52 protein-coding genes and 3 pseudogenes are annotated in these 48,784 nt (G+C 58.2%); 24 read left to right on the plus strand and 31 right to left on the minus strand.

What is annotated here, in order from left to right; translation table 11 throughout:
- Positions 1 to 71: 71 nt before the first annotated feature.
- The 4 genes and pseudogenes from ABRP95_RS08630 to ABRP95_RS08645 form a co-directional block, all read right to left on the minus strand.
- Positions 72 to 254, minus strand: a pseudogene (locus ABRP95_RS08630) (recombinase family protein); the annotation flags it as partial.
- Between the two features lie 140 nt (positions 255 to 394).
- Positions 395 to 763: a DUF1129 domain-containing protein gene (locus tag ABRP95_RS08635; protein WP_349839226.1), complete on the minus strand. Its 369-nt coding sequence runs from the start codon at positions 761 to 763 to the stop codon at positions 395 to 397.
- A 1-nt stretch (position 764) separates the two neighbouring features.
- Entirely contained in the window at positions 765 to 1,091 is a 327-nt protein-coding gene (locus ABRP95_RS08640) for a PadR family transcriptional regulator (RefSeq protein WP_284771154.1), read from the minus strand.
- Positions 1,092 to 1,561: 470 nt separating this feature from the next.
- Positions 1,562 to 2,149: a three-helix bundle dimerization domain-containing protein gene (locus tag ABRP95_RS08645; protein WP_349839227.1), complete on the minus strand. Its 588-nt coding sequence runs from the start codon at positions 2,147 to 2,149 to the stop codon at positions 1,562 to 1,564.
- A 166-nt stretch (positions 2,150 to 2,315) separates the two neighbouring features.
- Here ABRP95_RS08645 and ABRP95_RS08650 point away from each other — a divergent pair, with 166 nt between their 5' ends.
- Positions 2,316 to 4,163: a chorismate-binding protein gene (locus ABRP95_RS08650; RefSeq protein ID WP_349839228.1), complete on the plus strand. Its 1,848-nt coding sequence runs from the start codon at positions 2,316 to 2,318 to the stop codon at positions 4,161 to 4,163.
- Positions 4,160 to 4,912 carry an aminotransferase class IV gene (locus ABRP95_RS08655; protein WP_349839229.1) on the plus strand — a complete coding sequence of 251 codons (753 nt, stop codon included), beginning with the start codon at positions 4,160 to 4,162 and terminating at the stop codon, positions 4,910 to 4,912. Before ABRP95_RS08650 ends, ABRP95_RS08655 begins: the two co-directional genes overlap by 4 nt.
- Before the next feature lie 62 nt (positions 4,913 to 4,974).
- On the opposite strand, the gene ABRP95_RS08660 is transcribed toward ABRP95_RS08655, so the two are convergent.
- The 5 genes from ABRP95_RS08660 to glf form a co-directional block, all read right to left on the minus strand.
- Positions 4,975 to 6,450: an ATP-binding protein gene (locus ABRP95_RS08660; RefSeq protein ID WP_349839230.1), complete on the minus strand. Its 1,476-nt coding sequence runs from the start codon at positions 6,448 to 6,450 to the stop codon at positions 4,975 to 4,977.
- Positions 6,451 to 6,590: 140 nt separating this feature from the next.
- The gene (locus ABRP95_RS08665; RefSeq protein ID WP_349839231.1) at positions 6,591 to 7,226 is read right to left on the minus strand and encodes an alpha/beta hydrolase; all 636 of its coding nucleotides are present in this window, start codon (positions 7,224 to 7,226) and stop codon (positions 6,591 to 6,593) included.
- 17 nt (positions 7,227 to 7,243) lie between these two features.
- A complete protein-coding gene (locus tag ABRP95_RS08670; RefSeq protein ID WP_349839232.1) occupies positions 7,244 to 7,519 on the minus strand; it encodes an alpha/beta hydrolase family protein in 276 nt (91 codons plus the stop codon).
- A gap of 23 nt (positions 7,520 to 7,542) precedes the next feature.
- The gene (locus ABRP95_RS08675; RefSeq protein ID WP_349837007.1) at positions 7,543 to 7,758 is read right to left on the minus strand and encodes a hypothetical protein; all 216 of its coding nucleotides are present in this window, start codon (positions 7,756 to 7,758) and stop codon (positions 7,543 to 7,545) included.
- Between the two features lie 62 nt (positions 7,759 to 7,820).
- Entirely contained in the window at positions 7,821 to 9,017 is a 1,197-nt protein-coding gene (glf, locus tag ABRP95_RS08680) for a UDP-galactopyranose mutase (protein WP_349837008.1), read from the minus strand.
- Positions 9,018 to 9,174: 157 nt separating this feature from the next.
- Between glf and ABRP95_RS08685 the strand changes: the two genes are divergently transcribed.
- Entirely contained in the window at positions 9,175 to 11,076 is a 1,902-nt protein-coding gene (locus ABRP95_RS08685; RefSeq protein ID WP_349839233.1) for an N-acetylmuramoyl-L-alanine amidase, read from the plus strand.
- Positions 11,077 to 11,093: 17 nt separating this feature from the next.
- Here ABRP95_RS08685 and ABRP95_RS08690 read toward each other — a convergent pair whose 3' ends face one another.
- The 6 genes from ABRP95_RS08690 to serS all read right to left on the minus strand — a co-directional run bounded on the left by ABRP95_RS08690 (position 11,094) and on the right by serS (position 19,215).
- A complete protein-coding gene (locus ABRP95_RS08690; protein ID WP_284783601.1) occupies positions 11,094 to 11,924 on the minus strand; it encodes an HAD family hydrolase in 831 nt (276 codons plus the stop codon).
- A 22-nt stretch (positions 11,925 to 11,946) separates the two neighbouring features.
- A complete protein-coding gene (gene glpK / locus ABRP95_RS08695) occupies positions 11,947 to 13,494 on the minus strand; it encodes a glycerol kinase GlpK (protein WP_284771164.1) in 1,548 nt (515 codons plus the stop codon).
- Between the two features lie 30 nt (positions 13,495 to 13,524).
- On the minus strand, positions 13,525 to 14,262 hold the full coding sequence (locus ABRP95_RS08700; protein ID WP_284771165.1) for an MIP/aquaporin family protein: 738 nt from the start codon (positions 14,260 to 14,262) through the stop codon (positions 13,525 to 13,527).
- A gap of 12 nt (positions 14,263 to 14,274) precedes the next feature.
- On the minus strand, positions 14,275 to 15,999 hold the full coding sequence (locus ABRP95_RS08705; RefSeq protein ID WP_349839234.1) for a glycerol-3-phosphate dehydrogenase/oxidase: 1,725 nt from the start codon (positions 15,997 to 15,999) through the stop codon (positions 14,275 to 14,277).
- Positions 16,000 to 16,299: 300 nt separating this feature from the next.
- Positions 16,300 to 17,931 (minus strand): lysophospholipid acyltransferase family protein, encoded by a 1,632-nt coding sequence (locus ABRP95_RS08710; protein ID WP_349839235.1) that lies wholly within the window; start codon positions 17,929 to 17,931, stop codon positions 16,300 to 16,302.
- Positions 17,932 to 17,958: 27 nt separating this feature from the next.
- Positions 17,959 to 19,215, minus strand: coding sequence for a serine--tRNA ligase (serS, locus tag ABRP95_RS08715; RefSeq protein WP_349839236.1), 1,257 nt, complete (start codon positions 19,213 to 19,215; stop codon positions 17,959 to 17,961).
- A gap of 65 nt (positions 19,216 to 19,280) precedes the next feature.
- Between serS and ABRP95_RS08720 the strand changes: the two genes are divergently transcribed.
- Genes ABRP95_RS08720 through ABRP95_RS08730 form a run of 3 tightly spaced genes read left to right on the plus strand, consistent with a single transcriptional unit; the run spans position 19,281 to position 21,455 of the window.
- Entirely contained in the window at positions 19,281 to 20,030 is a 750-nt protein-coding gene (locus ABRP95_RS08720; RefSeq protein WP_349839237.1) for a GntR family transcriptional regulator, read from the plus strand.
- A gap of 27 nt (positions 20,031 to 20,057) precedes the next feature.
- The gene (locus ABRP95_RS08725; protein WP_349839238.1) at positions 20,058 to 21,107 is read left to right on the plus strand and encodes a septum formation family protein; all 1,050 of its coding nucleotides are present in this window, start codon (positions 20,058 to 20,060) and stop codon (positions 21,105 to 21,107) included.
- Complete coding sequence (locus ABRP95_RS08730; protein WP_349839239.1) at positions 21,108 to 21,455, plus strand: metallopeptidase family protein; 348 nt, start codon at positions 21,108 to 21,110, stop codon at positions 21,453 to 21,455.
- On the opposite strand, the gene ABRP95_RS08735 is transcribed toward ABRP95_RS08730, so the two are convergent.
- Positions 21,452 to 22,105 carry a histidine phosphatase family protein gene (locus tag ABRP95_RS08735; protein ID WP_349839240.1) on the minus strand — a complete coding sequence of 218 codons (654 nt, stop codon included), beginning with the start codon at positions 22,103 to 22,105 and terminating at the stop codon, positions 21,452 to 21,454. The two genes, ABRP95_RS08730 and ABRP95_RS08735, sit on opposite strands and share 4 nt — an antisense overlap.
- Before the next feature lie 9 nt (positions 22,106 to 22,114).
- Positions 22,115 to 23,023: a prephenate dehydratase gene (pheA, locus tag ABRP95_RS08740; protein ID WP_349839241.1), complete on the minus strand. Its 909-nt coding sequence runs from the start codon at positions 23,021 to 23,023 to the stop codon at positions 22,115 to 22,117.
- A 33-nt stretch (positions 23,024 to 23,056) separates the two neighbouring features.
- Between pheA and ABRP95_RS08745 the strand changes: the two genes are divergently transcribed.
- The 9 genes and pseudogenes from ABRP95_RS08745 to ABRP95_RS08785 all read left to right on the plus strand — a co-directional run bounded on the left by ABRP95_RS08745 (position 23,057) and on the right by ABRP95_RS08785 (position 28,534).
- Positions 23,057 to 24,193: an amidase gene (locus ABRP95_RS08745; RefSeq protein ID WP_349839242.1), complete on the plus strand. Its 1,137-nt coding sequence runs from the start codon at positions 23,057 to 23,059 to the stop codon at positions 24,191 to 24,193.
- Complete coding sequence (locus ABRP95_RS08750; RefSeq protein WP_349839243.1) at positions 24,190 to 24,900, plus strand: CPBP family intramembrane glutamic endopeptidase; 711 nt, start codon at positions 24,190 to 24,192, stop codon at positions 24,898 to 24,900. The genes ABRP95_RS08745 and ABRP95_RS08750 overlap by 4 nt, the downstream gene beginning before the upstream one ends.
- 59 nt (positions 24,901 to 24,959) lie before the next feature.
- Positions 24,960 to 26,255, plus strand: a complete 1,296-nt coding sequence (locus ABRP95_RS08755) for an LCP family protein (RefSeq protein WP_349839244.1) — start codon at positions 24,960 to 24,962, stop codon at positions 26,253 to 26,255.
- A gap of 267 nt (positions 26,256 to 26,522) precedes the next feature.
- Positions 26,523 to 26,657 (plus strand): annotated as a pseudogene (locus tag ABRP95_RS08760) (IS256 family transposase); the annotation flags it as partial.
- A gap of 53 nt (positions 26,658 to 26,710) precedes the next feature.
- Positions 26,711 to 26,887 carry a transposase gene (locus tag ABRP95_RS08765; RefSeq protein WP_349839245.1) on the plus strand — a complete coding sequence of 59 codons (177 nt, stop codon included), beginning with the start codon at positions 26,711 to 26,713 and terminating at the stop codon, positions 26,885 to 26,887.
- A 257-nt stretch (positions 26,888 to 27,144) separates the two neighbouring features.
- Complete coding sequence (locus tag ABRP95_RS08770) at positions 27,145 to 27,315, plus strand: helix-turn-helix domain-containing protein (protein ID WP_284783606.1); 171 nt, start codon at positions 27,145 to 27,147, stop codon at positions 27,313 to 27,315.
- A gap of 28 nt (positions 27,316 to 27,343) precedes the next feature.
- Positions 27,344 to 27,718, plus strand: a complete 375-nt coding sequence (locus ABRP95_RS08775) for a hypothetical protein (RefSeq protein WP_284771178.1) — start codon at positions 27,344 to 27,346, stop codon at positions 27,716 to 27,718.
- A gap of 229 nt (positions 27,719 to 27,947) precedes the next feature.
- On the plus strand, positions 27,948 to 28,184 hold the full coding sequence (locus ABRP95_RS08780) for a helix-turn-helix domain-containing protein (RefSeq protein WP_284785694.1): 237 nt from the start codon (positions 27,948 to 27,950) through the stop codon (positions 28,182 to 28,184).
- Complete coding sequence (locus tag ABRP95_RS08785; protein ID WP_349838651.1) at positions 28,172 to 28,534, plus strand: DDE-type integrase/transposase/recombinase; 363 nt, start codon at positions 28,172 to 28,174, stop codon at positions 28,532 to 28,534. Before ABRP95_RS08780 ends, ABRP95_RS08785 begins: the two co-directional genes overlap by 13 nt.
- Positions 28,535 to 29,005: 471 nt before the next feature.
- On the opposite strand, the gene ABRP95_RS08790 is transcribed toward ABRP95_RS08785, so the two are convergent.
- The 4 genes from ABRP95_RS08790 to ABRP95_RS08805 all read right to left on the minus strand — a co-directional run bounded on the left by ABRP95_RS08790 (position 29,006) and on the right by ABRP95_RS08805 (position 32,451).
- Complete coding sequence (locus ABRP95_RS08790) at positions 29,006 to 29,509, minus strand: hypothetical protein (protein ID WP_284771231.1); 504 nt, start codon at positions 29,507 to 29,509, stop codon at positions 29,006 to 29,008.
- Between the two features lie 349 nt (positions 29,510 to 29,858).
- Positions 29,859 to 30,779 (minus strand): DUF5926 family protein, encoded by a 921-nt coding sequence (locus ABRP95_RS08795; RefSeq protein ID WP_005279695.1) that lies wholly within the window; start codon positions 30,777 to 30,779, stop codon positions 29,859 to 29,861.
- 20 nt (positions 30,780 to 30,799) lie between these two features.
- A complete protein-coding gene (locus tag ABRP95_RS08800; protein WP_284783621.1) occupies positions 30,800 to 31,504 on the minus strand; it encodes a glycerophosphodiester phosphodiesterase family protein in 705 nt (234 codons plus the stop codon).
- Positions 31,504 to 32,451, minus strand: a complete 948-nt coding sequence (locus ABRP95_RS08805) for an L-lactate dehydrogenase (protein ID WP_284771233.1) — start codon at positions 32,449 to 32,451, stop codon at positions 31,504 to 31,506. The genes ABRP95_RS08800 and ABRP95_RS08805 overlap by 1 nt, the downstream gene beginning before the upstream one ends.
- An 87-nt stretch (positions 32,452 to 32,538) precedes the next feature.
- Here ABRP95_RS08805 and ABRP95_RS08810 point away from each other — a divergent pair, with 87 nt between their 5' ends.
- On the plus strand, positions 32,539 to 34,281 hold the full coding sequence (locus ABRP95_RS08810; RefSeq protein WP_349839246.1) for an alpha/beta-hydrolase family protein: 1,743 nt from the start codon (positions 32,539 to 32,541) through the stop codon (positions 34,279 to 34,281).
- Here the strand turns inward: ABRP95_RS08810 and msrA are convergent.
- Positions 34,278 to 34,925, minus strand: a complete 648-nt coding sequence (msrA, locus tag ABRP95_RS08815) for a peptide-methionine (S)-S-oxide reductase MsrA (RefSeq protein ID WP_349839248.1) — start codon at positions 34,923 to 34,925, stop codon at positions 34,278 to 34,280. The two genes, ABRP95_RS08810 and msrA, sit on opposite strands and share 4 nt — an antisense overlap.
- 163 nt (positions 34,926 to 35,088) lie before the next feature.
- Between msrA and ABRP95_RS08820 the strand changes: the two genes are divergently transcribed.
- From ABRP95_RS08820 to ABRP95_RS08830, 3 genes are all read left to right on the plus strand, one after another.
- The gene (locus ABRP95_RS08820) at positions 35,089 to 35,691 is read left to right on the plus strand and encodes a superoxide dismutase (protein ID WP_284771236.1); all 603 of its coding nucleotides are present in this window, start codon (positions 35,089 to 35,091) and stop codon (positions 35,689 to 35,691) included.
- A 125-nt stretch (positions 35,692 to 35,816) separates the two neighbouring features.
- Entirely contained in the window at positions 35,817 to 36,968 is a 1,152-nt protein-coding gene (locus tag ABRP95_RS08825) for an MFS transporter (RefSeq protein WP_284771237.1), read from the plus strand.
- A gap of 10 nt (positions 36,969 to 36,978) precedes the next feature.
- Complete coding sequence (locus tag ABRP95_RS08830) at positions 36,979 to 38,277, plus strand: copper oxidase (RefSeq protein WP_284771238.1); 1,299 nt, start codon at positions 36,979 to 36,981, stop codon at positions 38,275 to 38,277.
- Here the strand turns inward: ABRP95_RS08830 and ABRP95_RS08835 are convergent.
- Positions 38,274 to 39,707, minus strand: a complete 1,434-nt coding sequence (locus ABRP95_RS08835; protein WP_284783613.1) for a TM0106 family RecB-like putative nuclease — start codon at positions 39,705 to 39,707, stop codon at positions 38,274 to 38,276. The two genes, ABRP95_RS08830 and ABRP95_RS08835, sit on opposite strands and share 4 nt — an antisense overlap.
- A 68-nt stretch (positions 39,708 to 39,775) precedes the next feature.
- On the opposite strand from ABRP95_RS08835, the gene ABRP95_RS08840 reads away from it, so the two are divergent.
- Positions 39,776 to 40,408: a DUF6474 family protein gene (locus tag ABRP95_RS08840; RefSeq protein ID WP_284771240.1), complete on the plus strand. Its 633-nt coding sequence runs from the start codon at positions 39,776 to 39,778 to the stop codon at positions 40,406 to 40,408.
- 200 nt (positions 40,409 to 40,608) lie between these two features.
- A complete protein-coding gene (locus tag ABRP95_RS08845) occupies positions 40,609 to 40,920 on the plus strand; it encodes a histone-like nucleoid-structuring protein Lsr2 (RefSeq protein ID WP_284771241.1) in 312 nt (103 codons plus the stop codon).
- A gap of 4 nt (positions 40,921 to 40,924) precedes the next feature.
- Here ABRP95_RS08845 and ABRP95_RS08850 read toward each other — a convergent pair whose 3' ends face one another.
- Both ABRP95_RS08850 and ABRP95_RS08855 read right to left on the minus strand, forming a co-directional pair.
- Positions 40,925 to 41,563, minus strand: a complete 639-nt coding sequence (locus ABRP95_RS08850) for a response regulator (protein WP_023018163.1) — start codon at positions 41,561 to 41,563, stop codon at positions 40,925 to 40,927.
- A gap of 37 nt (positions 41,564 to 41,600) precedes the next feature.
- On the minus strand, positions 41,601 to 42,764 hold the full coding sequence (locus ABRP95_RS08855; RefSeq protein ID WP_349839250.1) for a sensor histidine kinase: 1,164 nt from the start codon (positions 42,762 to 42,764) through the stop codon (positions 41,601 to 41,603).
- Here ABRP95_RS08855 and ABRP95_RS08860 point away from each other — a divergent pair.
- Complete coding sequence (locus ABRP95_RS08860) at positions 42,763 to 43,293, plus strand: DUF2020 domain-containing protein (RefSeq protein WP_284771243.1); 531 nt, start codon at positions 42,763 to 42,765, stop codon at positions 43,291 to 43,293. The two genes, ABRP95_RS08855 and ABRP95_RS08860, sit on opposite strands and share 2 nt — an antisense overlap.
- Here ABRP95_RS08860 and ABRP95_RS08865 read toward each other — a convergent pair.
- Both ABRP95_RS08865 and ABRP95_RS08870 read right to left on the minus strand, forming a co-directional pair.
- Positions 43,290 to 43,442, minus strand: a complete 153-nt coding sequence (locus tag ABRP95_RS08865) for a hypothetical protein (RefSeq protein ID WP_284771244.1) — start codon at positions 43,440 to 43,442, stop codon at positions 43,290 to 43,292. The genes ABRP95_RS08860 and ABRP95_RS08865 overlap by 4 nt on opposite strands.
- A complete protein-coding gene (locus ABRP95_RS08870) occupies positions 43,442 to 44,104 on the minus strand; it encodes a class E sortase (RefSeq protein WP_284771245.1) in 663 nt (220 codons plus the stop codon). Before ABRP95_RS08870 ends, ABRP95_RS08865 begins: the two co-directional genes overlap by 1 nt.
- A gap of 35 nt (positions 44,105 to 44,139) precedes the next feature.
- On the opposite strand from ABRP95_RS08870, the gene yidC reads away from it, so the two are divergent.
- Complete coding sequence (gene yidC, locus ABRP95_RS08875) at positions 44,140 to 45,084, plus strand: membrane protein insertase YidC (protein WP_284771246.1); 945 nt, start codon at positions 44,140 to 44,142, stop codon at positions 45,082 to 45,084.
- Here yidC and ABRP95_RS08880 read toward each other — a convergent pair.
- The 3 genes from ABRP95_RS08880 to ABRP95_RS08890 all read right to left on the minus strand — a co-directional run bounded on the left by ABRP95_RS08880 (position 45,041) and on the right by ABRP95_RS08890 (position 47,056).
- Positions 45,041 to 45,649 (minus strand): TetR/AcrR family transcriptional regulator, encoded by a 609-nt coding sequence (locus ABRP95_RS08880; protein ID WP_349839251.1) that lies wholly within the window; start codon positions 45,647 to 45,649, stop codon positions 45,041 to 45,043. The genes yidC and ABRP95_RS08880 overlap by 44 nt on opposite strands.
- A gap of 78 nt (positions 45,650 to 45,727) precedes the next feature.
- Positions 45,728 to 45,979 (minus strand): GlsB/YeaQ/YmgE family stress response membrane protein, encoded by a 252-nt coding sequence (locus tag ABRP95_RS08885; protein WP_005279667.1) that lies wholly within the window; start codon positions 45,977 to 45,979, stop codon positions 45,728 to 45,730.
- A 177-nt stretch (positions 45,980 to 46,156) separates the two neighbouring features.
- Positions 46,157 to 47,056, minus strand: a complete 900-nt coding sequence (locus ABRP95_RS08890; RefSeq protein WP_284771248.1) for a universal stress protein — start codon at positions 47,054 to 47,056, stop codon at positions 46,157 to 46,159.
- 120 nt (positions 47,057 to 47,176) lie between these two features.
- Between ABRP95_RS08890 and ABRP95_RS08895 the strand changes: the two genes are divergently transcribed.
- Complete coding sequence (locus ABRP95_RS08895) at positions 47,177 to 48,223, plus strand: pseudouridine synthase (RefSeq protein WP_411707044.1); 1,047 nt, start codon at positions 47,177 to 47,179, stop codon at positions 48,221 to 48,223.
- 195 nt (positions 48,224 to 48,418) lie between these two features.
- Here the strand turns inward: ABRP95_RS08895 and ABRP95_RS08900 are convergent.
- Positions 48,419 to 48,679: pseudogene (locus ABRP95_RS08900) on the minus strand (integrase core domain-containing protein); the annotation flags it as partial.
- Between the last annotated feature and the right edge of the window lie 105 nt (positions 48,680 to 48,784).

Consider the following 48,784-nt stretch of genomic DNA (forward strand, 5'->3'; position numbering starts at 1 on the left):
AGCACGTGCTGGCCCCTGACACCATCACACTGCATGCTCTATCGAAAGGTAGAAACACCACTCAAACGGACTTGACCAAACGAACCTAAAATTCCTAGCATTAAATCTGCACGTAGGTCCGTGGTGTCTTTCGCAAACGCGAGATTCTCATGCAGGAAAGTAACAGTCACACCTTTGTTGGTGAGTTCATCAACAATGCCGCGCAAGTCTGCTAACGAGCGGGCGAGACGGTCAATCGACGAGACAAGGACCTGACCCCCATTTGGTGGACAGAGCCGGATAGGTTCCCACACACAAACCATCAGACACTCTCTGGTGTAACACACCCGCCGTGCCGCAGGCGGGAATTGCAGAAAGGGTCCGACTTCTCTAAAGGCTGGATCCGACGACGAATTTAGACTTTAGAGAATCTTTTTACGTCAATAGCTATACCAATCGGCATGCAAATAAGTGGAATAAATTTAACTAACGATACTGCGCTGGAAGCCTCATCGCCTTTAAACAAGACATGCAAGGTAACGAAGCCTATAACTGCAAGGGCAATTCCAATAGCCGTAAAAAGGTAGAACTGCTTTTTAGGACGATTTGGGTAGAGCGCTTCCGCATATTCATCAGGGGCTCCAAACTCGTTCCTCAAGTTAACCCCAGCACCGTCACTTTTCATGACTCGTAGCATTTCTTGATTAATATCTGATTCGGAGACTGACCTTAACCTAAGCTCTCGAGCCAAGCTTTTCAGGTATTCGTCATTGAGAGTGCTCATGCTATTTCCCTTCCATCACATTGCGGATGCCGCTTAGTAAGTACTCCACGTCTTGGACGCCCTCATTGAGGGCATCTCGACCGGTGTCTGTAATCTGAATCATTTTCCGAGGAGGATCATCATGTAATTCCGCCCATCTCGAAGCAATGAGCCCTTCTTCCTCCAACCGAGTTAAAAGCGGATACACGGTACCGCTTTTAAAATCTCCAAGATTGAAACTTACGAGCATCTTTCTGATCTCATAACCGTATGACTCTCCCTTTGAAAGAATCGCCAGAATCGACAAGGGCAATACCGAAGATGCAATTTTACGAGTCCATTGCTTCACGAAACCTCCAACAAATATTTCAACCCAAGATAGGTCGATAACCTATATAGGTAGCAATTCTACCTACGATAAGGGTTGTCCCTCTAAAATGCGCGGACTTAAGTCAATTGATTTTCTTTACACCATTCTCAAAGAGAATATGGGCAATGGCACTAGCCCTGTCCTTAACCACAGGGGTCGCATTCAGCCGCTTACCAGCAACACCACGGAAACCAATGACGCCTGAATAGGCCAACTCTTCTATAAAAACGACACCACACGAAAGGACGCAACCGCTATTTGCGGGCAACCCCAATATTCTTAAAAGTGTCCGGATCCCCTCCTGCTACTTAACCCCTGTCTTCGACGCCGCGGGCTTCCGCTCGCGCCGCCCGCTCTATCTGGCCTACCACCGGAATGGAAGTACACTGCATGCATGATGAAAGGGCTGAGGTTTCCCTCAGCCCTTTTTGCTTTCGCCCTGCCTTAGGCTAGACGCGCACGGATTCAGTTACCGGGTCGATGCCCAGCTTGTTCAGCATGTAGTAGACGCGGGCCTCTAGGTCATCGGCAAGCTCGCGGGCCTGCTCAACGGTCTCAGCCGGGGCGATGTCCCAGATCTTGATGTCCTTGCCGGCCTCATCGCGCTCGACCTCGCGACCCAGGTACACGATGTAATCCGGCATGGCCACGGTCCGCACCTCTTCGAGGTACTTCTTGGGAGCCTGGCCCATGCCGCGCTCGCTCATGACGTGCGCCAGGTGGTCATTGCCGTCATTTTCCGGGTGTGCGGCGGCGGTATCGACGTAGAGCGCCTCCCCCGCGTGCTTTTTGGTGAGGTCCGCGGCGGCCTTGGCCAGGGCGTGGTTATTGCCCGCGGCGAAGCGAACGTGGATGCGGTGGGCTCCGAAGAACTCGCGCACCTCGCGCTCTACCAGCACGGGGATGAATTCCACGAGCCCGGCGTGAGCGGTGTGCTTGGCGATGACCTCGTCCAACTTCGCATCGATTTCAGCACGGGTATATCCGTGACCGTACTTGGCATGCAGGTCATGACGGAGGGTTTCAAACTGGTTCATTGTTATCCCCTTTCCTGGATTCTTTCCCCGTTTGCTTGTTGTTAACTTAAAGTTAACTTTACAACGCGGTGTGACATACGTCAATTGGTTGGTCATAACCCAGTAGTTAAGGCACGCGTGGAGCAAGTTACGCGTGGGGCGCACTGGGCTATAGACTCTGCCTTTGATGATCCTGCTCATTGATAATTACGACTCGTACACGTTTAACCTCGCCCACCTCATCGCAGAGGTCTCCGGAACCGAGCCGCTCGTCGTTCCCGCGGGCGAGGCCGCCAACATTCCAGATCGCGTGCGCGCCGGCGAGTTCAGCCACGTGGTTATCTCCCCTGGTCCAGGAACCCCGGAGGAAGAAAACGACTTTGGCATGTCCCGGCACGTTATCGAGGCAGCCGCCGCAGCGCGGATTCCCCTGCTCGGCGTCTGCCTTGGCCACCAAGGCTTGGCGATGCTCGCCGGTGCCCGCATAAGCCGCGCGCCCGAACCGCGCCACGGCTTTGTCTCCACCATTAGCCATTCCGGCGAGGGAATTTTTGCCATCATCCCGCAGGACTTTCAGGTGGTGCGCTATCACTCGCTGCACATTGAACCTGCCCCCGGCATCACCGTGCATGCCCGCAGCGAGGACGGCACCGTCCAGGCCCTCAAGGTCGATGGCCTGCCTCATTGGGGCGTGCAATTCCACCCCGAATCGGTGCTGACACAGCACGGCGCGACCCTGCTGCGCAATTTCCTCGGCGGTTTTCGCCTCCTCCACCGCGAGGTCCCCGGCGCGATTGACTGCCCCAGCGTCTTCGCGGCGCTGCAGGCAGACGGCAACGATGCCTTCTTCCTCGATTCCGCCGATGCGCGCGGGCGCTATAGCATTCTTGGCGATGCTACCGGCCCGCTTAGCCGCTCCTTTCGCTACCGGCTTGGCGATGCCCCCGATATCCTCACCACCCTCGAGCGCGAGCTATCCACGCAGGTCTTTGATGCACCAGATCTGCCATTTACCGGCGGGGTGGTAGGTTTCCTCGGCTACGAATGCGCGCAGCTTACCCTGCCCATCCAACTGCGCCACCGCTCGCCTTATCCCGATGCCTACTTCATCCAACCGCAGTCCTTCCTTATCTACGACCACCACCGGCAGGTAGCACACCTGTGCTGCCTCGACGGCGACGGCGCGCAGGACCTGCTCGACCGGCTGGAGGAAGCCCTGGAAGGTGGGCAGGTGGGAAGCGAGGGGGCATCGGCAAGCGCGGGCGCCTGGCGCACCACCGACTACCTGGACCGCATCCAGCGCGCCCAAGAGCTCTTGCACGCCGGAGAAAGCTACGAGGTCTGCCTGACCGATACCTATACCGCGCAGGCCACCGGCGATATTTACGCGGCGCTGCGCCGGCACAACCCGGCACCATACGCGGCGCATCTGGTCTTCGACGACGTGGAAATCTGCAGCGCCTCGCCCGAGCGCTTCCTCAGCGTGCGCGATAACCGCGTCGAGGCCAAGCCCATCAAGGGCACCATTCCAGCCCACCAGGACCCCGCGCTGCTTCGCGATGACCCCAAGACCCGCGCCGAAAACCTCATGATCGTAGACCTTTTGCGCAACGATTTATCCCGCGTGTGCGAGCCCGGCACCGTGCGCGTTCCGGGGCTGATGAATGTGGAAAGCTACGCCACCGTGCACCAGCTGGTCTCCACAATCACCGGCCAGTTGCGCCCCGGCGCCACCGCGCTCGATGCCATCCGCGCCGCCTTCCCGCCCGGCTCCATGACCGGCGCGCCGAAGCTGCGCACCTGCGAGATTATCGATGCCCTCGAGGCAGGACCCCGCGGCGTCTATTCCGGCATCGTCGGCTACCTCGGCTATTCCGGCGAGGCGGATTTCAGCGTGGTGATCCGCACCGCGGTGCGCGCGGGTTCCGAGGTCACCGTCGGCGCCGGCGGGGCCATCGTCCTCGATTCCGATCCCGCAGCCGAGCTGGCCGAAAGAAATCTCAAGGCCCAATCTGTCATAGGGGCGTGGTCATGAGCTCCTATATCTGGCGCGACGGCGCCTTTATCCCCTGCACCCCACCAACCGCTTCCTGCACCGTGGCCGATTCCTGGCGCCATTCGCAAGGCCGCACGCACGGCCTCCAGCTCCACCTGAAGCGCTTCGAATCCGCCGCCGGGACCTTGCCCGCAGGCTTCGTCCCCGCCATGCTGGAGCTGCTTTCAGGCGGCGAGCTCTTTCCCCGCATTGTCCTCATAGCCGGCAACCTATACCTCGATATCCGGCCTGCCCCGGCCCCGCGCGCCCACACGCGCCTTACTTATGCTAAGGCCCCCGATCCCCGCGCACAGCCTCTAGTTAAAGGCCCGGACTTGCCCGCCTTGGCCGCCTACCGCAGCCAGTATCAGGTAAGCGGCACCGATGACACCGCGATTGTCGATGCCCACGGCGCCATCGCCGAAACCACCACCGGCGCACTCATCGCCTGGGACGGCGACACCCTCCTGCTTCCCACCGGCGTGCACCTGCCCAGCGTGACCTTGCGCCAGGTCTTGGGCCGCTGCAATGACTTGGGACTTTCCACCGCGCAGCACCCATTGACCCCGGCACTCGCTGCGGAATGTCCCCTGTGGTTTATCAACTCACTGCACGGCATTAGCCCCGTCAGCTCCATACACACACCACACGGTTCCATCACTCCGCCACCGCACCCGGAGGCCGCAAGCTGGCAAAACTGGTGGTGGCAGGGTTTTAGCCCCGCAGGTGCAGGCGAACACTACACATAACACTCAACACAACACTGCACATGTTGAGTGTTGTGTTGAGTGTTGGGTGTTCAGGCGCCTGTCTATTTAACCAAGCGATACCTCTGTTTAGGGCTGCGCAAAGGCTCCGTACGCTCGATCCTTCCACTATCTACCAATTGGTTCAGGATTCTGCGCACCCCACCAACAGAAATCCCGGCGGCCGCCGCAAGCTCACGGCTATTCGCGGACTGATACTGAGCCAAATACTCCAGAATCCGTTCACTAGAACCGCCGTGTATAGACGCACTCCGCTCTGGCAAAGTCATTTCACGCCGTTCAAAAGTTAACGTGAACGTGGTCAACGAATCCGTCGGCTTCGGCGGAGAAAGACGTGTCTTTTGCAGCTGATCAAGAATCTCAATGTAGCCAGTTCCACGATTTTCCGCCACGTACCCAGACCCACCGGAGATAGCCGTTACCTCCAATAGCTGAGACAGGTGTTGATTCCTCGCACTTGTCATGCCTGGGTCCCCAAGGTTATTGACGTTCACCATCCCAAAAAGGCCACCCGGATTAATGATTTCTAGCCGGTCAGCGTACATATCAACCTGCACCTGTGTCCCTCTAGCCTGGGGAGAATAGTCCCTGTGCATGAGCGCATTAGCAACTGCTTCCCTAACCGCTACTGGAGGATAATCCGGCAAGTCTTCTCGGAACGCCCCGTCGACGACGCCGCCTACCCGCATATTTTTCTCAACCGCGAAAACCACCGCTGGCACCAATTCCGGAATCGGGCCTACAAAACTCGCGTTATCAACAAATCTTTGGCCTTTGGTCGACGTCTTATCCGTTCCCGCATAAGCGGTAAAAGTTACATTGAGCCGCGGGAAAAATTCTTGCGGATAAATGCCGGCTGCTAATAAGCCAGCCAAGGTTGGATGAACTTCCCCATCATCTCCCACTCCGGTGAGATGCAGGGCTTTCAATGCCCTTTCATCAGAGAACTTGCCAAAGATCCCAGGCCGCAGGCTGCGTTCACGATCTAGGATTTGCTGGACGATGTCCCGATCCAGGTCTGCAATAGTAGCCGCTTCCACGACCTCCAGATCCCACGAGGGCTGCATCTTATTTTCTTCGAGACGATCGATTTCATAGGGCTTCAAAAGCCGGTCTTCATCGTGCTCGCGAATGTAGCTCCCGTTATATTTAGATTGCGCAGTAACCCAGCACGGTTTATCAAAAGGCGCAAGCTCGGGAATTTCCGCAACTACTACCGGCGCGCCATCGACAGCACCAATTTCTACATCGGCACGGATAGCAGGGGTCAATTTCTCCGCGCAGGCCTCCACAAAGGCTTTGGCTATGGGCTCGGCTTGGAAACCTTCGACGGGAAGAAACCCCGAGTCCTCATCGAGGCCAAAGATGATCGTTCCGCCTTTTCCGTTGGCAAAAGCAGACACCGACCGCGTTATCTTCTTAGGAAGGCCTCCGCCAGCTGCCTTTACTTCGACCGTGCCGGTGTCTTTGCCTATGGCGCGCAGATTGTGAACAATCCGCTCAATTTCTTCTAGATCCATCGTTTCCCCGTTTGCCTCTCACCTTCAACCGAGCACTACACATAACACTACACATAACACTCAACACAACACTGCACATGTTGAGTGTTGTGTTGAGTGTTCACGCCGCGCTTCCCTTTAGCTCGGGCAGATCGCGACCTTTAGCTCTGGCCCCGCAGCGAGCGCTTTAATTCGCTGCCAATAATGGTGCGCGCAATCAACGCATCCGAAATAATCCCGCCCATCTGGACGAACGGATGGACCTGCCCCTTAAATTCGATAGAACTCACTACATTGCCCGCATTGAGCATTCGCTCAGCGTAGTCACTTACCTCAGAGACCAACGGATCGAGTTCACCGGTAATCACCGTCGCTGGGGGCAGCCCCGCCAGATCGCCATTCCTGCCGGGGGACATACGGATATCCGTGCGGTCTGCGGTGCCGACGTAAGAATCATAAAAGTAGTTAAGGCGCCGCCGGGTGAGGTAGTAGCCGTCGCTAAAATCCGAATGGGATTGCGTGTCAAAGGTGGATAAATCCATGACGGGATAGATCAACACTTGATGAGCCAGCTGATCGCGCAGTTCTTGCGCGATCACCGCTGCAATATTGCCGCCCGCGCTGTCTCCGCCCACGGCAACACGCGTTGGATCGATGCCAATCCCCAATTCTCCTTGTAGCACTCCATCTACTACCGCACGGCAATCATCTAGTGGTGCCGGGAAGGGGTACTCCGGTGCACGGCGATAGTGCACGCTGATACAGATGATTCCCGATTCTGCGGCAATGTCCCGCACGGTTGTATCTGTGGTTTCTAAATCCCAAGCACCCAGCCGCCTCCGTGGAAGAAGATGAAGGCGGGCTCTGCCGGCTGGGCATCGGAAAGCTCCAGCCCCTCCGGTATATAAACCCGCACCGTGACACCGCGCACCGAGGTCTCATACACAGACGCCATCCGAGTTTTCTTGCCCCACGCCGCTGCCGTTTTCAGCTGGGCGGCACGGTTTTCTTCCGGGCTACGCGTATCTAGCTGTGGGGCATCCTTGTTTAAGTCGAGGAATTTTTGGGCTTCAGGCTGAATGAACACCATAAAAATACTTTCCAGTGCTGCATCTATTGAGCAATGCGAGCACTCATAATCGCGGGGTTAAGTAGCGGAAAGGCCCGCCGGGTGTTCCGGCAGGCCTTCTTTGCTTGCTGCTTTTTCTTATCGGGAATGCGCGTTGCGCGGCTGCGCAGTTTCAAATGCTCCTGGAGCCGCTCCGGGGACATCTTCCACATGCTGCGGTCCGCGTGCCCGGGCTTGGTGTATTTCTTGCGTTGAGCCATGCCGTCACCTCCTAACCTGTGAGGTGACTAAGCATAGCGTGCCCAGGGCAAATTAGCAGCTCTTAGTGGCCGCGCTCTTGCTCGATGGCCTTGCCCTCGTTCCAGAAGGGTACGAGCTTGTTATCGAATAGGGACAGAGCGGCGCCGATGGCCATGTGCATGTCCAAGTACTGATAGGTGCCCAAGCGGCCGCCGAATAACACCTTGTTCTCCTTGGCTTCTTGGGCCGCTAGTTTGCGGTACGCCTCCAGCTTGGAGCGGTCCTCCGGGGTATTGATGGGGTAATACGGCTCATCGCCCTTATCGGCAAAGCGCGAGTACTCCTTCATGATGACCGTCTTATCGGAGGGGTAACGATCCTTACGCTCAGGGTGGAAGTGGCGGAACTCGTGGATGCGGGTGAAGTCCACATCAGCATCGTTGTAGTTCATCACCGGGGTGCCCTGGAAGTCACCGGTATCGAGGACCTCGAGGTCGAAGTCCAAGGTGCGCCAGCCGAGCTCGCCTTCGGCGAAGTCAAAGTAGCGGTCCAGCGGGCCGGTGTAGATAACGGGAGCATCCGGGGACTCGGCGCGCAGATCCTCGCGGACATCGAACCAATCGGTATCCAGGCGGACCTCGATGTTTTCATGATCCGCCATGTTTTCTAGCCACGCCGCATAGCCATCGACGGGCAGGCCTTCATAGGTGTCGTTGAAGTAGCGGTTATTGAAGGTGTAGCGCACCGGCAGGCGGGTGATATTGCTGGCTGGCAGTTCCTTGGGGTCGGTCTGCCACTGCTTGGCGGTGTAGTCGCGGATGAACGCCTCATAGAGCGGGCGGCCAATGAGCGCGATGGCCTTTTCCTCCAGGTTCTTGGCCTCATCCGCAGAGAATTCGCCGGCCTGGTCCTTGATCAATTCGCGGGCCTCATCGGGCGAGTAGTAACGGCCGAAGAATTGGTTGATAAGCCCCAGCCCCATGGGGAATTGGTAGGCGGTGCCATCGTGCATGGCAAAGACGCGGTGCTGGTAGTCGGTGAAATCAGTGAACTGGTTGCAGTACTCCCACACGCGCTTATTAGAGGTGTGGAAGAGGTGCGCGCCGTATTTGTGCACTTCAATCCCGGTGGTGGGCTCCGCCTCGGAGTAGGCATTGCCACCCAGGTGCTCGCGGCGCTCAACAATGAGCACCTTCTTTCCCAGCTGGCTAGCGGCCCTTTCCGCAACGGTCAGGCCAAAGAATCCGGAACCAACAACGATGAGGTCATAAGAAGTCATGGCTTCCACTTTATTGCACTCCAGAGGGGAACACGGGTCATCGGCGTGTCGCAACAAGATTCACAGCTGCCACACTCGTAGCATCACTATCAACTGTTAACTTTTGGCAACCGTTTTTACAGCTACATCGGCACTTACTCAACCCAGGGAGAATAGAGTGAAGCAACGACGTCGACTAGTTCCCACGAGGTCAACGTGGACCACACCCGTCATCGCGACGGTTTCCTCCATTGCCCTCGTCATGGCGGCCGCATTCGGCGGCCAGCAGGTCCTTAAAACCCAGGACTCCGGTTCTGGCGGACCCATCGAGGTTAAAAACGCCTCTGAAAACTTTAGCAACGCCGACTCCGTCGTCGTTGATGATCCCGCCGTGGCAGCGCAAGGCGATGGCGAGGGCCCGCGTGCCGTCAAGCACTTCCACCGCGACGAGGCGTTCAACATGTTCGCCGTGACCTGGGAGGGCAAGCGCGACGTGCACTCCTTCGTCCGCTCCAAGCAGGAGGACGGCTCCTGGAGCGAATGGTTCGATATGGATGCCATGAACTACGGCGATGGCAAGAACGGTACCGAGCTTATTTACGTGGGCGATACCAACGATGTGCAGGTATCCATGGCCAATGTGGACCTCGTAACCGGTTCCAACCTGGATGACGATGCTGAGTTGCCCGATAAAGCAACCGGTGCTGCGGATGCCAACCGCGCCGCCGCGCAGCCCTATAACGTCGGCGATATCGCCCCAGTAGCTGATGAAAACAACACCGACCGCACCACCGTGTCGGACCTGGATGCCGTCTTTATGGACGGCAATGCCCAAGAAGGCCAAGCCATCGAACCTACTGCCGCCACCGATGGCATGCCAAAGGTAGTGTCCCGCTCCGGATGGGGCGCCGATGAATCTAAGCGCTGCCAGCAGCCCACCTACGATGACGGCATCAAGGCGATGACGCTGCACCACACCGCGGGCTCCAATAACTACACCCCGGCACAGGCCGCCGCGCAGGTTCGCGCTGCCTATGAATACCACGCTCAGAACCTGGGCTGGTGCGATATTGGATACAACGTGCTCGTGGATAAGTTCGGCACCATCTACGAGGGCCGCTACGGCGGTCTCGACAAGGCCGTCCAGGGCGCACACGTTGGTGGCTTCAACTCCCACAACTGGGGCATCTCCATGATTGGCAACTACGAAAATGAAGAACCGTCAGAAAAGATGCTGAACTCGGTGGCAGAAATTGCCGGGTGGAAGGCCGCGATCTCCGGCATCGATCCCACGGGCACCGCTACCCTGACCTCTGGTGGCTTTGGCGGATCCCGCTTTCCAGCCGGCGCGCAGGCTACGGTACCCGCATTCAGTGGACACAATGATTTCCACTACACCCAGTGCCCGGGTCGCTACACCACGCAGAACTGGCAGCAGATCCGCGATAACACCAAGCAGAAGTACAACGCGGTTAAGGCTGGCGGTAACTCTGCTGCAATGAACTGGGATAAGAAGTCGCCATCGAGTAACGGCGGTCATTCCACCCCGGGCGAGGCCACCTCCTCCATCGGCGGGGTGGACATTCCGGTATCGACCATCCAGGCCTTGGCAGGCATCGCCGCCGCCGTATTCGGCGTCCTAGTGTCCAATGACCGCGTGGCACAGCCGGATGCTGATAAGAAGCTTGCCGGTGACCTGACCGCTGGCGATATTCCGAATATCGTCAACAAGGTTGTGCAGCTTTCTAATAACGAAGGCCTCAAAGAATCCTGGACCTCCGTCCTGAACGCCTTTGGTCCCGTCTTGGGTCTCGCCGTTGGCGGACCGGACACCACCGATTCCGGCAAGATTATGTACCAGCTCTTCAAAAACGGTGTGGTCCTCTCCTCCGAGGACTCCGAGGCAAAGGCCCTGACCGGAGAGATTGCCAAGAAATGGGCGGAAGGCGATAACGCTTCCAAGCTCGGCCTGCCCACCACAAACGAGATGAAAAACGGCAAGGAAATCCGCGTTCAGTTCCAGGGCGGCGAGATTGTCTACAACATGGATACCGAAAAGGTAGACATCTACACCGACTAACCTCCCCGTGGAGCGGGTTAGAACCAGCGCTCCAATACCTTTGCCACGCCCGCCTGGTGGTTGGCCACGGTGACCGCATCAGCGGCCGCCTTCACTGCCGGGAGGGCGTTTTCCATTGCCACCCCGCAGCCGGCCCAAGTGAGCATCTCAATATCGTTGGGCATATCCCCAAAAGCAATGGTCTCTTCCTGCGCTATCCCATGCTGGTTGGCCAACCACTCCACACCCCGGCGCTTGGTGACATTAGGGGCCGCGACCTCTAATACACCCTCCTGCATGGAATAAGTAATATGCGCCAGCTCCGGATCAATATGGGGAGCAATCAAGTCGTAGAGTTCCGGTGCGGAATAATCCGTATTCCGGATAAGCAGCTTGACCACCGGCTGCGCCACCAACTCGCCCACGCTGACCACACCAAAGCCCTCAAAGAGGGCATTTTCGGAGTAGTGAGGGTCGACCACGAAGAGCTGATCGGGGGCATCGGCAAGCGAACCGCCCGCCCGCTCTGCGCCAAAGCCAACCGTGCCGAGGACGCGCTGCGCTACCGTCACCACCTCTTCTAGCGCGTCTGGATAAAGCTCCCGCGCGGATAGCACGCGGTCTTCCGCGGAATCATAGAGCACCGCCCCATTTGAGGTCACGCATACCGGGCGCACCGTAAGCTGCTCCAGGACCGGTTCTATCCAGCGAAAAGGCCTGCCGGTGGACAAAGCAAAATAAGCACCCTGCTGCACCGCCCGCGCCACTGCGTCGCGGTTGCGACGCGGGACGCGATGATTGCGGTCCAGCAGGGTGCCGTCAATATCACTCGCGATGAGCCGAGGGGCCCGGGTAGGGAAAGTATCCATACCCGCGAGTTTACTTCAGGACTTAAAAGTCCAACTCATCCTCATCGGAGTCTTCCCAGTTCAAGGAACGCTTGATAGCGCGCTTCCATTCACCGTAGAGGTAATCCACCTCTTCTTGCTCCATCTTGGGCTTGAATACGGTGAGGTCACCGCGCTGGGTATCCAGAATGCTGAGGTCTTCCCAGAAGCCATTGTCCAAACCGGCAGCGACAGCGGCGCCGGTTGCGGTGGTCTCAATGTTCTTCGGGCGGTGTACCTCCACGCCCAAGATGTCAGCCTGGAACTGCATGAGCAGCTCGTTGGTGGTCATGCCACCATCCACGCGCAGCTCGGTGATTTCCACGCCGGAGTCCGCCACCATGGCATCTGCCACATCGCGGGTCTGGTAAGCGGTTGCCTCGAGGACGGCGCGAGCCAAGTGTCCACGGTTAGCAAAGCGGGTCAGGCCCACGATGACGCCGCGGGCATCGGAACGCCAGTGCGGGGCGAAGAGACCAGAGAATGCCGGGACGATGTAAACGCCGCCGTTATCCTTGGTCTCCCGCGCCAAGTTCTCGATGGCAGAGGAATTAGGAATGAGCTGCAGGTTATCGCGCAGCCACTGCACCAAGGAGCCACCCATGGACACGGAGCCTTCCAGTGCGTATACGGGGCGCTCGCCCTCGCGCTGGAAACAGACGGTGGTCAGCAGGCCGTTTTCAGAGAACTTCGGGGTGGTACCGGTGTTCAGCAGCAGGAAGAGGCCGGTGCCGTAGGTGTTCTTGGCCGAACCCGCGCGGAAGCAGCCTTGGCCGAACATAGCGGACTGCTGGTCACCCAGGATGGCGCGAATGGGAACGCCGGCGAGGGAACCGCGCTCGCGGACGGTGCGGAAATCACCCAGGGACGGGCGGATCTCCGGCAGCATGGACATCGGAATGCCCATTTCCTTACACAGCTCTTCGTCCCACTCCAGCTTTTCGATGTCCATGAGGAGGGTACGCGAAGCGTTGGTCACGTCCGTTGCGTGCAGCGCTTCCTTGTCGCCGTCTCCCTCGGCACCACCGGTCAGGTTCCACAGCAGCCAGGAGTCAATGGTGCCGAAGAGCAGGTCGCCCTTTTCGGCGCGCTCGCGGACGCCATCGACATTGTCGAGGATCCACTTAACCTTCGGGCCGGCAGGATAGGAGTTGATCAGCAGGCCGGTGCGGCGGCGCCACTTATCCGGGCCCTCTTCACCAGCCAGTTCCTTACAGATAGCGGAGGTGCGGGTGTCCTGCCAGACGATGGCGTTGTAGACGGGCTCGCCAGTGTTCTTATCCCACACAACGGTGGTTTCGCGCTGGTTGGTGATACCGACGGAGTCGATATCTTCTACTGTTATATCGCCATTGGCCAAAGCCTCCCCCACGGCGCGGCGGGTGTTGCTCCAGATCTCCTGCGGGTCGTGTTCTACCCAACCCTTTTCTGGGAAGATCTGCTCGTGCTCGAGCTGGCCCACGGATACCTGATCGCCATCGTGGTTGAAGATGATGCAGCGGGTTGACGTGGTTCCCTGGTCAATAGCTGCGACGTATTTCTTATCACTCATGTGTCTAATTTCTCCTGTATAGGGGTTGGATTAAAGCGCAATGGACAGTAGACCAACGGCGACGGCCGAAAGCAGCGGGCCAACAATCGGCACCCAAGCATAGCCCCAGTTAGCGCTGCCCTTGTCCTTAATGGGTAGGACGAAGGCGTACATCAAGCGTGGACCCAAGTCACGAACCGGGTTGATGGCGTATCCCGTAGGCGTACCCAGGGACAGGCCGACGGCGACAACAACGAACGCCACACCGAAGTAGCTCAGCGGTCCCAGCTCGCCGCCGGCAGGGCCGAAGGCGATGAACATCAACAATACGGTAGTAGCGATGAACTCGGTCACCGTATTCCAGCCATTGTGCGGGTGAGCAGGGGCTGTGAAGAAGATACCGGCGGTTTCAGAATTGGCACCGGTGACATTGCCCTCTTCGTCGTAGTTATTCGCATCGAAGAGCTGCTTGAATGCGGCCCAGGCTAGGAAGGCACCGAACATAGCGCCCAGGATTTGGCCCAGCGCGTAGAACGGAACCAAGTTCCATTCGAGCGAACCATTGAGTGCGAGCATGAGCGTTACCGCAGGGTTCAAGTGACCGCCGGAGGGGTCGGCGACGCTGGCGCCGACGAAGACGCCCATGCCCCAGCCCAAGGCAATAACAATCCAGTCGGAGCCACGAGCGCCCGAGGTGCGGAGGTTTACCAGCGCGCACACGCCATTACCAAGAAGCAGCAGCAGCGTGGTGCCGATAAACTCCCACAAAAATGCATCAGATCCAGCCATAAGTGTCTCCCCTTATCCTTGAGTCTCGGTCGGACGAGCGGAGCCAGCGCGGACCAGAATGTCGTTAGCTTCGCGGTCAGTTACAGCTGCCTCAGCGGCCAGCTCTGCCTCGGTGTGCTTGGTGAAGGTATCCACCTCGAGCTGCTTGTCTTCCTCGCTCCAATCCAGCAGCGGAGCAACGAAGTCTGCAACAGCGGGAGCTGCGTTGACGCCACGGTCACCGAATTCGATGGCAACGCGGAGGCGACGGGTCACGATATCGTCCAAGTGCAGCGCGCCCTCATGGGTGACGGCGTAGCGCACCTCAGCCCAGAGGTAGGTCTCTGCGCCAGGAACGGGCTCGAGCAAGGACTCGTCATCCTGCGCAGGAGCCAGAACCTCACCCAAAAGCGAACCGTAGCGGCCGAGCAAGTGCTCGATGAAGTCCTCGCTCAGGTTGTAGCGGCGGGCCAAGGTAGGAATCTGGTTGGCCAGTGCGTGGTAGCCGGCAGCACCCAGGATCGGGGTGTGCTCGGTGATGGATTCCGGCACCTTGCCGCCGAGTTCTTCCACGGCCAGGTCAACTGCATCCTTACCGATGACGCGGTAGGTGGTGTACTTACCACCGGCAACGGAAACCATACCCGGAGCTACGCGAGCCACGGCGTGGTTGCGGGACAGGTTGGTGGTGGAATCGGACTTACCGGATAGCAGCGGGCGCAGGCCGGAGTAGACACCGACGATGTCATCACGGGTGATCTGGCGGCGCACGCGCTGGTTGACCTCATCCAGGATGTAGTCAATATCCGCCTTGGTGGGGGCGGGATCCGGAAGGGATAGGCCCTTTTCCCAGTCGGTATCGGTAGTACCGATGATCCAGTAATCGCCCCATGGGATGACGAAGAGGACGGACTTTTCGGTCACGAAGCACAGTGCTGCTTCTGCATCCAGGGCATCCTTTGGCACGACGATGTGCACGCCCTTGGAAGCGTGAACGGTGAACTTGCCTTCCACACCGGCCAGCTCCTGGATCTTGTCGTTCCAGACGCCGGTGGCATTGATGAAGACCTTACCGCGCACGGTGGTCTCGCGGCCGGTGGCGGTATCACGGACCTTAGCGCCAACGACGCGGCCGCCGCGGTCCTTGTCAAAGCCGATAACTTCGGTATTGGTGCGCACATCGGCGCCGTACTCAGCGGCGCTGCGCAGCACGGTCATGGTGTGGCGGGCATCGTCCACCAGGGTGTCGTAGTAGCGCACACCGCCGACGATGGCGTCTTCCTTCAGGCCCGGGGTGACCTTGAGGGCGCCCTTGCGGGTGAGGTGCTTTTGCATCGGCACGCTCTTTGCGCCACCCATGAGGTCATAAAGGGTAAAGCCACCGAACATCATGACGCGTTCCCATACGTGGTGGGTGAGCGGGAAGATGAACTTCAGCGGCTTGACTAGGTGGGGAGCCAACGTAGACATGTTGAGCTCGCGTTCCTTCAGGGACTCTGCCACGAGGCGGAAGTCAAACATTGCAAGGTAGCGCAGGCCACCATGGAACATCTTGGAAGAGCGGGAAGAGGTACCTGCGGCGAAGTCGCGGGACTCCAGCACTGCGGTCTTCAAACCGCGGGTCGCTGCATCCAGTGCCGCGCCGGCACCTACGGAGCCACCACCGATGATGACCACATCGTAGTCCTCATCCGCGTAGCCATTCCACACATTTTCAAAATATTCGGGGTTAAAGGATTGATTGCTTTGCTGGGTCATTAGAGACCGCATCTCCTTCCTTGGTGCTCATGTGTGCTTGCTCCGACAAACAATGAATGAGATGGCGTAAGCACAGCTAAAAGCAAGTTTTGGATGATTCATGATGGCGACTATTGCACTCTAAAAAGAAGAGCCAATATCTCCTATCTCCTATGCTAGAGGTCACCGGGTAAACATTCACTAGAGGTTTCTCACACGTAACTTCCGGCCCCGTAAGCAGTCAATTTCCGCCCTTTGCTTAGTCATTCAAAAAGAAAACCACCCCCTCGCGGGGGTGGCAACGTCAACGTTTGCACACGGCTAATCTTTTTGTAGCCGGGCCATCGCTTCCAAAACCTCGGACATACCTGCGCGCTCGGCGGAATACGTCACTGCCTGCGCCTCCTTGACCACCTCGATGGGTGCGGTCTCTAGGGCAACGACCGGGATGTGATTCAAAAATTCTTCATCTCCTGGCTCATTACCAAAGACCAATGTCTCGCTCGGCTTGGCGTCCAAATCATCTAGGATGCAGTCCACGCCGGCGGCGGCCGTGGCCGAGGTAACCTTCATCGCTTCCTTGTCCACCAGCGGCTTTTCGGCCTGTTCATCAAGCTGGATATGCCACACCGCCTGCGGGACATCGAGATCCGCATCGCACGACACCACGATGAGTACCTCCGCCGCGGGGTAGATGCCTTCTAGCGCCGCCTTCAACCGCGGGGTCAGGGCACCATCTTCCCAGTTCAGCGCGCTTTGATGCGCCACTACTACGCGCGGGATGTCAGAAAACTGGGCCTTGAGCCGGTGCGGCAGGCGGGAAACGATCAGGCGCGATTGGGTCGCCGCGGCGAGCAATCCTTGCTCTACCACGGATCCTTCCCAGATCTCCTTGCTGCTTGCGGCAATTGAGGCCTGGGCCTGCGCCACATCGGTCTTCAATTGCGCCATGACATCGGCGACCTTATCCCTGCCTTCATCCAAGCCACGGGTCGCCTCTTCCACCACGGCATTGAGATTGGTTTTGACCCACTCCAAGGTATCGGCCGCGATGTGCTTCTTTTCCTGTGCCTCGTCGCCTTCGTGTATTTCCTGGGCTTCCTTACCTTTAGCAGAGGCCATGTGGTTGCGTACGAGTTCAACGGAGGAAACGGAAACGCGCTCTTTGAGCCCTACCAAGTCATCGCGCAAACGACGCACCCGGTGCCGCTCCGTTTCCACCTCCGCATCGCGCGCCTCGGCCTCTTCCAGCGTCGGGGCGGAACCGCCCTTGCGCGCGGGCACCCAATATTCGCCGGCGGGCATGGGTCCGAACTCCGCCTCGTAATCCTCCCAGAGTCCCTCCAGGGCCGCCTGCATGCGGCGGCGGATTTCTGCGGTATCGGCTTCTGGATCCCCGGTGGGATAATACGGCTCGAGCGCGGCGATAAAGACCGGAGTCTTGGTGCGTCCCAAGTTCTTCTTGTGGCCCTTTGTCCACAGGCGCTGCGAACCAAATATCACCTGCGGTACAACCGGCACGCCGGCTTCAAAAGCGATGCGGGATGCGCCGGTTTTCATGCTGCGGATTTCAAAGCTGCGGGAAATCGTGCCTTCAGAAAAGACGCCGACGAGCTCGCCGGCTTCGGCAAGCTCCACCGCCTTGCGCAAGGACTCTTTGCCATCGATGCGATCTACCGGCACGTGCCCCATGGCACGCAGCAGGGCGCCCACGCCCGGGGCACTAAAGATGCTGGCCTTAGCCAGAAAACGCACTAGACGCTTTTTGCGATAGGCAATGAACGCACCGAAGAGAAAATCCATATACCCGGTGTGATTGCACACGAGGACGGCGCCGCCGTCATCGGGAATATTTTCTTCCCCCGACAGACGCATCTGCAGGCCTTGGGCCAAGGTGAGGCCGCGCCCAAAGTGGGTGATCTGGCGGTACAAGAAATTCGTCGCAGCGTTCATGGTGCTCCTTTGGGTTTGCTCCGCAGGCTACTGCGGCGTGAGAACATCCTTGCCCACGAATGGGCGCAGGGCCTCTGGAACAACGACGGAGCCATCGGCTTGTTGGTGGTTTTCCAAAATTGCCACAATCCAACGGGTGGTGGCCAGGGTACCGTTCAAAGTGGCGGCTACCTGCGTTTTCCCGTTCTCATCGCGGTAACGGGTAGATAGACGGCGGGCCTGGAAGGTCGTGCAATTGGAGGTAGAGGTCAGCTCGCGGTAGGTGCCCTGGGTTGGCACCCACGCCTCGTTATCGAATTTGCGGGCAGCAGAAGAACCCAAGTCACCGCCGGCGATATCGATGGTGCGGTACGGCAATTCCATCGCAGCCAGCATTTCCTTTTCCATCGCGAGGAGCTTTTGGTGCATGTCCTCGGCATCTTCCGGCTTGCAGTAGACAAACATTTCTAGCTTGTCGAATTGGTGCACGCGCAGGATGCCGCGGGTGTCCTTGCCGTGGGAACCAGCCTCACGGCGGAAGCAGGAGGACCAGCCGGCGTACTGCAGGGGGCCATTGGACAGGTCGATGATCTCATCCTTGTGGTAGCCGGCCAAGGCTACCTCGGAGGTGCCCACGAGGTAGCGATCATCGGCCGGGAGGTAGTAGATCTCATCGGAGTGCTGGCCCAAAAAGCCCGTTCCGGCCATGATCTCTGGGCGCACCAGAACCGGCGGGATCATCAGCTGGAAGCCGGCTTCCCGTGCCTTCTGCGCCGCCAGCATCAGCATGCCGAGCTGCAAAAAGGCGCCATCGCCGGTGAGGTAGTAGAAGCGGGCACCGCCGACCTTCGCACCGCGCTTGACGTCAATGAGCCCCAGGGACTCGCCGAGCTCAAGGTGGTCCTTTGGCTCGAAATCGAAGTGCGGGATCTCGCCTACTTCTTCAACGAGAACAAAGTCATCCTCGCCGCCGGCGGGCGCGCCTTCGACGACGTTATCGATCTTGTACTGCAGCTCTTCCACCGTGGCCTCAGCCGCGGCCCGAGCCTCTTCTGCTTCTTTTACCTTGGCCTTGAGCTCATCTGCGCCTTCCAGCAACGCTGGGCGTTCATCTGGGGAGGCCTGACCAATCTTCTTACCCAGGGATTTCTGCTGGGAACGCACCTCGTCTGCCTTCTGGATGGCAGAGCGACGCTTCTCATCGGCTGCGAGGAGCTGATCCACGAGCGAGGGGTCTTCCCCACGGGTGACCTGAGAGGCGCGGACAACGTCTGGGTTTTCACGGAGTAGCTTGAGATCAATCACGGAACTGATTCTAGCGCACTGCCTTTGCCTTGCCGTGGTAATAACCAGCGAATTATTATGGAATCATGTCCTCCTTAGAATTGCCGGCCCGCGAGATTAGCGATGGCCCCACCCCAAAGCACGCCCAATTGCACGATATTCTGGAGGAATTATGTAATACCACCCTCAAACCCGGTGATATCCTCCCTGGTGAGAGGCTCTTGGAGGAGACCTACGGTGTCTCCCGCATTACGGTGCGCCGAGCCATCGGGGATCTCGTTACCGCCGGTAAATTGCGCCGCGTGCGCGGAAAGGGCACGTTCGTTGCCCCCAACCCCTTGGTATCGCGCCTGCACCTGGCCTCCTTTTCCGATGAAATGAGCGCCCAGGACGTGGTGGCCTCCTCCAAGATTCTCAACAGCGGCCGCGCTAGCGCACCGGAGGCGGCCACCAACTTCTTTGGCACCCCTGCCACAGAGGAACAGATTCATTTGCGCCGGCTGCGCTTGGGCGATGGCGAGCCTTATTCCATCGATGACGGCTGGTACAACTCCACCTTTGCGCCGAGCCTGCTGGAAAATGACACCTATAACTCGGTGTACTCGATTTTGGATAAGACGTTTGGCGTCCCCATCACGGACGCGGACCAGACCGTATCCGCCATTGCCGCCAATGAGGAGATTGCGCCGCTTCTCGATGTCCCCGTGGGTTCCCCACTGCTGCACATCGTGCGCTGCTCACGTTCGGGGGATAAGCCCGTGGAATGGTGTTCCTCGGTCTACCGCACCGATAGGTACCACCTGAATACCCGGGTTTCCCGGGATACCTCAATCTAGAAAAGACCCTGCTTAAGGGGTAAGATAATGGGCCTTATGAAGAAATCACCTGCGTGGCGCTCCGCTGTGGCCGTCCAGATTGCCTTGATCTCAGCAATCGCGGCGGCCGTTTTCATGGGCATCTACGGCATTGCCAGCAACCACGGCTCCAACGGGGCCGATAATACGGCCTCTTCTGAGCAGTCCTCTGAGCGCGGTGCGGATGGCTCGGGATCTTCCGATTCCAAAACGGAGCCTTTTACCTCCGCTTCCGCCGGATCCTGCGTGACGTGGGATATCAACGAGGATGGTTCTGCCGCTTCCTTCAAGGAGGTGGAATGCTCCGAGCAACACCGCTTCGAGGTCTCCACAGTGGAGGATCTCAGCGTCTACCCCACCAGTGAATTCGGCCCGGATGCCTCGCGGCCCGCGCTTACCCGCCAGCACCAGCTGCGCGATGAGCTCTGTGAATCCGCCACGGTGAGCTACCTGCACAGCAAGTGGGATCCGCACGGCAAATACGATATTGCCTCCATCCTGCCGCCGGAATCCGCGTGGAATAACGGTGACCGCACCCTGCTGTGTGGCCTACAAACCACCGATGATCACGGCGTACCACAGTTGACCACCGGCAATGTCGAGGCCTCCGAGCAGGCCAATCTGGCTAAGCCGGGCGAGTGCTTGGCCATCGATGATCAGCAGGTACCGCGCGTCGTGGACTGCGGCCAGCCACACCAGTTGGAGACAGTATCCGTCATCGACTTGGGCAAGAAATTCCCCGACGCGTACCCGGATGGCAAGGAGATGGATAAATTCCTCTCGGATACCTGCACGGCCGCCGCCGAGGACTACCTGGGTGGGGAGGAGCAGCTCTACCAATCCACGTTGCAGCCGTTCTGGGGAACCGTGTCTGAAGAGTCCTGGAATGGCGGTACCAAGTCCGTGAACTGCTCGCTCGTCCACGCCCGCGATGATGGCGGCTTTTCCTCCATCACTGGCACCGCCACCGGTGGCCGCCAAGCGCTATCCATCGATGGCAACCCGCCGGAGGAGCGCCCAGAGCGCAACCCGATTCGCGATAATAAGCCGGCACCGTAAATGTATTCCGTTTCGGAAGAGCGCTTCGAGGAGATGGTCAATGACGCCCTCGATCAGGTGCCCGATGAATTCGTGCGCAAGATGCGCAACCTAGTGATCATGGTGGAAGAGGAAAACCCCGATGATCCCACCTTGCTGGGGCTCTATGAGGGCGTGGCCCTGCCCCAGCGCACCTTTGACCACACCGGGTATTTGCCCGATGCGATCTTCATCTACCGCAACACTCTGCAGCGGTGGGCAACGTCAGAAGAGGACTTGGCCGAGCAGGTCAAGGTCACGGTCTTCCACGAGCTAGGCCATTACTTTGGCATGGAAGAACACGAACTGCACCAGCTGGGCTGGGGTTAGAGATCGATATCGGCCCAGCGGGTAAGCGTCCATTCGCCGAATTTCTTGCCACGCGGCTCCATCACGGTAAAGCGGCAATTGGGCATATAGCCGGTATAGGCAAAGTCCGCATCCGCGCCGGTGGCGTGCTTGGTTACTACCCGGATGGCGGCGCCGTGGCTGACGAGGATGACATCGCGGTCATCGGCAAGCTGCGCCGCGATCTCTTCCAACGCGGGCTGGAAACGCGAAAGCACGTCCTGGAGCCGCTCGCCGCCTTCCATGGCGGCCTGGCTATCGCCATAGCACCAGCCGCGCATGGCCGTATCGTGGCTGCGGTGGGCGGCCTCGCTGGCATCGAGCTCCCAATCGCCGGCGAAAATCTCCTGCACATTCGGGATGACATCGATGGGAATGGAAAAGCGTGGCAGGCCCCGCTCCTGTTCAAAAGCGCGCGCCGCCAAGGTGGCGGTCTGCTGCGCCCGCAGCGCAATCGAGCACTTGAATTCGACCTCGCGCTCGCCCACAAAACCCGCTAGCTCCCGGCCCACCTTCGTGGCCTGGTTGCGCCCCAGATCCGTAAGCTCCGCGCCCGGCGGCCGGGTATCAAGCAGCCGGGAGACGTTGGAATGGGTTTGGCCATGGCGCAGCAGGATGATTCTTCCAGTCATGCGTCCAGATTATTGACCCCTGCGCGCCCTCGCCACCCAGGCATCCGCCTCTGCCAGGTCCCGCGGTGGGTGGCCGGCGGGCGTCGCGGTGGGCCAGGAGCCCAAAAAGCGCAGTTCCTCCGCCCGCAACCACACCGCGCGCAGGGCCTCAGCAACCGGCTGGTCATCAATATGCCCAATCAAGTCCACATAGAAGCGGTAGTTACCAAAGGTTTGGCGCGTCGGCCGTGACTCAATCCGGGAGAGATCCACCCCACGGTAGGCAAAATCTTGCAGGGCCCCCACCAGGGTTCCCGGCTGGTTGGGCAGGGTGAAAATGACGCTGGTGCGGTCCTGGCCGGTGCACGCGGTCGGGCGCCCCGGCAGGCCCACCAACACGAAGCGGGTGGCCGCGCCCTGCACGTCAGCCACGCCGCTGGCCCTGGTTTCTAGGCCGAAGATTTCGGCCGCCCGCGCTGGCGCCGCCGCAGCGTCGACCTCCCCGCGCGCTACGGCCTGCGCCGCCGCCGCATTCGAACTAGCCGGCACGAATTCCACGCCCGGTGCGTTCTCTGCTACCCAGCCGCGGATTTGTTGGAAGGCCACAGGGTGCGTGCTCAGGCGCGTGATGTCTTTCGTTCCCGGCCTTGTCATGATGCTGAAGGTAACGGGGATATCTACCTCGCGGTAAATCTGTACGGGATCGCCTTCTACCAGTGCATCAAAGGTCGTCGTCACCGCACCATCCACGGAGTTTTCTATGGCGACGCAGGCATAATCGGCCTGCCCGGCGCGCACGGCCGCCACCGCCGCTGATGGCGAGTCCACCGGCAGGGTCTCTACGGTCTCCCCGCGCGCTTCCCACTCGGCGGCGAATTTGTGCACGGCGGCCTCCGTGAACGTACCGGCGGGGCCTAAGAAAGCGATGGTTGTAGTCATGCCCGTCACCTTAGCCCACTAGACTGGTGCGCCATGGACTTTTCCATAGAACGACTCCGCGCAGAGGTGCGGGGCATGGGCCCCGCAGAGCACGGTTTTAACTACCTGGATCTGCAGCGCACCCCCGCCCGCACCGGCCGGCTGCGCGGGTGGGTCCTATCTGCAAAGGATCTCAACGATGTCGCGGGCATGCCCACCACTTTGGGCAATGCCAAGCGCACGTACTATCCCGCGGTCAGCGAGCCGTTCATCGCGACATTGGAAAAGCAGGGCGCGACGTTCATTGGCAAGTCCTCCACCCCGGAGTTGGGCTTGCGCGTCGATACGGAGCCTGTGGATCTTCCCCACCCCGATAATCCCCTTTATCGAGGCCGCACCCCGGGCGGTTCTTCTGGCGGCGCGGCCGTCCAGGTAGCCCGCGGCCTCGTGCGCGCGGCCCAGGCCAGCGATGGCGGCGGTTCCATTCGCGTTCCCGCGGCGGCCTGCGGAGTCGTGGGCTTTAAGCCTGCGGGCAGCAGCCTCGGCACGGAGGGGTTTATTACGCGCACCGTGGCCGATAATGCGCTCCTGCACGGCCACCGCATGATCACCCCGCGCGCCCGCATTGGGCTCTTGCTGGAGCCGCTTTTTGCCACGACCCGGGTGGAGGCCCACCACCTGCGGGCGGCGCGCGAGGCCGCAGATCGGCTGCGCACCGCGGGGTTCGAGGTCGTCCCCATTGCGCCGTATCCGCAGGCAGGGGCCACGTTTGCGCACTTCCGCGAGATCTTTACCTCCCGGTTTGTGGGGCTGCCGCAGGCCGAGGGCTACGCGGCTTGGGTGGCCCAGCAAGGTGCTACCGTATCCGCCGCCGAGCTAAGCGCCGCGCAGCGCCATGTCCGCCACCTCCCGGAGCTCTTGGCGCAGCAGTGGCGGGTCGATGCCATTATCACGCCCATGCTCACCGCGGATCCCCCGCCGCGGGGGCATTTCCTGTCCCTTCCGCACGCGGAGAATTTCGACGCCCAAACGCGCTGGTCCCCGTGGGCCTCGCTGTTTAATATGGCCCAATTGCCCGCCATCTCCGTTCCTTGGGCCATCCCTGCGCACCCGCCCGTCGGCGTGCATGTGGGAGGCATTACGCTTTCCAATGCCCAACTTTTAGGCCTCGCCCACATCCTGCACCCATGACCAAGAACCTCCGCGCCGAGCTACTCATCGTCCTGACCCTGACCTTTGGTATTTCCGGGGTCCGGGCAGTGCTGCGGCTTATCAATTCACTGGCCGCCCCGCAGTCGCTCAATGAGCAATCCGTCACACTCAACTCCAGCCAATCCAGCCTGGCGTGGGTGGATTTGGGCCTGCAATTGTGCTCGGCGGCGGTCCTTTTTGCCTATGGTGCGCTAGCACTTTTCCTGCTGGCACAAGACCACATTAAACCGGCCGCCTACCGCGCCTCTGATTGGTTGCACGGCGCGGGACTCGCCGCGCTCATCGGCATCCCAGGCCTCGTTTTGTATTTCGCCGCGGTGCAATTTGGCTGGAGCAAAGAAGTCATCCCCGGTGACTTCGACAATGCGTGGTTAGAAATCCCGGTATCCCTTATCAAGGCCGCCGCCAATGCCTTTGCAGAAGAGACCGTGGTGGTCATGTGGCTGATGACCAGGCTGCGCCAGGCGCGCTGGTCGCTGCCGGCCGCCTTGGCGGCAAGTTCCATCCTGCGCGGTTCATACCACCTGTACCAGGGGGTATCGGCCGGCTTTGGCAATATCATCATGGGCATAATCTACGGCTACTACTATCACCGCACCGGCCGCGTGTGGCCGCTTGTCATCGCGCACTTTCTTATCGATGCCATCGCTTTCCTCGGCTATTCCTTCGGCCTTTCTGTACTTTAAGTGTGGCTTGCTCGCGGAGAAAGCGGGGGAATTGGCCGGCGCCTTGTAAGGTATAGCGCATGACTGAATCAGGACGAGATCCGCATCGGGAGGCGCGCCGCGCTGGCGATAGCTCATCCAGTGAGTTCGTCCTTGGGGCCGATGGCCGTCCCCTCAAGGACCGCTACGGTCGGCCCATTCGCCGCCGGCCGCGCACGAATCGTGCCGAGCCGCAGCAGCACATCCCACGCCAGGAAACTCCTACCCGCTACCCCAGCCAGTACCGAGCCCAGCAGCAGCGTTCCGCGCAGCAACCACCACAGCGGCCACAACAGCCACAGCAACGGCCGCCACGGCGACCACAACGATCGCAGCCGCAATCGCCGCAGCAGTTGCAACAGCGCTACCAGCCACAGCAAGCGCAGCAACCGCCCCGCCACCAGTCCAAGCCACACAGTCGCCGGAAAAAGACCAATCCAGTCAAACGATTCTTTGGCTGCGCCGGCATCTTTGTCCTCTTCGTCGTGGTGTGCAGCCTTATCTTCGCGCTGTGGGCCGATACGCGCCTGACCCGCGTGGATGCCCTCCCGGATGAGCAGGTGGCCAATACCTCTGGCACCAATTGGCTGTTGGTGGGATCCGATTCCCGCCAGGGCCTGTCCGAAGAGGAGCAACAAGCGCTCGGCACCGGTGGCGATGTGGGCGAGGGACGCACCGATACCATCATGCTCCTGCATATCCCGCGCTCCGGCCAAGCCCAACTGGTCTCCATTCCGCGCGATAGCTACGTGGAAGTACCCGGCTTCGGCATGGATAAGATCAACGCCGCTTTTGCCTACGGCGGACCAAAGCTCCTAGCACAAACCGTGGAGGGCAATACTGGCCTGCACATTGACCACTATGCCGAAATTGGCATGGGTGGTTTGGCCAATGTGGTCGATTCCGTCGGCGGCGTCGATATCTGCGTGCCAGAGCCCATCAATGACCCGCTGGCGGGCATCGATCTGCAGGAAGGCTGCCAGAAGCTAGAGGGCAGCGATGCGCTGGGTTATGTGCGCACCCGCGCCACCGCGATGGGCGATCTCGACCGCGTGCAGCGCCAGCGCGAGTTCTTCGCGGCGCTCCTAGATAAGATCACGTCCCCGGCCACGCTAATTAACCCCTTCCGGTCTATTTCCCTGATTAACCACACCGCCTCCTCTTTCATCGTGGGCGATGGCGACCACGTATGGCACCTGGCCCGCGTGGCGCTCGCGATGGGCTCCGGCGTGGATACGGAAACCGTCCCCATCGGCGGGTTCCAGGACACCGTCGTGGGCAATGTCGTGCTCTGGGACGATGAAGGCGCTCAACAACTCTGGGACTCCATGAAATAACTAGGCACACTTGTGGCAGTGCCCTACTGCAAAAATCCGTTAACCATTCCTACGCGACTGAACTCATCCGTACCTAGAAGCGGGATGACGATTTTCAGACGGAAGTCGTGGCGTTCATGTGGGTGTCACGGTGGAACGCGGCTACGCTCCACCAAAGCTTGAGATACCGAATCCTGGGCTCAGGTCCCCGTGCTGGCCAACTTATTGTGCGAAAATATCTAATGGTTTGTGTGTAGGTTCCCAACCTACATAAGGAGTTAAGCCAGTATGACTAGTGTGGCACGACGAGATCCGGCTGATAAGGCCAAGATTGATGCGATTGAAAAGAAGCTTCTTGCTAACCCTGAAATCGCGAAACTTGATTATGAGCTAGGCACTTCCACCACGGATGCCAATGAGGTTACCCTCGTTTAGTGGACACCCGATTGGTGCGGATCTTGTGTCCGTAAGAGAGGATGTTCATTGTGAGTCAACAACGCCAGAAGTACACACCTGAGTATCGACGTGAAGCCGCGAACCTGGTAATCGAGTCAGAACGCCCGATTGCTCATGTGGCTAAGGAGATTGGTGTCACACCTGGTCTTTTAGGTCGGTGGGTGAAAAATGAGCGTCAACGCCTAAGGATCCTCTGATGGGCTAAGCCAAGCGGATCTTCGTGCTGAGAATGCTCGTCTGCGTCGTGAGCTGGCAGAAGCCAAGATGGATAACGAGTTTTTGTCACAAGCGACAGCCTTCTTCGCTTTAAGGCAACGCGATCAGAAAAGTTCGAATTGATGCAGCCAGAGCGAGGCGAATTTCAGTATCAAGCGCATGGCACGCCTTTTGAAGGTGTCTCGGTCTGGATACTACACATGGGCCCATATGCAGCAGCAACGTTTATCCGGTAAAGATGATCGGACATCTTTTTACGATGATGTTGATAGCAAGATTCACCAGATCTGAAAAAGACTCCGACGAGGTCTATGGTGCCCCGCGGATTACCGCAGAACTCGCCGAGCGCTACCAGATCAGTGTGAATCGCAAGACTGTGGCCAAGCGGATGCGCCTGATGGGGCATTGAAGGGATGTCACCGCGTGCTTTTGTGCCCGTGACAACGATCCAAGCCAAGCGTAAATCTACTTTTGATGACCTGGTCAAGCGCATGTGTGATACCGGTGAGCTCAACCGGGTGTGGATGTCAGATATTATGGACCTGGCCCCTGTTTGGTGGACACCTGATATCCGGCCCAGTCGGGTTGGCAAGATTGGTAATCTGCCACCATGTCCAGGTATTCCGAACAGTTCAAACGCGATGCCGTGGCCCTCCATAAGGAACAATGAGGGCCTCTCGCTGAACTCAGCATTAGCCGAACTCGGCATCAACCGAGCTTCGCTGCATTCTTGGGTCAAAAAGTACGGCACCGGCAAACGTGCCCGCATTAAAGCCGTGCATGATAAAGCCCAAGCGGCGAATGATTCGTGAGACGGATCCGCCAGCTAGAGAAAGAAAACGCAAAACTGCGCGAAGAACGCGACATCCTGCGCAAGGCCGCGAAGTATTTTGCTTAAAGCAACTCACGGGAGTTCTGCTTCCAGTGTGGCTATGACCCCCGAACCAAGTACTCGGCTTATGCGGATGTGTAATGTGTTAAAGCTGAATCGTTCCTCGTTTTATAAGTGGGTCCAAACCCGTAAAAAGCGCAGGATAAGAGATGTATTCTGATGCCCTTATTGGTGCAAAAATCAAGGCCACTTTTGATGATGAGCACGGGCTTTATGGTGTTAAACGCATCGCCGCAAGCCTGAACGAGGACACGGCGTATGCCCCGGTCAACCACAAGAAGGTCGCACGAGTTATGAAAAGCCATGGGACTTCAATGGCTTTACAAAACGGCGTCGATGCATCACCACCAGGCGCAAACCTGGTCACCGTGTCATGCCAGATTTAGTAGGCCGTACATTCACAGCCAACGAGCCGAACCGTGTGTATGTACGCGATATTACCTACCTGCCGTGCAGGGGAGGCAAGAACATGTATGTGGCTACAGTCATTGACACCTATTCACGCAAACGTGCAGGTTATGCACTCGCAGACCACATGCGTGTCTTATTGGTCATCGATGCTCTAGCCCACGCACACGGTGTGCGTGGCAGTCTTGATGAGGCCATTTTTCATTCCGATCACGGCAGCGTGTACACCTCACAGGCCTTTAGGAACTATTGCTCGTCGTTGGGTGTGCGCCAGTCCATGACAGCGGTAGGAACTAGTGCTGATAGAAGCCCTGGCAGAGTCGTTTAACGCTACTTGAAAGCGGGAAGTGCTGCGTGATCGGAAGGTCTTTGACAATCCGATCTCCTGCCGTCAGGAAGGAGCGTGTCAAGTTGTTTGTGTGTGGGGTTGGATTATAGGTATTTGTCGAAGCAGTCGGGGAAGGCTACGGCCAGGTTCCAGATACACCACACTAATGGACGCAACCGGGGCACTTCACTTCTTCCGTCTCTCGATGAGTAAAGATCCCATTACAGATACAGCAAAAGCATAAACCGTGACAGCAATGAGCTCACCGATTGAAGAGGCTTGGGAACCGTCCTTGACTATTAGTGCCAGAATAATAAGAGCTGGAATGGCCCAAAATACCGCCACAGTAGCAGCGATACGTGATCGTCCCGGTTCCTCAGGCGTGCGAATAGCTGCTAACCCCGCACAGATTGAAAAACCTAGCACGAATAGCACAAAAATTGGCCAGCTATGCATATACGGTAGTCCTTTTTATTTCTTGCGAACGTGGTCCAAGTAGAACTTAACTGTAGCGTTCATAATTTTCTGCTTCACACTTGTGGGGACTAAGCTCCAAGCACCTTTACCGATCGTGCCACCTGCACAGCTAAAGATAGCGTTTTTGACATAGTCGCCGCCACCTTCCCCACGATTCACAAGGTCCACCAAAAGAGAAGTCGGAATACTGGATAAAGCACCAGACGCACACCAGGCAACCGCTGAAATGGCTACGCCAGCGATCACCGGAAGAGCGCGTTCCCCATTATTTGCGTCTACCTGCGCCCTATTAAATTCTTTAATCGCTTCGGAGCCGAGGTAGTCATGAATCTCCTCGATCTGCTCTTGCGTTGGAGCGGGACCGGTCGTAGTGTATTCCGTTTGACTTTCCATAAAAGCACTCTTCGACAATGGTGCTGCCTGTGCAACAGTCATTAAAGTTGTAGGCAAAGAGAGCGCCAGACAAAACGCGGCCGCACGAGTTTTCAAACGCGACATCGTACTCCCAAAAAATTGACTTCAGATACGCGCATAAATATACAGCTCGAAGCAGATAATGCAACAGGGAGACTGAAGTGTCCCAGCTTTTGTTCCGTTTGAGTGGCTGGGAAAACTGGGACACTTTACTTATCGATGCATACCCCCTCCTGACCGGTTGCGCTCATGGAATTTGCTCACCTGCAAGAGGCCGATCGTGGTTACTACCGCCGGAAAAACATCAGCCCCACACAAAAACCCACTTCCCCTTGTACTACTAAATCCGAGGTAGCCACAGCGGCAAGACGCACAAAAGCGGCCCTTTCCTCCTTATCTTTTTGAGGTAAAGGGCCGCTTTGGTGTGGTGCGTTTAGCGCAACGTCACCTGGCGGGACTTGATGTTTTCTAGCTGCTTGCGCTCTTCTGCGTTCAATTGCGCGTCATTGGAGATTTCTTCTTCCAAGGCCTTATCTACGCCCGCGAGCTTGTCCTCATAAGAAGAGTAATCAACCTCGGGCTGCACGTCAAAGACGGGAGCGATGAGTCCGTGGGTGCGGAAGACTCCGGCGAACTTGGTGTCCTCGCCCAGGTTCAGCTCGCCGCGCGCGGCGACTCGCGCCAGGGCGTTGAGGAATGCGGCCTCATCGTCGTTCGGGCGCACCCAGCGCACGTGCGCTTTGCCGCCGCCGGCATTGGCCCAAAAGGCGGTACCGGTAATGTCCTTGCCCACCTGGTGGGATTCGATGACCGAGTCATTGGCGGCGCGCATGGACTGCGATACCTCAGGGGTGACCTGCGCGCCTTCCGGAATCCACCAGCTGAAGTCCTGGTGAACTTCGATGTCGAGGGTGGTTGCGGCATCGATAAGCTCACTAAGCTCTGGCTGCGAACCATCGGCCGCGGTCGATTCCAAGGTAGAGCCTGGCTCGTTGTTCTTTACCCAGTTCAGGGCGAAGGCCAGATCCCGGCCGGGGTTATGAGTGTGGGACTGCACCTGCAGTGCCACAAAAGCATCGCCGCCGAATTCCTCATCGCGGATCAGCGCCGCGGTGGCGCCCGGGAGGACGGTAGAGACGTAGACGTTCCTATCGCAGCCCTTCACGTCGAGCTTCGCAAAAGCGGAGGGCACGAACTCTTGCATGGCAACGAGGGAAGCCTCCGCCGCAAGGCCGCTATAGGGGCGTGGGTCCTTTTCTAGGGCGGCGCGCTCTTTGGCGCGGGCAGCAAGCTTCGCCTGACGGCGGGACATGCCCTCAGGCAGGTCTTCTTGTTTCTTTTTCTTCTTGGCCATGCCTCCAAGATACCTGCTTTCTACAGCTCAATAGCGCGCAGGGCCACCTCCGGCTGATTGGTGGCAAGCATGTCCACGCCATTGGACCAGGCCCACTTCATGTCCTCCGGCTTATCAACGGTCCACATATACGTGGGCAAACCCTGCGCACCGATAATGGCCGCCTGCATCTTGGCGCGCAGCAGGGAAACCCCCAGGGCGCTCGGCCGCGACCACATGAAATCCGAGCGATTGAAATGGCGTTCCCAATCTCGGCGCAGGTAAATGCGGTCAATATGCGGTGCCAAAATTTTCATGCGCCGGATGGCCTTATGGGAAAAGGAAATAACGTGAAGGCGCGGATCCTCATCAAGCCCGGCGGCGCGCAGTCGTTCCATGACCCGCTTTTCCAAGGCGCTACCTTGCCCAGAGGGGTGCTTGGTTTCAATATAAAGGTGGTGAGGCTTGTCCTCCAGCATGGCCAAGAGGTCATCGAGAAGCATCATGCGCTGCCCCTTGCCGATGTCGACCTCGCTCAGCTCCCGCCAGTCCATCGCCGAAACTCGCCCGGCGCGCCCCGTCGTTCGCTCCAAGGTGGGATCGTGCTGGACTACCACCTTGCCGTCGCGGCTTAACCGCACATCGCACTCCACGCCATGGATAGGAAGCTCCATGGCCTTTTCAAAAGCTAAGGGGGATAGCTCCGGGTATTTTCCGGAATATCCCCTATGCGCGACGATGTGCACTAGCCAAAGAACTTTTCTTTGATGTCATTGAGCGTCTTTGCAGAAGCGTCGAAGCGCTCCTTTTCGTGCTCGTTGAGCTGCAGTTCTACTGGGCGCACGATGCCGGTGCGGTTCACGATGGCCGCGGTGCCGATGTAGAGGTCCTCCACGCCGTACTCGCCCTGCAGGTAAGCAGAGACGGGAAGCGCCACGTCCTGGTTCTGGATGATCGCGGCGGTAATGCGTGCAAGCCCCATGCCGATGCCGTAGGAGGTCGAGCCCTTTGCATCGATAATGGAGTAGGCGGCGTCGCGGGTTTCTTCAAAGATCTTTTCAATGCGCTCGGCGTATTCCGGATCCTTTTCCAGCTTCTGCGAAAGCGGCACACCGGCAACATTCGCGGTGGAGACGGCCGGTAGCTCAGAATCGCCGTGCTCACCAATGATGTAAGCGTGTACGGACTTCGGTGCCACGCCTTCCAATTCACCCAGCATGTAGCGGAAGCGCGCGGAGTCCAGAATCGTACCGGAGCCGATGACCCGCTTGTGGTCAAAGCCGGAGGCCTTCCATACCGCGTAGGTCAGGATATCGACCGGGTTGGAGGCGACTAGGAAGATGCCGTCGAAGTCATTAGCAATGACATCCGCGACGATGCTGTTCATGATCTTGACGTTCTTATCCACCAGGTCAAGGCGGGTTTCACTGGGCTTTTGGGCAGCGCCGGCACAGATGACGACCATGTCAGCGTCCGCGCAATCCGCGTAGGTGCCCTTGGTGACGCGGGTGCGCTGTGGCGACCAGACTACGCCGTGGTTGAGGTCCATGACATTGCCTTCCAGCTTCCGCTCATCGATGTCGATGATGGCCAGGTGGTCGACGATGCTCTGGTTGACCAGTGCGTAGGCGTAAGCGACTCCCACGTCACCCGCGCCAATGAGAACGACTTTATTTCCTACATGCTTTGCCATAACCCCATTGTGCAACGCTTAGCGGGGTTTTGCATGCGGATTGTTTCACACTGCGCAACGGAACATGTTCTGGGATAATGGGCAACCATGAAACGCGCCTTCAGCCGCGCTGCACTAATTTCTCTTGGCGTAGTCGCGGATCTCACGCCCGTCGTCCGCATGACCAGCCGACAAACGTTGCCGCCTCATATGTCGGCCGGGATTTTAGGCGCAGAGCTGGCCACGTGGGCCGCGGTATCCCCGTCCCTGCTGCCCCGCCCGTGGTGGGTAACGGCGGCAAATGTATCTATCGGGCAGGCCATCGGGCACCTCGGGGCGGCCTCGACGAGCTTTGTGCTCAACCGGCTGGGCAAACGCCCGCAAGACCGTTTGGGCCCGCAGCACCGCCAAATCTTGCACTTAGCTATTGGCGCCGGCACCGCCTTCAACGCGGCGCTCTCGCTGCGCAACCAGGAAAAGCAGGCGGGTCTGGTCAATAAGCAATTGGTTCGCGGTCCGGCTACCGCGGCCATCGGCCTAGCCGCCGGCACCGCCGGATACGGCGCCCTGCTCTTGGTAGGCGAGGCCGCACAACTAACCGTGACCAAGTTATCGCGTCAATTGGGTCGCTGGGTTCCAGCACTCGTGGCCTGGCCGGTCGTCACCGCAGGTCTAACCTTGGCCGCGGTGGGGCTATCGGACCGCGTGGTATTCCGTCGCTGGATCCGTTCGCTCTCCCACAAGGCACAGCGCTTAAACAAGCAAATCTTTCCCGGTACGTCGATGCCCTGGGAGCCGGAGCGCTCCGGCAGCCCATGGTCACTTGAACCTTGGTCCGCGCTGGGGCAACAAGGGCGGCGTTTTGTCTCTAACGGTCCGCGCGCCCGCGATATTCGCACCGTCACCGGCGCTCCCGCCAAAGAACCCATCCGCATTTATGCCGGCTATATCCCAGGGCGCTCCTTTGCCCAAGCGGCGAAGAAGGTGCGCTCAGAATTGCAGCGCACCGGTGCGCTGCGCCGGGATACCATCGTCATTCAGATGCCCGCGGGATCCGGGTGGATCAATAATTGGGGCGCGAGCTCCTATGAGTTTTTAACTGCCGGTGATTGCGTCACCGTCACCATGCAGTATTCCTACCTGCCCTCGGTTTTTGCCTACCTCGTGGATAAAAACGCGCCCAAGCGCGCCGCGGCCGAGCTCATTTCCGTGGTGCAAGAAGAAATTGACAAGCTCCCAGAAGAAGACCGCCCGCGTCTCTACCTTGCGGGAGAATCCTTGGGCGCCTACGCCATTATGGAAAACTTCCAGAACAAGGAAGAACTTCTCGCCGCCTGCAGCGGCGCGGTCTTTTCTGGCCCGCCGCGGATGACGCGCTTTACCCAGCGCCTGCGCCGCGATATCGGCTCGCTCGAGCGACTTCCCGTCATCGATGGCGGACAACACGTCCGCTTTGTTGCCCAACCGGAGCACTCGCGCCGCGATGCCTTTGGCAACGATTTTTCCTCGAGCTGGCGCCGGCCCCGCGTGCTCATTGCCCAGCATGCCTCCGATGCCATCGTGTGGTGGGACCTAAACCTAATGTTCCGCCGCCCCACCTGGATGCACGAACCCCAACCGGAAACACTCCGAGCGGATACGCTCCGCCACCTGCGCTGGGCGCCGTTTATTACTTGGTGGCAGATTGGCCTAGACCAGATCAACTCCCTAAACGTCCCAGGCGGCCACGGGCATAATTATTTTCAGGAGATGCTCTGGTACTGGAACGAGGTCCTAGGCTCCCAATCGCGCCTGAACCTCACTCCAAAATTAGCCGGAAAAATCGCCGGATTTATCCGCCTCGACGCCTAATCGCACTTCACACCAGTGCTGTGGTGCGGGCAGTACCCGTTCGGCACCTTGTGCAGGTACTGCTGGTGCTCGTCTTCGGCCAGGTAGTACTCGCCAGAGTCCGTATCAGCTAAGCGTTTTACTTCGGTCGTGGTTTCCCCAAAACCAAATTCTTTGAGTTTATTCGCGTAGCTATCCACGATTTTTTGGATCTCTTCCCGCTCTTCTTCGGTACGGGGATAAAACGCGGAACGGTACTGCGTGCCCACGTCATTTCCCTGGCGGAAGCCCTGCGTCGGATCGTGGGCTTCCAGGGCCTTCACCACGAGCTCGCGCAAGGAGATCTTCTCTGGGTCGTAGGTAACTTCCACGGTTTCTGCATGGTTTGTTTGCCCGCGGCAGACCTCATAATACGTGGGGTTCGGGGTGGTGCCGCCGGCGTAGCCCACAGATGTGGACTCGACGCCATCGGTCTCCCAAAACATCTTTTCCGCACCCCAGAAACAGCCCAGGGCAATCAAAATCGATTTCTGGCCGTCCTTCCACGGGCCGGTAATTGGGGTATTCAGCACCGCGTGCGGGGCTGGGTCCAAGACCGGCTCGCTGCGGCCCGGCAAGGCATCTTCCGCAGCCACCATCTTCGGTTCTGGTTTAAACATCCACATCAGTTAAAGCTCCTTTCTCCATTTCCCTAATAACGTTGTACTGGGCAAATAGATTCCCGGGCCACTAAATATTCGCTGTAATTGCAGATTTCAAATTAATCATGGCGAAATCTTTCGATCGTGCCTATCATCGGGACACGTACCCGAAGAAAGGATTACACAAATGGCTGTTTACGAACTTCCTGACCTCCCATACGCATACGATGCACTGGAGCCACACATCTCCGCAGAGATTATGGAGCTCCACCACGACAAGCACCACGCAACCTACGTGAAGGGTGCTAACGCTGCCCTCGAGGCACTGGAAGAGGAGCGCAACGGCGAGGCTAACCCAGACCGTATCCGCGCCCTGTCCAAGAACTTGGCATTCAACTTGGGTGGCCACACCAACCACTCCATCTTCTGGAAGAACCTGTCCCCGAACGGTGGCGGCCAGCCCACCGGCGAGCTGGCAGAGGCTATCGACCGCGACTTCGGTTCCTTCGAGAAGTTCCAGGCACACTTCGCTGGTGCCGCTACCTCCCTGCAGGGTTCCGGCTGGGCAGTGTTGGGTTACGACCACATCGCTGACCGCCTGATCATCGAGCAGCTCACCGACCAGCAGGGCAACGTTTCCGTTGACTTCACCCCGCTGCTCATGCTCGATATGTGGGAGCACGCTTACTACCTGCAGTACAAGAACGTGAAGGCTGACTACGTCAAGGCCGCATGGAACGTCTTCAACTGGGACGACGTTGCAGAGCGTTTCGCTGCAGCTAAGAAGTAACGTTTAACTTAGTTACTTTCTGCCGCCTTTCCTTACTGGAAGGGCGGCATTTTTATGTTTGCGCTAACCCCATCAAGGGTGTGGCGCAATTTACACCGCCGCCTGTGAGGAGAATGCTGGTATGCATGACCAGAAACCGGCGCGCCACCATCGCCATGCTCCTTTTGGGCTTGGCGGTGTTTTCTAGCCTCTATACCACCCAAGCAATTTTGCCCACGTTGGTAACGGATATGGGCATCTCACACACTGAGGCGGCCATGACCGTGTCGGCCGCCACCGGCGCGTTAGCCATCTGCGTGGTTCCGGCGTCCATCCTTTCTGAGCGCTATGGGCGCGGGCGAATCCTCCTCATTTCTGCCATCGCCGCCACCATCCTGGGCCTCGTGGTGCCCCTAGCCCAAGAGGGCTGGCAGCTCATTGCCCTGCGCGGGCTGCAGGGCGCGATGTTATCTGGTGCTCCGGCGACGGCCATGGCCTGGCTATCAGAAGAGCTCGAGGATCATGCTTTGCCTAAGGCGATGGGCCTTTATATTGCCGGTAATTCCGTGGGCGGGCTCACCGGCCGCATTATTCCCGCTGGCTTGGTGGAGTTTTCCTCATGGCGCTGGGCGATGCTCGGTTCCGCCGTGGTCTCCCTGGCCTTTGCCATCACCTGCTGGCTCCTCCTGCCCGCCCAGCGGAATTTTCACCCCAAGCCAATTCATTTCCGCTCCGAGCTGAGCGCGGTCTTTGGGCACTGGGCAAATAAGGATCTTGCCACACTATTTATCGTTGCCTTTTTATCCATGGGCACGTTCGTGTCCATGTATAACTTCCTCACCTTCCGCCTGACTGGGGATTTTGGCCTGTCGCCGGCGCTGGCTGGTTTTACCTTCCTGTTTTATCTCTCTGGCACGTGGTCCTCGGCTCGGGCGGGCACGCTGGTCGCGCGCATTGGGCACGGAAAAACGATGGTCGGTTCCGCCGCGCTCTTTACCGTGGGCATTATCCTCTGCGCCGGCAACCTGGCAATGACGCTTATTGGCATGGTGTGCCTGACCATCGGTTTCTTCGCGGTGCACTCCACCGCATCTGGCTGGGTGGGGCAACTGGCCACCCACGACCGCGCCGAGGCGTCCTCAATGTACGTTTTCTGCTATTACCTGGGCTCATCCATCGTGGGCGCCTTGGCAGGCGTGCTTTTCGATGCCCTCACCTGGCACCAATTCATCGCCTGCTTCGCCGCCTTCGCACTCGCTCTCACGGGGTTGACTTGGACCAAGGTTAAATCCGACTAAACTCGGTTTTATGCCTCAAGATAAGTGGTCGAGCCGCACCTGGCACCGCAAAGCCTCACGCCCCGTGTCCATCTGGATGATGGTCTTCATCGTGGTGGGCGCAGCACACATTTTCGTGCCCAATTATCGCTGGGTACTAATCCACCTCTTCACGTTGGGCCTAGTCACCAACAGCATCCTGGTGTGGTCGCAGCACCTCACGGAAAAATTCGTGCAACAAAAACTGCCGGATTCCGCCCGCCCCAAACAGCTCGCGCGCATCTATATCCTCAATATCGGCATCATCATCGCCGTCGCGGGCCAAATCCTCGTGCAATTCTGGGCTCACCACTGGATACTGACCCAGATCGGTGCCACGCTTATCGCGCTTACCGTTTTATGGCACGCGGTGGCCTTGTTTACCCAGTGGCGCTCCGCTAAGGATAAGCGCTTCCGCCCAGTTGTCGGCGCCTATGTACTATCCGCGCTGTGCCTGCCGGTAGGTGCAGTCTTCGGCGCAATCCTGGCCATTCACCCGGGCGATCCGCAGTTGCTCTTGGCCCATATCGCCGCCAATATCGGCGGTTTCATCGGCCTTGCCGCGGCAGGTTCGTTGACCATTCTCTTTCCCACCATCTGGCGCACGCAGGGCACCAATGAGCGCATGTCCTCCTCGTTCCTGCTACTTACCCTGGGCGTGGTGGCAACGACGATCGGCGCGTTCCTGAACTTCCCGCAGCTCGGGCTGATTATCTATTGCATCGGCTGGATCTTGAGCCTGCAGCAGTGGCTCGGCAATGTCATCGACGTCGCCCGCGCACCGCGCGACCGCGTTAACTTTGCCTCCGTCTCGGTGCTGATGGCCGCGCTCTGGCTGGTGCTTTCCCTGACGTACTACACCACGCAGCACTTCCTCGTGGCAGAACCAGGGCTTCCCACGCTCGGCCTCGTGGTGGGCTTTGCGGCGCAGCTGCTCATCGGAGTCATGAGTTATCTTCTTCCCACCACCATGGGCGGCGGCCCCGGCGCGGTCCGCGCAGGACTGCAAGAGCTGGATCGGTGGGGCCTATTGCGCGCCACATTCGTCAATGGCGGCCTGCTTATCTGGATCGCCACGGATATCTCCGTGCTCAAGGTAGTGGCCTCGCTGTTATGCATCGGCTCTTTGGCGGTCTACCCCATATTCATCGCCCGCGCGGTCAAGGCCCAAAAGCAGGTGTTGATGAAAAAGGCGGAAGGTCCCGAGCCAAAAACCACCGCGGACTGGAACCAAATCTATATCGGCATTGGCATCCTGCTGTTCATATATGTCTTTATTGCCGCGCTCTAGAGCTCCGGGATTCCCGGCGCGCCGTCGCTCATCCACTCACGCACTATCCGGGTGGCGTGCACATCGCCGGCGTTATAGTCCAAGAGGCGCTGCCGGACGCTCATGTCGCCGGCCAGGGCCTCCCGGCGCGCGTTCACGGATTCCTCGCCATCAAAGTCCTCGTCCGGCCACCGGAATCCCGCCACTGGGGCCACCACTTTGAGCCCCAGCCCAAAGGGCCCCGCGAAGGATCTCTTCACGTAGGCAAACATATCCACCCACTCCGGGGAAGAGATAAAGTCTTCTACGTCCCGTTCATCTACCTCCCGGAAGCGCTGCGCGGAACGGCGCATCCAGTGGTTCTCGCCGTGGGCGGAATAGCAATAAGCGGCAAAGGTCTTGCCCTCCGCATGCGCTGTATCGCGCAACCGCATCAACCACCGCCAAAATTCGGCGAAGATCTCCGCCTCAGCGCGCCCGCCTAGCGGCTCCCAGGTCACGAAGGGGTGGTACTCGCCCTCGAACCACGCGCCCCACAGGTAAGCGCCCTGGTCCATGTAGGCTTCCATGTCCACATCCACCTCGACATCCGCGCGCGGCACCGCTGTATCCCCGCGGCGCAACAGCGTCTGACCGGAGCGCCACGCGGCCGCGAGGCGGGAGGGCTCGCCCGCATTGGCATCGATAAGCGCCTGCACCGTGGTAATGCCGCGCTCGCGAAAGGGGCGGGCGAGATCGCCCGGTAAGAAAAGGGAAATATCGTCCGCCGCCACCAGCTCTTGCTCGCACAGGGGCCAGAACCTACAACTCGCGCATTCCTTGACCCGCACCGGCGCGGTGGGAAGCGGCTTATCCCAAGCGCGCTGCACGTCAAACTTCGCCGTCTCCGTGAAAAAGGCCTGCTGGCGGTCCTGCCCGATGGCACCGCCGCGCCCAGAGTTCAGGCCCATGTCTTCCAAGGCCTGGGCGGCGAGCGCCAAACGATACCCATCGACGGCATGGTGGCGGGACTTATACGGAACCTCCATAGGCTCGCTCAGCCCAAGGCGATGGGTGGGCACGGCAAGCGTGGTTTTCTTTGGGTTCTTGCGCGCGACGCGGTGGTTGCTCACAATAATGGGGGTATAGGAGCTGCCCTCTCGGAGTAGCAATTCCACGTGTACTTTCCACTTTTCGGTGGCAAAGACCGCATTGGTGATGTGGGTATAGCCGGAGGCAATGGCCTCCAGCGTGGCCATGGCGCGTTCCCAATCATCGCCTTCTAGATCGATGCGCCGGAAACGGCCAGGGGCTTTGCGCGGGAATAATTCCATGACCGCGTCTACGGCGGCGCTGTGGCGTTCGGCCCTAGCGATCGAGGATCGGGTGCGCGGAATCTCCGGGTGGGCGCGCCGCTGCACCAAGCGATAGCGGCACCCAACGAGATCCGAAGCTACAACGACATCCTCCACACCGGGTGAGCTTAATAGAACAGCAAGGTAATGTTGAATCCAGACTCGATCAAACGTAAGGGAAAATAATGAGTATCCTCAAGAAATTGAAAAAGGCTCGCCAAGAAGCGCGTGCGCAGGCCAAGGCGGCAAAGGCGCGCGCCAAGGCTGAGGTAAAGGCCCAGTCGAAGGATCGTCGCCGCCAACAAAAGCTCCTTGCCAAGCAAGAAAAGCACCTTGTTAAGGCCGAAGAAAAGGGCCTCAAAAAGCGCCGGAAGCACGAACAAAAAATGGCGGAAAAAGAACTGGAAAAGTTGCGCGAGGGCCACTTTAATTCTGGCAAGGTCAAGCGCTATGCAGGCGCATTGCGCACCGCCGCCCCGCTGTTGCTTCCCCTCGTTTATCGCGCATTTGTGGGCCTTAAGTCCGAAAAAGAAAAGCGCAAGGCTCACAAGGCAGGCGTGAGTTCCGCGGAAATGGCCTCTTTTTCTGGCTATGGCGCCCCGCTCAAGGCCCGCACCGCCGGCATCCGTAATTCCCTCAAGGATGTAGATCTGCCCGCCGGCTTCAAGCGCGACGTGCGCGAGCGCCTCGAGGAGGTTGATTCCGCGATCGATAACGCCGAATTCATGACGGAGCAGCAGCGCCGCCGTGCACATAAGACCATTAGCGGAGAGATCGATTCCGTTACTGCGGAGATTCAACAGCGCCTGGGCGCTTAATTTCTCTTTTTCTTTCTACCAATCGCCGTTCACCTTTCTTTAAGGTGGCGGCGATATTTTTTACGCGAGCGCCAATAAGTAAATTTTTATTGTCTATTAATTTCCACACTGGTAGAATTGAATTAAAGTTAATTCAGATTCCAAATGCCGGTATTAGGCAAACATATCGACGCAATAAACCATGAAACCATGGAGGTACTATGGCACGCCGCGAAATCACGCAATTTTATGATGACCTAGATAATAAACTCATTGGTGAGGATGAATTAGAAGTAGTTCGCTTCAGCGTCAACGGACGTAGCTACCTCATGGATCTATCTCGCGACAATGCTCGCCGCTTCCACGAGGCAATCGCTCCCTTTGTCGAGGCCGCACATGCCGCCCCCGATGCCGAGTCCCCACAGGTCGATCCCCGCAAGGTCCGCGAATGGGCAAAAAAGCAGGGCCATGACGTAGCGCGCCGCGGCAAAATCCCCCAAGACATTATCGACGCCTACAACGCCGCCCACTAGACGTTCAAAGCACGCCCTGTTCCCTAGCGGCCGCCACCGCGGACGTGCGGGAGCGCACACCCAATTTGTCATAAATGTGCACCAGGTGGGACTTCACCGTGGCCTCAGAAAGCATGAGGTCGTGGCCAATTTGCCGGTTCGAGGCCCCCGCCGCCACCAGTTGCAAAACCTCTAGCTCGCGCGGGGTCAGCGAGGTGCGGGGCGTGCGGACTCGGGTCATGAGGCGATCGGCCACGATGGGCGAGAGCGCCGAGTCCCCCTCCGCCGTCGAATGGACGGCATCCAAAAGCTCCTGCGGTGGAGCGTCTTTTAGGAGGTAGCCCACCGCGCCTGCTTCGATAGCGCCGAGGATATCCGCATCGGTGTCGTAATTGGTGATGACCAACACCTTGGGCGGCGTGCTCATGGAAGAACGAATCTGCGCGGTGGCTTCGACGCCACCCATAACGCGCGTTCCCTCCAGGCCCGCCCCGAAGCGCAGGTCCATGAGGATGACATCGATACCGCCTGCTTGTGCCGCAGACACAGCGGCCTCCGCCGTCGCTACCTCGCCCACGACGTCGATATCTTCGGCACCTTCAAGCACCGAACGCAGCCCCAGCCGCACAATCTCGTGGTCATCTGCCAAAAGGACCCGAATCACGACATCCCTCCTATCGATGTTTTTCTCAACCAAAAGTTTAATCTACCGCCTTATCAAAGGGCACACTAACTGACACAGCCGTTCCCTCCCCCGGCGCGGATTCTATGATCACCTCGCCGCCCAGCTCCTGCGCACGGCGCTGCATGGCAGAAAGGCCAATATGCCCCAGACCCGCCGGCGCGCTTTCCACCATCGCGGGATCAAAACCCTGCCCATTATCCACCACATCCACGCGCACCTCGTCGGTTTCATAGGTGACGGTGATCCGGGCGCGGCTGGCGTGGGCATGCTTGACGATGTTCCCCACCGCCCCCTGTGCAATCCGCAATAGCGCCGCCTCTATTTTCATCGGCAGCTGTTGCTCCGCGCCCTCGCTTTCGACCTCCACCTGGACCCCCGCCGTAGCGGCGAAGTTTTCCGCCATGCGCGTCAGCGCCGCCTCAAGGGATGTCTCCGTCAGTGTGGGAGGCTGCAGCGCCGCAATCATGGCCCGCGCCTCATGCAGGTTATCCGCCGCGGCCCGCCGGGCGAGCTCAATGCGCCGCCGGGCGGCGGCAATGTCGTGTTTATCCAGATCCCGGTCGGCGGAGTGCAGGAGCATCTGAATTGATGACAACCCCTGGGCCAAGGTGTCATGAATCTCATGGGCGATGCGCTGGCGTTCGGCCACCATGCCGGCGTCTCGTTCCGTGGCCGCCAATTGCGTACGGGTTTCTACTAGCTCCCGGTTCATGCGCGATAAGGTGCGAAACGCATAGGTAATCGCCACGGTTACTAGTGCCGAGACCGCCGGTCCCATCACTCCACCAAAGGTCAGACCTCCCGGTATCTGCACCACGACAGTGAGCACGGTCGCACCGATGACACACAGGATACCTGCGGTCACATCCAGCACCGTCAGGTACAAAAAGTACATGACGAATACCAGATAAATGGCGGCGGGAGCCACGAAAAGATCCGCACCCCATAACACCGTCAGGATGCTTATCCACAAGTAGCGCATGGGCCGCGGCCACTGCTCCGCATAGATCGATCCCGCAAAGTAGACGGCCGCGAACCCCACCAATAGCAATAGGTTAATAAGGGACTGCGATAGCGGCATTTTCACCGAAGTAAAAATACCCACCACTAACAGGACCGCAGTCAAGAAATGAATGCCGGTACGCAGTGCATCAGAATCCCGATCTAATGTGGAGCTCATGCGCAAAAGCCTACTTGTCCTTCTCGCCCTGACCGGAATAGGGATCGCGGGATGCCAGACCGAACAAGCAGACCAGACCGAACCGGAACACGAGGTGACACCGGAAAGCGCCGCCATCAACGTCGCACAGACCGCAGAGGTCAACGAGTGGAGCGATTGCCCCTATATCGATCCCGGCTGGTTGGAAAATACCAATGGCGAGCGTCTTACCAAGCAGGGCATCGACACGCGCTTTCCCACCCCCGCGTGCGTCTTCTGGTCTTATCAAGACCACCCGCAAGCTACCGTCATCGTGCGCGAGATGCCCACTGTAGAAGACGCCCGCGCCGCGGTGGATTGGGCCGCGCCAATCGATGCCACCGAGCCCGCCTCCTTTGCAGGCTGGGAAGGCGGACGGGGCATCGTCAATGAGCAGGCCGTCTATGCCGTGCAAAAGGATACCCACGCGGTGCTGGTGTGGAGCAATCAGCAACAGACCTTCAAGTCCGAGCAGATTGCTCAGGAAGCCATTGCCAATTTAGGGCTTTAAACCGCGACGTCGTTATAGGGCATCATCGGCGAAACCCAGGGGAAGACAACCTCCATGAGGAGGAAGAAGATTCCCACCGCAATGGCGATGGCGAGCAGCGCCTTCACTGGCTTCGGTCCTGGCAATAGATTCCACAAAGCGCGATACATTACTTAGCTTCCTTTCCAACTTCCATCGCGTGCACGATCATGCGCTCGGCGTTGGAAAATTGCGGGTGACAGGTAGTCAGAGTCAGCATTCCCCGCGTGGGGTCCGCTTCAGTTCCTGGGACGGGGTCGATCACTGAGACATCGCCAGGCGTGGTGATGTGCCTGCCTGCAACATGGCTATATTCTTCTGGTACTTCATCGAAGCAATCCGCATGCTCGCCATCGATAGGCAGCACCTTGTAAGTAATCTTTTCCGTTTGGGTTTCGATGATAACGTCATCGCAGGTGTGCAAAGAACCCAAATCATTAAATGGGGCACCCTTGCCTACGCGGTGCCCAGCCACCGCAAAATTCCCCGTCTCACCTGGCATTTGTGTGTCCTCATAGTGACCAGGTCCGCGTAGAAGATCATCATCATCCGTGCCTTGAATGATGGCAAAATGATAATCCGAGCCAAAGGCTGGGATGTACATCTGTGCGAAAGCCTCTCCCAAATCTGGGTCCACTTTCTCCCGGGGGTTGCGCCACTGCTCTTCTAATTTTGCATTAGCTTCATCTTGTAAGCGCCCTGATTCCACATTCGTCCAATAGGCTTCATAGAATGCAAATAGAACTAAAACCAAACCAATGGTTAGCATGAGTTCGCCCAGAACTTTTGTCATGTCCTAAACCATACTTCCTCTCCGAAAGGAAAACCATGTTCGAGTTCTTCATGTACCCGGTTTCCGGAATCATGAAATTCTGGCATTGGCTGATCAGCGGCTTCGTTGATGAATCCGCTGCATGGCTTGTCTCCATTTTCCTTTTGGTACTCACCGTGAGAGGCATCGTTATCCCCCTCAACTGGATGTCGCTGCGCTCCGCACGCATCGGTGTCCTCATGCGTCCGGAGAATAACGATATCTCTAAGGAAATGAACCAGGCCAGCACCAAAGAGGAAATGGCTGCGCTCATCAAGAATCAGCAGGATCTCATGAAGAGCTATAACTACAAACCTGCTGCTGGCTGCATCCCACCGCTCATCATGATTCCGGTTTTCATTGGTTTGTACCAAGTAATCCTTCGGATGTCGAAAATCGATCAGGACTCAAAGACCGTCGGCATGCTCAATGCTGACGACGTCGCCGCCTTTCGTGAAACCACATTCTACGGTGCCCCAATCACTGACTTCGCCCGCGATCACGGCGATCTTCTTAATCCCGTCCTCATTGCTGCCATCGTCTTTACCATGGCGAATTCCATCATCGCCCTAATCCGCAGCTTCCTCACCACGCAATTCGATCTAAAACTAAACCGCCGCATATTCATTTTCATGGGCATTTTGCTCATCATCGTGCCCTTCTTCCTCTGGCACCTAGCTCATAATGGCCCCATTCCCGTCGCCATCATTATTTATTGGGCCTGTGCATATTGGATTACCCTCATTCAGACCATCATCTTCGAAATCATGCTGCGCGAGTTCTACCCGCTTACAGATGAAGTAAATGCGATGCGCCGTGAGAGCCTTCAAAATTGGCGGAATAAAGAAAAACAACCCGCTCTTTCCAAGGAGGAGAAAAAGCGGGTCAACCGGCTGCGCATTGAGGCGCGCAAGCACCTTAAATCGAATAATCAGCAGGAGGAGCCGAAAGCATCTGAGTAGCTAGCTCGCGGGCGGTATAGAGTGGCCCTGCTTCTTTGGTCAGGCGGGATCCGGCGAGACCGCCATCGAGGAAAATCAAGAGCTGGCTTGCTTGGGAGGCCGAGGGATAACCGTTGCGCTCCGTCAACAGAGCCGTCAAGGTAGAGTGCACCCAATTGCGATGCTGCATGCAGGCCGCGACGATGCCGCGCTCCGAATCCGTTTCAGGCCGCGGGTACTCGCCCGCTGCATTCAAGAAGTGCGAACCGCGGAATCCTTCCTCCGGCTCTTCCTCAATGACCTTGTCAAAAAAGGCCAAGATCTTTTGGTCCGGATCCTGCATGGCAGCCGTCCGCTGCTCCCAGTCCTGGCGGAATTGTTCATCCAAGGACTCTACGTAGGCAATAACCAAGGCATCCTTGGAACCAAACAAGGAATATAGGGATGCCTTGGCCACATCCGCTTCGCGCAAGATGCGGTCAATACCGATGACGCGAATGCCCTCAGATTTAAAGAGCTTTGTTGCAGATTCCAGCAATCGACTCCGCGGGCTGGGGCGATTGCGGCGCGACTTCTTCTCTGCCATGGATTCCTCTCTACAACGACAAAACCGGTTCATCTATACTTTATAGACAAACCGGTATGTACGCTAGTTATATGCGGACTATTGTTTCACCTTGTCCACAATCCACAGCAAGATGCAAGCACCCGCGGTGGCAGCGACGATGGAGAAGATCCAACCACCGCTAGCCTCAATATTCAGCAGCTGGATAATGATGCCACCGATGAGGCCGCCGATAACACCCACCACCAGGTTGGTAAACAAGCCGTGGTCACGCTTCATAATCTTCTCTGCCAGCCAACCGGCAATGATACCAACAATGATTGAAGTAAATAGACCCAAACCTAGTCCCATGATTTCCTCCTAATATAAACGTATCGAATACTTCCCAGTTTAAACCCCTGTGACTCAAGTGGCGATAACAAATGCGACACATTTGTATAGCAAAGTGGCTTTAAAACACCAGAAGCGCTCCACTCCTGGCTCTAAAAGCCGGGAGAAGAGCGCTGGGAAGTCAGGCTAGCGAATGATTTAGCCTTCGTCGTCTGGGCGTACCACCATCATCGGGCACGGTGCAGACTGCAGCAATGCGCGGGAGGTAGAGCCAAGGACCATGCCCTTGAATCCACCACGGCCGTGGGAACCAACGACGAGAAGCTGCGCACCTTCGGCGGCCTCCGTCAACGCACGGACGGGGCGGTCACGGGTGATCTGCTTCTTCACCTCAACATCTGGGAACTCTTCGCGCGGTTCCTTCAGGTTTTCTTCCAGCACCTCAGCTTGTTCCTTTTCAATCTCTGACCACTCAGACTGAGCTGCAGAGAGGCCGGCGAGGGATGCCTGGATTTGCATATCCATCCAGGTGTGCACGGCAACGAGGGCCGCGCCGCGAGCCTGGGCTTCGCGGAAAGCATAGGAGGTTGCCTTCTGAGAAACCTCGGAACCGTCCACGCCAACGACAACTGGGCCGTATTTGGTGGAGTCGGTGACGTTATTATCTTCACGAACCACAACTACCGGGCAAGCGGCGTGGGAAACAACTGCGGCGGAGACAGACCCCATGACCATGCCGGACAGGCCGCCCATGCCGCGCGAACCCATCACGACCATGGTGACGTCTTGAGACATTTCCAAGAGCATATCGATGGGGGAGCCCTCTGCGATGGTGTGCCCAATCTTGAGCTCTGGGGCTACCTCGTGAGCGATTGCACGAGCTTCCTCAATCTTTTCCAGGGTGTCGTCCTGCAAGTCATCGTAGAGATCCTTCGGCGGAACCATACCTTCTGCATACAGGAATTGCGGTATGGTGTAGCTCGATGCGATGCGCAGCGGGATTTCCCTCTTCATCGCCGTATTTGCCGCCCAACGGACGGCGTTCTTTGAGGCGTCAGAGCCGTCGACGGCGACGACTACAATGTCTTCCTTAGCCATGATCTTTCCTTTCAGTGGTTATAACTTAATTATAGTACGGATTAGGCTTAATGGTTGACAGTTGCAGGATCAGAATTGGACGGAGAGAAAATTTCGAGGAGCGTTCGGAATACGTCCCATATCACCGCGCCAATTCCGTCATTGAAAAAAGCCAGCACCTGGTCCGCGAGAGAATTAATATCCATGTCAAACACACTAATACACCACAAAAAAGGATTCAGCCCTTTGCCCATTAAAAATGGGCTGAACCCCACGCGCGTACGTACGCCGGAGGAAGGTCTCAGCACCTGGGATTTTCTCAGCGAAGTCATCTCCTCGCAGCGCCACCGCCACCCTAATGATGATGCACAGGCACTGCGTGACCGATTCACCGCGGGCGAGGTAGTCCTGCGCGATCAAACTCCCCTAAAGCCAGGTACCGTGCTCGGCAAAGATGTCGATGTCTTCTTCTACCGCATCCCCGCACCAGAAGCACCCGTGCCTTATGACATCCCCATCATCTATGAAGATGACAACATCCTGGTAGCCGATAAACCCCCATTCATGGCCACCATGCCGCGCGCCCGGCATATCGTCGAAACCGCCACCGTACGCCTTCGCCGTTCCACCGGAATTAACGAATTAGTGCCGGCACACCGCCTCGACCGCCTCACCTCCGGCCTTCTTCTATTTACCAAGCACAAGGACGTCCGCGGCGCCTACCAGTCCCTCTTTGCAGAAAAGAAAGTTCACAAAACCTACCAGGCGGTCGCGGAATTCCGCCGCTTGCCGACGCCCCTCCGATGGTCCTCCCACCTAACTAAAACGCCCGGTGAAATCCAGGGCCGGATAGCAGATGGTGAACCAAATGCTTTCACCACACTAGAATCGGTAGAACCCATTGATAAGGCCCCTTACGAAAAGGTTCACGGTTCACTAGCTGACCTCGGCATCTACACCCTAAAACCACAGACTGGGAAGACCCATCAATTGCGGCTGCACATGTGGCAGGCGGGCGTACCGATCCTCGGCGATCCCGTCTACCCCACGATTTTCCCTGAGGAAGCTGAAGACATGTCCGTACCCATGCACTTAACAGCAACGGACTTAGAATTCACGGATCCACTCAGCGGAAAGCCGCGCCATTTCATCTCAAGACTTCCATTGGTCATGCACAAATTGCTTTAAGCCTGAAGTGTCCCAGGTTTTGTTCCGTTTGAATAGAGGGGAAAATCTGGAAGGAACTGACCTCCATTTGGTGGCCACCTGATATTCAACCCAGTCGAGTTGGGAAGATGAAGTGCCCCGTGTTTTGTTCCTAGGCATGTGCCTTGATTTCTATTATGGGCCTGACCCCCGGACAGTGGACACGTCGGGGGTTAGCTATGCTGCTTTGGTCAGTGTAGCTGATGTGAGTGCTTCGAAGTCATCGGGAGCTAGAAGGTTGCACCACGAGTGTCGCCGGCGCGTGTTGTAGCGCATGCACCACCTAAAGACTTCCTGACGGCAGATAATGGGATTGCCAAAGACTTTCCTATCACGCAAGACTTCCCGCTTTAAGGTGGCGTTAAACGATTCTGCTAGGGCGTTATCTGCACTCGTTCCTACCGCGCCCATGGACTGGCGCACACCCAACGACGAGCAATGAGCGTGTCAAGTTGTTTGTGTGTGGGGCTAGGTTTATAGGTATTTGTCGAAGCGGTCGGGAAAGGCCACGGCCATCTGGTTGATGGCTTGTTTCCAGCCGGA

The sequence above is a fragment of the Corynebacterium sp. KPL2895 genome (genome assembly GCF_040225815.1).
In the GTDB taxonomy this organism is placed as follows: domain Bacteria; phylum Actinomycetota; class Actinomycetes; order Mycobacteriales; family Mycobacteriaceae; genus Corynebacterium; species Corynebacterium rhinophilum.

Coding starts and splice junctions, on each gene's coding strand:
- ABRP95_RS08645 (WP_349839227.1), bottom strand. CDS start 2,149: ATGAACCAGTTTGAAACCCTCCGTCATGACCTGCATGCCAAGTACGGT.
- ABRP95_RS08885 (WP_005279667.1), bottom strand. CDS start 45,979: ATGGGACTAGGTTTGGGTCTATTTACTTCAATCATTGTTGGTATCATT.
- ABRP95_RS08790 (WP_284771231.1), bottom strand. CDS start 29,509: ATGTCGCGTTTGAAAACTCGTGCGGCCGCGTTTTGTCTGGCGCTCTCT.
- ABRP95_RS08880 (WP_349839251.1), bottom strand. CDS start 45,649: ATGGCAGAGAAGAAGTCGCGCCGCAATCGCCCCAGCCCGCGGAGTCGA.
- ABRP95_RS08805 (WP_284771233.1), bottom strand. CDS start 32,451: ATGGCAAAGCATGTAGGAAATAAAGTCGTTCTCATTGGCGCGGGTGAC.
- msrA (WP_349839248.1), bottom strand. CDS start 34,925: ATGTGGATGTTTAAACCAGAACCGAAGATGGTGGCTGCGGAAGATGCC.
- glpK (WP_284771164.1), bottom strand. CDS start 13,494: ATGAGTGATAAGAAATACGTCGCAGCTATTGACCAGGGAACCACGTCA.
- ABRP95_RS08750 (WP_349839243.1), top strand. CDS start 24,190: ATGACCAAGAACCTCCGCGCCGAGCTACTCATCGTCCTGACCCTGACC.
- ABRP95_RS08840 (WP_284771240.1), top strand. CDS start 39,776: ATGAGTATCCTCAAGAAATTGAAAAAGGCTCGCCAAGAAGCGCGTGCG.
- ABRP95_RS08825 (WP_284771237.1), top strand. CDS start 35,817: ATGACCAGAAACCGGCGCGCCACCATCGCCATGCTCCTTTTGGGCTTG.
- ABRP95_RS08675 (WP_349837007.1), bottom strand. CDS start 7,758: ATGGCTCAACGCAAGAAATACACCAAGCCCGGGCACGCGGACCGCAGC.
- ABRP95_RS08855 (WP_349839250.1), bottom strand. CDS start 42,764: ATGAGCTCCACATTAGATCGGGATTCTGATGCACTGCGTACCGGCATT.
- ABRP95_RS08860 (WP_284771243.1), top strand. CDS start 42,763: ATGCGCAAAAGCCTACTTGTCCTTCTCGCCCTGACCGGAATAGGGATC.
- ABRP95_RS08765 (WP_349839245.1), top strand. CDS start 26,711: ATGTTCATTGTGAGTCAACAACGCCAGAAGTACACACCTGAGTATCGA.
- ABRP95_RS08635 (WP_349839226.1), bottom strand. CDS start 763: ATGAGCACTCTCAATGACGAATACCTGAAAAGCTTGGCTCGAGAGCTT.
- ABRP95_RS08660 (WP_349839230.1), bottom strand. CDS start 6,450: ATGGATCTAGAAGAAATTGAGCGGATTGTTCACAATCTGCGCGCCATA.
- ABRP95_RS08735 (WP_349839240.1), bottom strand. CDS start 22,105: ATGACTGGAAGAATCATCCTGCTGCGCCATGGCCAAACCCATTCCAAC.
- ABRP95_RS08710 (WP_349839235.1), bottom strand. CDS start 17,931: ATGAACGCTGCGACGAATTTCTTGTACCGCCAGATCACCCACTTTGGG.
- ABRP95_RS08830 (WP_284771238.1), top strand. CDS start 36,979: ATGCCTCAAGATAAGTGGTCGAGCCGCACCTGGCACCGCAAAGCCTCA.
- ABRP95_RS08705 (WP_349839234.1), bottom strand. CDS start 15,999: ATGACCCAGCAAAGCAATCAATCCTTTAACCCCGAATATTTTGAAAAT.
- ABRP95_RS08890 (WP_284771248.1), bottom strand. CDS start 47,056: ATGGCTAAGGAAGACATTGTAGTCGTCGCCGTCGACGGCTCTGACGCC.
- ABRP95_RS08795 (WP_005279695.1), bottom strand. CDS start 30,779: ATGGCCAAGAAGAAAAAGAAACAAGAAGACCTGCCTGAGGGCATGTCC.
- ABRP95_RS08820 (WP_284771236.1), top strand. CDS start 35,089: ATGGCTGTTTACGAACTTCCTGACCTCCCATACGCATACGATGCACTG.
- pheA (WP_349839241.1), bottom strand. CDS start 23,023: ATGACTACAACCATCGCTTTCTTAGGCCCCGCCGGTACGTTCACGGAG.
- ABRP95_RS08785 (WP_349838651.1), top strand. CDS start 28,172: ATGCCAGATTTAGTAGGCCGTACATTCACAGCCAACGAGCCGAACCGT.
- ABRP95_RS08690 (WP_284783601.1), bottom strand. CDS start 11,924: ATGGATACTTTCCCTACCCGGGCCCCTCGGCTCATCGCGAGTGATATT.
- ABRP95_RS08870 (WP_284771245.1), bottom strand. CDS start 44,104: ATGACAAAAGTTCTGGGCGAACTCATGCTAACCATTGGTTTGGTTTTA.
- ABRP95_RS08700 (WP_284771165.1), bottom strand. CDS start 14,262: ATGGCTGGATCTGATGCATTTTTGTGGGAGTTTATCGGCACCACGCTG.
- ABRP95_RS08780 (WP_284785694.1), top strand. CDS start 27,948: ATGTATTCTGATGCCCTTATTGGTGCAAAAATCAAGGCCACTTTTGAT.
- yidC (WP_284771246.1), top strand. CDS start 44,140: ATGTTCGAGTTCTTCATGTACCCGGTTTCCGGAATCATGAAATTCTGG.
- ABRP95_RS08745 (WP_349839242.1), top strand. CDS start 23,057: ATGGACTTTTCCATAGAACGACTCCGCGCAGAGGTGCGGGGCATGGGC.
- ABRP95_RS08770 (WP_284783606.1), top strand. CDS start 27,145: ATGATCGGACATCTTTTTACGATGATGTTGATAGCAAGATTCACCAGA.
- ABRP95_RS08670 (WP_349839232.1), bottom strand. CDS start 7,519: ATGGTGTTCATTCAGCCTGAAGCCCAAAAATTCCTCGACTTAAACAAG.
- glf (WP_349837008.1), bottom strand. CDS start 9,017: ATGACTTCTTATGACCTCATCGTTGTTGGTTCCGGATTCTTTGGCCTG.
- ABRP95_RS08755 (WP_349839244.1), top strand. CDS start 24,960: ATGACTGAATCAGGACGAGATCCGCATCGGGAGGCGCGCCGCGCTGGC.
- ABRP95_RS08865 (WP_284771244.1), bottom strand. CDS start 43,442: ATGTATCGCGCTTTGTGGAATCTATTGCCAGGACCGAAGCCAGTGAAG.
- ABRP95_RS08720 (WP_349839237.1), top strand. CDS start 19,281: ATGTCCTCCTTAGAATTGCCGGCCCGCGAGATTAGCGATGGCCCCACC.
- ABRP95_RS08810 (WP_349839246.1), top strand. CDS start 32,539: ATGAAACGCGCCTTCAGCCGCGCTGCACTAATTTCTCTTGGCGTAGTC.
- ABRP95_RS08730 (WP_349839239.1), top strand. CDS start 21,108: ATGTATTCCGTTTCGGAAGAGCGCTTCGAGGAGATGGTCAATGACGCC.
- ABRP95_RS08655 (WP_349839229.1), top strand. CDS start 4,160: ATGAGCTCCTATATCTGGCGCGACGGCGCCTTTATCCCCTGCACCCCA.
- ABRP95_RS08725 (WP_349839238.1), top strand. CDS start 20,058: ATGGGCCTTATGAAGAAATCACCTGCGTGGCGCTCCGCTGTGGCCGTC.
- ABRP95_RS08845 (WP_284771241.1), top strand. CDS start 40,609: ATGGCACGCCGCGAAATCACGCAATTTTATGATGACCTAGATAATAAA.
- ABRP95_RS08650 (WP_349839228.1), top strand. CDS start 2,316: ATGATCCTGCTCATTGATAATTACGACTCGTACACGTTTAACCTCGCC.